At 58.4% G+C, this 56,631-nt stretch carries 53 protein-coding genes and 1 pseudogene (1 of these 54 only partly in view); 28 read left to right on the top strand and 26 right to left on the bottom strand.

Annotation, left to right across the window (positions count from 1 at the left end; all coding sequences use genetic code 11):
• Positions 1-1,315: transketolase family protein (locus BHU62_RS14835; protein WP_073532685.1), on the top strand; the 1,315-nt coding region annotated here is incomplete at its 5' end.
• Between the two features lie 50 nt (positions 1,316-1,365).
• Here BHU62_RS14835 and nudK read toward each other — a convergent pair.
• The gene (nudK, locus tag BHU62_RS14840; protein WP_073532686.1) at positions 1,366-1,941 is read right to left on the bottom strand and encodes a GDP-mannose pyrophosphatase NudK; all 576 of its coding nucleotides are present in this window, start codon (positions 1,939-1,941) and stop codon (positions 1,366-1,368) included.
• 380 nt (positions 1,942-2,321) lie between these two features.
• On the opposite strand from nudK, the gene narQ reads away from it, so the two are divergent.
• Together narQ and BHU62_RS14850 are read left to right on the top strand one after the other, a co-directional pair.
• On the top strand, positions 2,322-3,992 hold the full coding sequence (gene narQ / locus BHU62_RS14845) for a nitrate/nitrite two-component system sensor histidine kinase NarQ (RefSeq protein ID WP_073532687.1): 1,671 nt from the start codon (positions 2,322-2,324) through the stop codon (positions 3,990-3,992).
• A 161-nt stretch (positions 3,993-4,153) separates the two neighbouring features.
• Positions 4,154-4,786: a response regulator gene (locus BHU62_RS14850; protein WP_073532688.1), complete on the top strand. Its 633-nt coding sequence runs from the start codon at positions 4,154-4,156 to the stop codon at positions 4,784-4,786.
• 32 nt (positions 4,787-4,818) lie between these two features.
• Here BHU62_RS14850 and BHU62_RS14855 read toward each other — a convergent pair whose 3' ends face one another.
• The gene (locus BHU62_RS14855) at positions 4,819-5,097 is read right to left on the bottom strand and encodes a winged helix-turn-helix domain-containing protein (RefSeq protein WP_004941750.1); all 279 of its coding nucleotides are present in this window, start codon (positions 5,095-5,097) and stop codon (positions 4,819-4,821) included.
• Between the two features lie 291 nt (positions 5,098-5,388).
• On the opposite strand from BHU62_RS14855, the gene acrD reads away from it, so the two are divergent.
• Positions 5,389-8,526 (top strand): multidrug efflux RND transporter permease AcrD, encoded by a 3,138-nt coding sequence (gene acrD, locus BHU62_RS14860; RefSeq protein ID WP_073532689.1) that lies wholly within the window; start codon positions 5,389-5,391, stop codon positions 8,524-8,526.
• A 127-nt stretch (positions 8,527-8,653) separates the two neighbouring features.
• On the opposite strand, the gene ypfM is transcribed toward acrD, so the two are convergent.
• Positions 8,654-8,713 carry a protein YpfM gene (gene ypfM / locus BHU62_RS25525; RefSeq protein ID WP_100396732.1) on the bottom strand — a complete coding sequence of 20 codons (60 nt, stop codon included), beginning with the start codon at positions 8,711-8,713 and terminating at the stop codon, positions 8,654-8,656.
• 315 nt (positions 8,714-9,028) lie between these two features.
• On the opposite strand from ypfM, the gene BHU62_RS14865 reads away from it, so the two are divergent.
• Positions 9,029-9,460 (top strand): GNAT family N-acetyltransferase, encoded by a 432-nt coding sequence (locus BHU62_RS14865; protein ID WP_073532690.1) that lies wholly within the window; start codon positions 9,029-9,031, stop codon positions 9,458-9,460.
• Between the two features lie 7 nt (positions 9,461-9,467).
• On the opposite strand, the gene BHU62_RS14870 is transcribed toward BHU62_RS14865, so the two are convergent.
• Positions 9,468-9,893 carry a GNAT family N-acetyltransferase gene (locus BHU62_RS14870; protein WP_073532691.1) on the bottom strand — a complete coding sequence of 142 codons (426 nt, stop codon included), beginning with the start codon at positions 9,891-9,893 and terminating at the stop codon, positions 9,468-9,470.
• Positions 9,894-10,423: 530 nt separating this feature from the next.
• On the opposite strand from BHU62_RS14870, the gene BHU62_RS14875 reads away from it, so the two are divergent.
• The 5 genes from BHU62_RS14875 to BHU62_RS14895 all read left to right on the top strand — a co-directional run bounded on the left by BHU62_RS14875 (position 10,424) and on the right by BHU62_RS14895 (position 13,589).
• Positions 10,424-10,963, top strand: coding sequence for a helix-turn-helix transcriptional regulator (locus tag BHU62_RS14875; protein WP_073532692.1), 540 nt, complete (start codon positions 10,424-10,426; stop codon positions 10,961-10,963).
• Between the two features lie 256 nt (positions 10,964-11,219).
• On the top strand, positions 11,220-11,606 hold the full coding sequence (locus BHU62_RS14880) for an ArsC family reductase (protein ID WP_073532693.1): 387 nt from the start codon (positions 11,220-11,222) through the stop codon (positions 11,604-11,606).
• Positions 11,603-12,730 (top strand): succinyl-diaminopimelate desuccinylase, encoded by a 1,128-nt coding sequence (gene dapE / locus BHU62_RS14885; RefSeq protein ID WP_073532694.1) that lies wholly within the window; start codon positions 11,603-11,605, stop codon positions 12,728-12,730. Before BHU62_RS14880 ends, dapE begins: the two co-directional genes overlap by 4 nt.
• Positions 12,727-13,401, top strand: coding sequence for a M15 family metallopeptidase (locus BHU62_RS14890; protein ID WP_073532695.1), 675 nt, complete (start codon positions 12,727-12,729; stop codon positions 13,399-13,401). Before dapE ends, BHU62_RS14890 begins: the two co-directional genes overlap by 4 nt.
• 2 nt (positions 13,402-13,403) lie before the next feature.
• Positions 13,404-13,589 carry a YpfN family protein gene (locus BHU62_RS14895; protein ID WP_004941720.1) on the top strand — a complete coding sequence of 62 codons (186 nt, stop codon included), beginning with the start codon at positions 13,404-13,406 and terminating at the stop codon, positions 13,587-13,589.
• Positions 13,590-13,619: 30 nt separating this feature from the next.
• On the opposite strand, the gene ypfH is transcribed toward BHU62_RS14895, so the two are convergent.
• From ypfH to dapA, 6 genes are all read right to left on the bottom strand, one after another.
• Positions 13,620-14,309, bottom strand: a complete 690-nt coding sequence (ypfH, locus tag BHU62_RS14900; RefSeq protein ID WP_073532696.1) for an esterase — start codon at positions 14,307-14,309, stop codon at positions 13,620-13,622.
• Between the two features lie 120 nt (positions 14,310-14,429).
• The gene (locus BHU62_RS14905) at positions 14,430-16,442 is read right to left on the bottom strand and encodes a tRNA(Met) cytidine acetyltransferase TmcA (protein ID WP_073532697.1); all 2,013 of its coding nucleotides are present in this window, start codon (positions 16,440-16,442) and stop codon (positions 14,430-14,432) included.
• A gap of 56 nt (positions 16,443-16,498) precedes the next feature.
• The gene (locus BHU62_RS14910; protein WP_073532698.1) at positions 16,499-17,365 is read right to left on the bottom strand and encodes a neutral zinc metallopeptidase; all 867 of its coding nucleotides are present in this window, start codon (positions 17,363-17,365) and stop codon (positions 16,499-16,501) included.
• Positions 17,366-17,568: 203 nt separating this feature from the next.
• Entirely contained in the window at positions 17,569-18,282 is a 714-nt protein-coding gene (gene purC / locus BHU62_RS14915) for a phosphoribosylaminoimidazolesuccinocarboxamide synthase (protein ID WP_073532699.1), read from the bottom strand.
• A gap of 170 nt (positions 18,283-18,452) precedes the next feature.
• A complete protein-coding gene (bamC, locus tag BHU62_RS14920; RefSeq protein WP_073532700.1) occupies positions 18,453-19,505 on the bottom strand; it encodes an outer membrane protein assembly factor BamC in 1,053 nt (350 codons plus the stop codon).
• 16 nt (positions 19,506-19,521) lie between these two features.
• Complete coding sequence (dapA, locus tag BHU62_RS14925) at positions 19,522-20,403, bottom strand: 4-hydroxy-tetrahydrodipicolinate synthase (RefSeq protein ID WP_073532701.1); 882 nt, start codon at positions 20,401-20,403, stop codon at positions 19,522-19,524.
• A 110-nt stretch (positions 20,404-20,513) separates the two neighbouring features.
• Here dapA and BHU62_RS14930 point away from each other — a divergent pair, with 110 nt between their 5' ends.
• Both BHU62_RS14930 and bcp read left to right on the top strand, forming a co-directional pair.
• Complete coding sequence (locus BHU62_RS14930; RefSeq protein ID WP_415915714.1) at positions 20,514-21,119, top strand: glycine cleavage system transcriptional repressor; 606 nt, start codon at positions 20,514-20,516, stop codon at positions 21,117-21,119.
• Between the two features lie 2 nt (positions 21,120-21,121).
• On the top strand, positions 21,122-21,586 hold the full coding sequence (gene bcp / locus BHU62_RS14935) for a thioredoxin-dependent thiol peroxidase (protein ID WP_064291279.1): 465 nt from the start codon (positions 21,122-21,124) through the stop codon (positions 21,584-21,586).
• Between the two features lie 44 nt (positions 21,587-21,630).
• Here the strand turns inward: bcp and BHU62_RS14940 are convergent, their stop codons facing one another.
• Entirely contained in the window at positions 21,631-22,707 is a 1,077-nt protein-coding gene (locus BHU62_RS14940; protein ID WP_073532703.1) for an AI-2E family transporter, read from the bottom strand.
• A 775-nt stretch (positions 22,708-23,482) separates the two neighbouring features.
• Here BHU62_RS14940 and BHU62_RS14945 point away from each other — a divergent pair.
• Complete coding sequence (locus BHU62_RS14945; RefSeq protein WP_236720679.1) at positions 23,483-23,776, top strand: hypothetical protein; 294 nt, start codon at positions 23,483-23,485, stop codon at positions 23,774-23,776.
• Positions 23,777-23,782: 6 nt separating this feature from the next.
• Here the strand turns inward: BHU62_RS14945 and BHU62_RS14950 are convergent, their stop codons facing one another.
• Entirely contained in the window at positions 23,783-24,475 is a 693-nt protein-coding gene (locus tag BHU62_RS14950) for a B3/4 domain-containing protein (RefSeq protein ID WP_073532705.1), read from the bottom strand.
• Between the two features lie 43 nt (positions 24,476-24,518).
• Between BHU62_RS14950 and BHU62_RS14955 the strand changes: the two genes are divergently transcribed.
• Positions 24,519-25,121 carry a helix-turn-helix domain-containing protein gene (locus tag BHU62_RS14955; protein WP_073532706.1) on the top strand — a complete coding sequence of 201 codons (603 nt, stop codon included), beginning with the start codon at positions 24,519-24,521 and terminating at the stop codon, positions 25,119-25,121.
• Between the two features lie 43 nt (positions 25,122-25,164).
• Positions 25,165-25,617, top strand: coding sequence for a GNAT family N-acetyltransferase (locus BHU62_RS14960; RefSeq protein ID WP_073532707.1), 453 nt, complete (start codon positions 25,165-25,167; stop codon positions 25,615-25,617).
• A gap of 21 nt (positions 25,618-25,638) precedes the next feature.
• On the opposite strand, the gene BHU62_RS14965 is transcribed toward BHU62_RS14960, so the two are convergent.
• The gene (locus tag BHU62_RS14965; RefSeq protein WP_073532708.1) at positions 25,639-26,256 is read right to left on the bottom strand and encodes a LysE family translocator; all 618 of its coding nucleotides are present in this window, start codon (positions 26,254-26,256) and stop codon (positions 25,639-25,641) included.
• Between the two features lie 195 nt (positions 26,257-26,451).
• Between BHU62_RS14965 and BHU62_RS14970 the strand changes: the two genes are divergently transcribed.
• Positions 26,452-26,913, top strand: coding sequence for an Lrp/AsnC family transcriptional regulator (locus BHU62_RS14970; RefSeq protein ID WP_033635506.1), 462 nt, complete (start codon positions 26,452-26,454; stop codon positions 26,911-26,913).
• Between the two features lie 34 nt (positions 26,914-26,947).
• On the opposite strand, the gene BHU62_RS14975 is transcribed toward BHU62_RS14970, so the two are convergent.
• Together BHU62_RS14975 and BHU62_RS14980 are read right to left on the bottom strand one after the other, a co-directional pair.
• On the bottom strand, positions 26,948-28,156 hold the full coding sequence (locus BHU62_RS14975) for an NAD(P)/FAD-dependent oxidoreductase (protein WP_073532709.1): 1,209 nt from the start codon (positions 28,154-28,156) through the stop codon (positions 26,948-26,950).
• A 161-nt stretch (positions 28,157-28,317) separates the two neighbouring features.
• A complete protein-coding gene (locus BHU62_RS14980; protein ID WP_004941666.1) occupies positions 28,318-28,857 on the bottom strand; it encodes an RrF2 family transcriptional regulator in 540 nt (179 codons plus the stop codon).
• A gap of 340 nt (positions 28,858-29,197) precedes the next feature.
• Between BHU62_RS14980 and BHU62_RS14985 the strand changes: the two genes are divergently transcribed.
• Positions 29,198-30,667 carry a tetratricopeptide repeat protein gene (locus BHU62_RS14985; protein WP_073532710.1) on the top strand — a complete coding sequence of 490 codons (1,470 nt, stop codon included), beginning with the start codon at positions 29,198-29,200 and terminating at the stop codon, positions 30,665-30,667.
• A gap of 20 nt (positions 30,668-30,687) precedes the next feature.
• Complete coding sequence (gene arsC, locus BHU62_RS14990; protein ID WP_073532711.1) at positions 30,688-31,041, top strand: arsenate reductase (glutaredoxin); 354 nt, start codon at positions 30,688-30,690, stop codon at positions 31,039-31,041.
• Between the two features lie 48 nt (positions 31,042-31,089).
• Here the strand turns inward: arsC and hda are convergent, their stop codons facing one another.
• Positions 31,090-31,791 (bottom strand): DnaA inactivator Hda, encoded by a 702-nt coding sequence (gene hda / locus BHU62_RS14995; protein ID WP_048325292.1) that lies wholly within the window; start codon positions 31,789-31,791, stop codon positions 31,090-31,092.
• On the opposite strand from hda, the gene BHU62_RS25000 reads away from it, so the two are divergent.
• The 3 genes from BHU62_RS25000 to BHU62_RS15005 all read left to right on the top strand — a co-directional run bounded on the left by BHU62_RS25000 (position 31,707) and on the right by BHU62_RS15005 (position 32,860).
• Positions 31,707-31,898: a hypothetical protein gene (locus BHU62_RS25000; protein WP_139282289.1), complete on the top strand. Its 192-nt coding sequence runs from the start codon at positions 31,707-31,709 to the stop codon at positions 31,896-31,898. The genes hda and BHU62_RS25000 overlap by 85 nt on opposite strands.
• 165 nt (positions 31,899-32,063) lie before the next feature.
• On the top strand, positions 32,064-32,579 hold the full coding sequence (locus BHU62_RS15000) for an E3 ubiquitin--protein ligase (protein ID WP_073532712.1): 516 nt from the start codon (positions 32,064-32,066) through the stop codon (positions 32,577-32,579).
• Positions 32,580-32,611: 32 nt separating this feature from the next.
• Positions 32,612-32,860 carry a GlsB/YeaQ/YmgE family stress response membrane protein gene (locus BHU62_RS15005; RefSeq protein ID WP_073532713.1) on the top strand — a complete coding sequence of 83 codons (249 nt, stop codon included), beginning with the start codon at positions 32,612-32,614 and terminating at the stop codon, positions 32,858-32,860.
• 46 nt (positions 32,861-32,906) lie between these two features.
• Here the strand turns inward: BHU62_RS15005 and uraA are convergent, their stop codons facing one another.
• Both uraA and upp read right to left on the bottom strand, forming a co-directional pair.
• Positions 32,907-34,196: a uracil permease gene (uraA, locus tag BHU62_RS15010; RefSeq protein ID WP_073532714.1), complete on the bottom strand. Its 1,290-nt coding sequence runs from the start codon at positions 34,194-34,196 to the stop codon at positions 32,907-32,909.
• 207 nt (positions 34,197-34,403) lie between these two features.
• The gene (gene upp / locus BHU62_RS15015) at positions 34,404-35,030 is read right to left on the bottom strand and encodes a uracil phosphoribosyltransferase (protein WP_088776057.1); all 627 of its coding nucleotides are present in this window, start codon (positions 35,028-35,030) and stop codon (positions 34,404-34,406) included.
• A gap of 255 nt (positions 35,031-35,285) precedes the next feature.
• Between upp and purM the strand changes: the two genes are divergently transcribed.
• The 4 genes from purM (at position 35,286) to BHU62_RS15035 (ending at position 38,045) form a co-directional block, all read left to right on the top strand.
• Positions 35,286-36,323 carry a phosphoribosylformylglycinamidine cyclo-ligase gene (gene purM / locus BHU62_RS15020; protein WP_073532716.1) on the top strand — a complete coding sequence of 346 codons (1,038 nt, stop codon included), beginning with the start codon at positions 35,286-35,288 and terminating at the stop codon, positions 36,321-36,323.
• The gene (purN, locus tag BHU62_RS15025) at positions 36,323-36,961 is read left to right on the top strand and encodes a phosphoribosylglycinamide formyltransferase (protein ID WP_073532717.1); all 639 of its coding nucleotides are present in this window, start codon (positions 36,323-36,325) and stop codon (positions 36,959-36,961) included. The genes purM and purN overlap by 1 nt, the downstream gene beginning before the upstream one ends.
• 114 nt (positions 36,962-37,075) lie before the next feature.
• Complete coding sequence (speG, locus tag BHU62_RS15030; RefSeq protein WP_073532718.1) at positions 37,076-37,627, top strand: spermidine N1-acetyltransferase; 552 nt, start codon at positions 37,076-37,078, stop codon at positions 37,625-37,627.
• A gap of 202 nt (positions 37,628-37,829) precedes the next feature.
• A complete protein-coding gene (locus tag BHU62_RS15035) occupies positions 37,830-38,045 on the top strand; it encodes a hypothetical protein (protein WP_073532719.1) in 216 nt (71 codons plus the stop codon).
• Between the two features lie 102 nt (positions 38,046-38,147).
• Here the strand turns inward: BHU62_RS15035 and BHU62_RS15040 are convergent, their stop codons facing one another.
• The 5 genes and pseudogenes from BHU62_RS15040 to BHU62_RS15060 all read right to left on the bottom strand — a co-directional run bounded on the left by BHU62_RS15040 (position 38,148) and on the right by BHU62_RS15060 (position 47,527).
• On the bottom strand, positions 38,148-38,750 hold the full coding sequence (locus BHU62_RS15040; protein WP_073532720.1) for a hypothetical protein: 603 nt from the start codon (positions 38,748-38,750) through the stop codon (positions 38,148-38,150).
• A 261-nt stretch (positions 38,751-39,011) separates the two neighbouring features.
• Positions 39,012-39,416, bottom strand: a pseudogene (locus tag BHU62_RS15045) (DUF637 domain-containing protein); the annotation flags it as partial.
• Positions 39,417-39,559: 143 nt separating this feature from the next.
• Complete coding sequence (gene imm2, locus BHU62_RS15050) at positions 39,560-39,925, bottom strand: Imm2 family immunity protein (protein ID WP_171971324.1); 366 nt, start codon at positions 39,923-39,925, stop codon at positions 39,560-39,562.
• 11 nt (positions 39,926-39,936) lie between these two features.
• Positions 39,937-45,798 (bottom strand): DUF637 domain-containing protein, encoded by a 5,862-nt coding sequence (locus tag BHU62_RS15055; RefSeq protein ID WP_073532723.1) that lies wholly within the window; start codon positions 45,796-45,798, stop codon positions 39,937-39,939.
• Positions 45,799-45,859: 61 nt separating this feature from the next.
• On the bottom strand, positions 45,860-47,527 hold the full coding sequence (locus BHU62_RS15060) for a ShlB/FhaC/HecB family hemolysin secretion/activation protein (RefSeq protein ID WP_073532724.1): 1,668 nt from the start codon (positions 47,525-47,527) through the stop codon (positions 45,860-45,862).
• Between the two features lie 375 nt (positions 47,528-47,902).
• On the opposite strand from BHU62_RS15060, the gene BHU62_RS15065 reads away from it, so the two are divergent.
• Positions 47,903-49,357, top strand: coding sequence for an SIR2 family protein (locus BHU62_RS15065; RefSeq protein WP_073532725.1), 1,455 nt, complete (start codon positions 47,903-47,905; stop codon positions 49,355-49,357).
• Complete coding sequence (locus BHU62_RS15070) at positions 49,354-49,845, top strand: TIR domain-containing protein (RefSeq protein WP_073532726.1); 492 nt, start codon at positions 49,354-49,356, stop codon at positions 49,843-49,845. The genes BHU62_RS15065 and BHU62_RS15070 overlap by 4 nt, the downstream gene beginning before the upstream one ends.
• A 70-nt stretch (positions 49,846-49,915) precedes the next feature.
• Here BHU62_RS15070 and pstB read toward each other — a convergent pair whose 3' ends face one another.
• The 3 genes from pstB to BHU62_RS15085 are packed head-to-tail and all read right to left on the bottom strand — an operon-like array spanning position 49,916 to position 54,574.
• Complete coding sequence (gene pstB / locus BHU62_RS15075) at positions 49,916-50,728, bottom strand: phosphate ABC transporter ATP-binding protein PstB (RefSeq protein WP_073532727.1); 813 nt, start codon at positions 50,726-50,728, stop codon at positions 49,916-49,918.
• Positions 50,729-50,756: 28 nt separating this feature from the next.
• Positions 50,757-52,406, bottom strand: a complete 1,650-nt coding sequence (pstA, locus tag BHU62_RS15080) for a phosphate ABC transporter permease PstA (protein WP_073532728.1) — start codon at positions 52,404-52,406, stop codon at positions 50,757-50,759.
• The gene (locus BHU62_RS15085; protein ID WP_073532729.1) at positions 52,403-54,574 is read right to left on the bottom strand and encodes an ABC transporter permease subunit; all 2,172 of its coding nucleotides are present in this window, start codon (positions 54,572-54,574) and stop codon (positions 52,403-52,405) included. Before BHU62_RS15085 ends, pstA begins: the two co-directional genes overlap by 4 nt.
• A gap of 396 nt (positions 54,575-54,970) precedes the next feature.
• Here BHU62_RS15085 and ppk1 point away from each other — a divergent pair, with 396 nt between their 5' ends.
• Positions 54,971-56,631: the 5' portion of a polyphosphate kinase 1 gene (gene ppk1, locus BHU62_RS15090; protein WP_073532730.1), read on the top strand. It continues 403 nt past the right edge of the window; only the first 1,661 of its 2,064 coding nucleotides appear in the window; the start codon lies at positions 54,971-54,973; its stop codon lies off the right edge, out of view.

The following is a 56,631-nucleotide window of genomic DNA, read 5'->3' on the forward strand; positions in this document are numbered from 1 at the left end:
AATTGAAGCCGCCCGCAAGGTGACCGACAAGCCGTCGCTGCTGATGTGCAAGACCGTTATCGGCTTCGGTTCGCCGAACAAGGCCGGCACCCACGACGTGCACGGTGCCGCGCTGGGCGCTGCCGAAGTAGCCGCCACCCGCGAAGCGCTGGGCTGGAAATACGCCGCCTTTGAAATCCCGCAGGACATCTACGCCCAGTGGGACGCCAAAGAAGCCGGCCAGGCCAAAGAAGCGGCCTGGAACGACAAGTTCGCCGCCTACGCCAAGGCCTTCCCGGAGCAGGCTGCCGAGTTCAAGCGCCGCATGAACGGCGAGCTGCCGGCCGACTGGAAAGCCGACGCCAAAGCGTTCGTGGAAAAACTGCAGGCCAACCCGGCCAACATCGCCAGCCGCAAGGCATCGCAGAACGCGCTGGAAGCGTTCGGCAAGGTGCTGCCGGAGTTCCTGGGCGGCTCCGCCGACCTGGCGCCGAGCAACCTGACGATGTGGTCCGGCTCGAAAGCGCTGAACGTTGACCCGGCGGGCAACTACATTCATTACGGCGTGCGCGAGTTCGGCATGACCGCCATCACCAACGGCATCGCGCTGCACGGCGGCTTCCTGCCGTACTCGGCGACCTTCCTGATGTTCGTGGAATACGCCCGCAACGCGGTACGCATGGCGGCGCTGATGAAGCTGCGCAACGTGTTCGTCTACACCCACGACTCCATCGGTCTGGGCGAAGACGGCCCGACCCACCAGCCGGTGGAGCAGCTGGCGAGCCTGCGCGTGACCCCGAACATGAGCACCTGGCGCCCGTGCGACCAGGTGGAATCGGCGGTGGCATGGCAGTACGGCATCGAGCGCAACGACGGCCCGACCACGCTGGTGTTCTCGCGCCAGAACCTGACGCAGCAGCCGCGCACCGCAGAGCAGCTGGCGAACGTGTACCGCGGCGGCTACGTGCTGAAAGACTGCGCGGGCACGCCGGAGGTCATCCTGATTGCCACCGGCTCCGAAGTGGGCATCACGGTGGACGCGGCGGACAAACTGACCACGGCGGGCCGCAAGGTGCGCGTGGTGTCGATGCCGTCGACCGATGCGTTCGACAAGCAAGATGCGGCGTACCGCGAGTCGGTGCTGCCGGCGGCGGTGACGGCGCGCGTGGCGGTGGAAGCGGGTATCGCGGACTACTGGTACAAGTACGTGGGCCTGAACGGCGCCATCGTGGGCATGACCACCTTCGGTGAGTCGGCGCCGGCGGAGCAGCTGTTCGCCGAGTTCGGCTTCACCGTGGACAACGTGGTGGCCAAGGCGCAGGCGCTGCTGAAGTAAGCAGCCTGGCGCAAGCCGATAAAAAAGCCGGTCATCATGACCGGCTTTTTTTACTCCATCACCCGATGAACCTGTAAATACTGCAACAGCATGATGGTCTTGCCGTCTTTAATACGGCCATCGGCGATCATCGCCACCGCTTCGCTGAACGGCAGCTCGATCACTTCGATATCTTCATCTTCGATGCCTCCTCCGGCCGCATGACGCTCATCGTCGTGGTATTCGGCGATAAAGAAGTACACGATCTCGGTCACGCCGCCCGGCGACATATAAGCTTCGAAGATCTTCTTGACCTCTCCCACCTGAAAACCGGTCTCCTCCACCGCCTCACGGCGCGCGCACTGCTCCGGTGAATCGGCGTCCAACAAGCCGGCGCAGGCCTCCAGCAGCATGCCGCTCTCGTTGCCGTTGACATACGTCGGCATGCGGAACTGGTTGGTCAGCACCACCGTGCCCTTGGCGCGGTTGTACAGCAAAATAGTGGCGCCGTTGCCGCGATCGTAAACCTCGCGCATCTGTTGCACCGAGCCGCCGTTCTTGCGTTTCAGATCGAACGTGTACTTATGCAGCACATACCAGTTGTCCGACAGCAGTTCTTTTTTCACATTCTCAATTTTCGACGACATGACCCTTTTCCCTTGAGTTGCAACGTGAAGATCATACCGCGATTACGCCGCGCCGCAGCAGACGATTTGCAACAAAAATCGCACCGGTACCCTCCCGGCTAACACGGGCTTAAAAAGTGAAAAAGAAGTCGCGGACAGGCGCATGACATCGCATAAAACCCAGTGAGAATCGCCGCCGGAAAGACAAATCGTCAGGGCAAACCGACGCGCACCGCAACAATCGGCGGGCATTTCGCTATTTATTTGATTACACAACGACAATTGTTCCCATTTTGTTGACAACTTGATACAAATCGCGGTGCATTTTAGTTGCAAAAGTTATAGTTTTGCTTTCGAATGAAACTGGCGAAGCGCATCGCCTGAGAGAAAAGGATCCGTGATTGCTTGTTAAACGTTCCGTGACCGGCAGCCTGGCCAGAGCGCTGTTCGGCATCGTGATATTGTCGGTGCTCGCCACCGGGTTGGCGTTGACCACCGTCGCCGGCAGCCAGAACGACGCCGAAGCGATCAATATCGCCGGTTCGCTGCGCATGCAAAGCTATCGCTTGGCGTTCGATCTCGACCAGCAGAGCGCAGAGCTGGAGCTGCATCTGCAACAGTACCGGCAATCGTTGCAGGCGCCGGTGCTGCAAAAACTGGCGCGCTTTTACGTGCCGTCCGAGGTGCGAAACCACTATCTGGCGCTGCAACAGACGTGGCAAACGATGGAGCAGCAGATCCGCAGCGGGCAAGCGGCCGCCTACCGGGCTGAGGTCGCCGGCTATGTCAATCGCGTCGATCATTTCGTTTCCGCCCTGCAGCGCTATTCCGAGCTGAAACTCACTCTGGTGGCCGCCATCAGCGTACTGGGTTACGCCGCCATCATCGGTCTGGTACTGTTCTGCATCCGCTTTATGCGCCGCCAGGTGGTCGCGCCGCTGCAGCATCTGGTCGACGCCAGCCAGCGTGTGCAGCAACGCAACTTCAGCCATCCGCAGCTGGACGTGGCGCTGCCGAACGAGCTCGGCGTGCTGTCACAAACCTTCAGCGCCATGTCGGACGAACTGGCCCGGCTCTATCAATCGCTGGAGCTGAAAGTGCAGGAAAAAACCCGGCGCCTGCAGCAGGCCAACGAAACGCTGGAGGTGCTGTATCGCTGCTCGCAGGCGCTGAGCGTGCGCCAGATCGACCCGCAGGCGTTCGAAAATATTCTGCGCATCGTGCGCCAAAGCGAACGGCTGCGCTGCATCCAGCTAAGCGTGGCGGATAACCGGTGGCAACTGAGTGAGGGGGAAGCGGCGCCGACGCAACCCTGGAGCGCGCTGCCAATTACCCAGGGCGACAAACCGCTGGGCGAGTTGCGCTGGCAGCCCGAGGCGCACCCGCCGCATCCGCACCTGATGCAGAGCCTGGCCAACATGCTGGGCCGCGGGGTTTACTTCAACCGGGCGCAAAAACAGCACCAATATTTGCTGTTGATGGAAGAGCGCGCGACCATCGCCCGCGAGCTGCACGATTCGTTGGCGCAGGCACTGTCGTTCCTGCGCATCCAGCTTACGCTGCTCAGGCGCGCCGCCGACGATCCGGCGGCACAAACGATTATCGACGACTTCGATCGCACGCTGGCCGACGCCTATCGCCAGCTGAGAGAATTGCTGGCCACCTTCCGCCTCAATATTCAGGAGGCGGATCTGAACGCCGCGCTGGAGCAGCTGTTGCAGCCATTAAAGGCTCTAACCGCCGCGCGGATTCAGTTACACTGTCGGCTTTCCTCACAGGCGCTCAACGCCCAGCAGCAGGTGCACGCGCTGCAGATCGTGCGCGAGGCGGTGCTCAATGCCGTCAAGCACGCCGGCGCGAACGAGATCGCGGTCTGTTGCGAGGTCAACGCCGCAGGCGACAACGTTTTCAGCATTACCGACGACGGCTGCGGCATCGCCAGTCTGGAAGAACCGGAAGGGCACTATGGCTTGACCATCATGAGCGAACGCGCGGCGCGATTGGGAGGAACGCTGTGCATCCAGCGCAGAAGCGCCGGCGGCACGGCGGTCTGCCTGACATTCCCGCCCTGACCTCTCTGCTGTTCACCCTGCGTTACGGTTGTCCCCGGGCGGAAGACCGCCGGGGGAGGTTTGCGGTGCAGATTGCCGCTATTTTTGAAGAGACAGTCCCACTGTGAAGCACGCCCCAGGGCGCGTTTGAGTGGCTTTACTTGCTACAGGGAGCATATTTCATGGTGATGAAGCAATACCGAGTCATGATCGTTGACGATCATCCGTTGATGCGGCGCGGCATCAAGCAACTGCTGGGACTGGATGCGCGATTTAGCGTGGTGGCAGAGGCCGGCAACGGCAGCGAAGCGGTTGCGCTGGCGCTGCAACACGCCCCTGACGTGATTTTGCTGGATCTGAACATGAAGGGCATGTCCGGGCTGGATACGCTGCGAGCCCTGCGCGACGAAAGCGTGGATGCGCGCATCATCGTGCTGACGGTTTCCGACGCGCGCAGCGATCTGTATGCGCTGATCGACGCCGGCGCCGACGGCTACCTGCTGAAAGACAGCGAGCCGGAGCAGCTGCTGGAACACATCAGCGCCGCCGCCGAAGGGCAGAACGTGATCAGCGACGCCATGGCCGACTATCTGCTGGCACGCAGCGAACAGCGCGATCCCTTCGCCGCCTTGACCGAGCGCGAGCTGGACGTCTTGCAAGAGGTGGCGCGTGGCCTGTCCAACAAACAGGTGGCGGCGCAGCTGCATATCTCTGAGGAAACCGTGAAGGTGCACATCCGCAACATACTGCGCAAGCTGGACGTGCGTTCTCGCGTGGCGGCGACGGTGATGTACCTGGAGCACAAAAGTCAATAATCGCCCCGCCCCGGCCGATGCGCCGGGGCAGCTTACTCGATGGCGCTGAGCAGCGCCTGATGATGCTGGTGCACCCAGCTCTTGTTGAACGGCCCCCAGCTTTCCAACTGATAGAAACCGTCGTTGTTGCGCACGCCTTGCTGCACGAACTGCAGCTCGACGCCCATGCCGGGCAGCGCCTTCAGCACATCCTGTAACGTGCGGCGCGGCCAACCGGTCAACGCCATCAACCGCGGCACATTGGGCCGTTCACTGTGACTGATTAGCCAACACAAATAAAGCCGACGGGCAAATACCGGGTTAATTCCCATGCCAAGCTCCTGCTGTAAGGTGAGTCCAGTTTACTGTCCGGTTCCCCGCGGCGAAGAGACGCGCAAGGCCTTTGATAGTAATAAAAATGTCTTAATAGCGTGCATTTACCGACGCCAGTGCGCCAACGCCGTTTTCCGCTACCGTTATTTACACTATCTCCTTTTTTTCTCCACGCTTTCCTCGGCTATCCCGAGTAAAGTGCAATAGCGCCGGGATCCTTCCCTGCCGCTGAAATGCATAATTCTGATGCGTTTTAAAGATAGAACAAGTCATAACGAGGTTCGCGCTGCATGGCCAATTTTTTTATTGATCGCCCGATTTTCGCCTGGGTACTGGCAATTATTCTTTGCCTGACCGGAGCGTTGGCGATTTTTTCACTGCCGGTAGAACAATACCCGAATTTGGCACCGCCGAACGTGCGCATTAGCGCAACTTATCCAGGCGCTTCGGCGCAAACGCTGGAAAATACCGTTACTCAAATCATCGAACAGAATATGACCGGCCTCGACAACATGATGTATATGTCGTCGCAGAGCACCAACACCGGTCAGGCGACCGTGACGCTGACGTTCGAAGCCGGCACCGATCCCAACGAAGCGATGCAGCAGGTGCAAAACCAGCTGCAGGCGGCGATCAAACGCCTGCCGCAGGCGGTGCAAAATCAGGGGGTTACAGTCTCGAAATCCGGCGATACCACGCTGATGATGGTGGCGTTCGTCTCCACCGACAACAGCATGGATAAACAGGACATCGCCGATTACATCGTCTCCAACCTGCAGGATCCGCTCAGCCGCATCAACGGCGTCGGCAGCATGGATGTGTATGGCTCGCAATACGCCATGCGCATCTGGCTCGATCCCAACAAGCTCAACAGTTACCAACTCACTACCCAGGACGTGGTCAAGGCCATTCAGTCGCAGAACGCCCAGGTGGCGGTCGGCCAACTGGGCGGCACGCCATCGGTGGATAAACAGGCGCTGAACGCCACCATCAACGCCCAGTCGCAGCTCCAAACGCCGGAGCAGTTCCGCCAGATCACCCTGCGGGTCAATCAGGACGGGTCGCTGGTGACGCTGGGCAACGTCGCCACCGTCGAACTGGGCGGCGAGAACTACAACTACCTCAGCCGCTACAACGGCATGCAGGCCGCAGGCATGAACATTAAGCTGGCTTCCGGCGCCAACGAACTGCAGACCGACCAACTGGTGAAGGACAAAATCGCCGAACTGTCGCAATACTTCCCGCACGGGCTGGAGGCCAAAGTGGCCTATGAAACTACCCCGTTCGTTAAAGCGTCGATCAAGGACGTGGTGAAAACGCTGCTGGAAGCCATTCTGCTGGTGTTCCTGGTGATGTACCTGTTCTTGCAAAACTTCCGCGCCACGCTGATCCCCACCATCGCCGTGCCGGTGGTGCTGATGGGCACCTTCGCCATCCTTTCCGCCTGCGGCTTCAGCATCAACACCCTCACCATGTTCGCCATGGTGCTGGCGATCGGCCTGCTGGTGGACGACGCCATCGTGGTGGTGGAAAACGTCGAACGCGTGATGAGCGAGGAAGGGTTACCGCCACGTGAAGCCACGCGCAAATCCATGGGGCAGATCCAGAGCGCGCTGGTCGGTATTGCCATGGTGTTGTCGGCGGTGTTCGTGCCGATGGCATTCTTCGGCGGTACCACCGGTGCCATCTATCGCCAGTTCTCCATCACTATCGTCTCCGCCATGGTGCTGTCGGTGCTGGTGGCGATGATCCTGACCCCGGCCCTGTGCGCCACGCTGCTCAAACCGATCGCCAAGGGGCATCACCACGGCAAGCGCGGTTTCTTCGGCTGGTTCAACCGTATGTTCAGCCGCAACGCCGCTCGCTATGAGCGCGGCGTGGGGCGCATCCTGCACGCCAGCGGCCGCTATATGGTGATTTATCTGCTGTTGCTCGGCGGCATGGCGCTGCTGTTCATCAAGCTGCCGACCTCCTTCCTGCCGCAGGAAGACCGCGGCATCTTCACCGTACAGGTACAGCTGCCGGCGGGATCGACCCTGCAGCAAACCTCTACAGTGGTGGAAAAGGTCGAGCAGTACTTCCTGACCGAGGAAAAACAGGATGTGGTATCGGTGTTCGCCATCATCGGCTCCGGCCCGGGCGGCAATGGCCAAAACGTGGCGCGCCTGTTCGTCCGCCTGAAAGACTGGGATCTGCGCACCGCCGGCGCCAACAGCTCGTTCGACATCATCGATCGCGCGACCCAGGCGTTCAGCAAGATTAACGAAGCCCGGGTGATCGCCAGCAGCCCGCCGGCGATCACCGGCCTCGGCAACTCGTCCGGCTTCGATATGGAGTTGGAAGATCACGCCGGGCTCGGCCACGCCAAGCTGATGGCGGCGCGCGATCAGTTGCTGCAGCTGGCGGCGCAAAATCCACTGCTGTCGCGCGTGCGCCACAACGGTCTGGACGACAGCCCGCAGCTGCAAATCGATATCGATCAACGCAAGGCGCAAGCGCTGGGCGTGTCGATCGACGACATCAACAATACCCTCTCCACCGCCTGGGGCTCGACCTACGTCAACGACTTCGTCGACCGCGGCCGGGTGAAAAAAGTCTACGTGCAGGCCGCCGCGCCGTTCCGCATGTTGCCGGATGACATCAACAAATGGTACGTGCGCAACAGCGCGGGCGGCATGGTGCCGTTCTCGGCCTTCGCCAGCTCGCACTGGGAGTACGGCTCGCCGCGGCTGGAACGCTATAACGGCAGCTCGGCGCTGGAGATCGTCGGCGAAGCGGCCAACGGCGTCAGCAGCGGCACCGCCATGGCGGAAATGGAAAAACTGGTCAGCCAACTGCCGACCGGCTTTGGCCTGGAATGGACGGCGATGTCCTATCAGGAGCGGCTGTCCGGCTCACAGGCGCCGGCGCTGTACGCCATTTCACTGCTGGTGGTGTTCCTGTGCCTGGCCGCGCTGTATGAGAGCTGGTCGATTCCGTTCTCAGTCATGCTGGTGGTGCCGCTCGGGGTGATCGGCGCCGTCGCCGCCACCTGGCTGCGCGGCCTGGAGAACGACGTCTATTTCCAGGTTGGCCTGTTGACCATCATCGGGTTGTCGGCGAAAAACGCCATTCTGATCGTCGAGTTCGCCAATGAGTTGAACCATAAAGGGCAGGATCTGATGTCGGCGACGCTCGACGCGTCACGCATGCGTCTGCGGCCGATCTTGATGACCTCGCTGGCGTTCATCTTCGGCGTGCTGCCGATGGCCACCAGCAGCGGTGCCGGTTCCGGCAGCCAGCATGCGGTCGGCACCGGGGTGATGGGCGGCATGATCTCCGCCACCCTGCTGGCTATTTTCTTCGTGCCGCTGTTCTTCGTGTTGGTGCGGCGCCGCTTCCCGGGAAAACCGCATCCGTCAGCCAACGCGGCCCCCGCCGACAAGTGATCGGCGGCGCATAAAAAAAGCAGCATCGGGCTAACCGATGCTGCTTTATTTCGAACGATGATGCCGTTCCCAAGGTGTTTCAATGACTTTCCAATGACTCAACCTTGCCATCAGCTCCAATGCTGTGTCAGTTGCCCAACATCTCATCAATGAAGTCTTTCCAGTTTCCTAATTCACGATCAACCATAATACTTTACAACCTCAATTATTTGACGAAGCGGATTCTACGCCTGTTTTTTGACCATGTGAAGGGAAACGGGAACGATGCCGGGCCCGGAAACCGGGGTTAGCGCACATTTTCGTATTTATCTGATCAATGTTCAGTGCAGCTATTCCCTTGTGATATCAATTTCTCCACGGTAGCGTGTAAAAGGTATAAAAATACGCTGAGAGCACTCACACCATGCCTTCTCAACTCTCTCACAATTGAAAGCGCGGTCGCTGTCAGCGCGCCATTCGGCACTATGCCGCCGATCGCGATCGCATGGGCTAGAGGAAAAGTATGGAAATTATCACCGATCTGAGCCGCCGCACCATCGACTGGCAGCGGCTGTGCGAATTGCTGGAGGCTGCCGGGCTGGGCAAACGCGAGCCGCAAACCTTGCAACGCGTTTACCAACACAGCCAGTTTTGCTATTGGGGATTTATCGGCGATGAGCTGGTAGCGACCGCGCACGCCATTAGCGATCTGACCTCGGTCGCCTACCTGGCCGACGTGGCGATCGATCCGCGCTTCCAGGGGCAAGGATTGGGGCGCCGGTTGATGGATCGGGTAATGCAAGACCTGGCACCGCTCGGCAAGATTTTCATCTACTCAGTCCCGGAAAAACTGGCTTTCTATAAAAAGTACGGCTTTCACGATTTAACCACCGGCATGGTGTATGCGGACGGTGCCTCACTGCAGCGTCTGCAACAGGGAGGCTACGTGCGTTAATCGCGCATCATAAGGTTTTGCTCATAAAGACGCGGCTAGTGCCCGGCGGTAAGCAAGGCACTTCCCCCATACGCTGCCAGCCATGCCGCTGATAGAAGGCCGGTGCCTGGAAACTGATGGTGTACAGCACCGCAGAGAGGCAACCGCGCCTGCGCCCTTCTTCTTCGAAGCGGCGCAACAGTTCGCTGCCCAGCCCGGCGCCGCGCATTGCTTCCGGCAGATAAAACAGATCGAGAAACAGCAATCCCAATGAGGAACGCCCGGTAATGCCCCCCAGAACCTCACCGCTGTCGGGATCTTTCACCACCACCGCCAGTGGCTGACGATCACCGTAGCCGATATATTCATCGTTGAAACGATCCAATCCATCGGCGATACAGGACGTTATTTCCGATGTTACCCGATCGGAAATTTCGATATGACATTCTTTCACGTTATCTCTCCGTAATAGGTCACCCACATTTGCGCTCTGAACGTAGCTCAAAACATCGCATTTTCTTTGTTTGGATTTATCTTTACGTCAATCTTGACTCAAATTACCGCATTACTTCAGAGCCTGCCTTGCAGCAGATTAAAATAAAGCCACCCCCCTAGAAAGAAAACAAGAAATATCTTAGTTATTAATTCATTAAGATAAACCTCACCCGCTAAAAATAGGTAAAAACTATACAATGTCACCTTACGATAGGTTTATGCTATGTAAATGTCTTTTAATAACCAGACAATCAATAGAGGTTTTCTATTCGATTAAGCAGACTTTGTTTAAGAAGCCGGATAAAAGAACAGACTTACTCTTTATAAATCATGCTAGTATATGATTTCCTCTTTCCTTGCAGCCCCCGGGTAGCGTTCTTTGCCTGTGGAGCAAGACAAGTTCGACATGAAATTATTTAGATTGTTTCTTTTTTATGCTTTAAGATATCAATTCTCACCGGGAAATAGAAAATAAAGGATTATAATAAAATGGAAATTGGTATTTTCAGCGAGTGTACCTATACCGCTATAGGCATCAGACAGCTCATCAATCAAACACGCGTGCCGTCCGGCTTTAGCCGCAAAAGGATCTGCTTTATCGATGTCACCATCGCCAATTTTGAAGCGCGCTACCGCGATGAATACGCCAACCCCAACACCTACAAAATAGTCATTATCACCGACTGCCTGCATGAAATGGTTATTGTCGACAGAAAGACAATTATATTATCAAATCTTATATCATTAAGCCGCTTCAGCCACCTGATCGGCGACCTATATAAGCGTTACAGCCATTATACCGAGCCGCCGCAACTCTCCCAGCGCGAGTCGCTTTTCCTCTCGGAGTGGTCGACGGGAAAATCGCTGACCGACATCAGCAATGCCATGAATATCCAAAGCAAAACCGCCAATCATTACAAATCGCGAATAATGAAAAAACTCGGCGCCAGCAGGATAAAACCGTTATTGCATATTACCCGCGTGCGCTGTTTGACCGACCGTTTAAACATAAGAGTAAATAAAGAGTAGTTCCCCCGTCCTCAGATCTGCAGCCGCGGCTGCACGCTTTCGCCGGCCCCGTTTCGACAGCGCCGCCGGCGAAGGCATCCCGTCATCAATTCGGCCAACGTCTGTCGCCTGGCAGCCAATCGCATCTCGGGCGCATCGTTGTCTGGATCTCGCCGCCGTTTTACTGGCATTATCTCTGCTATCGCCGGGCGGCGAGAGGGCCGAAGACAGCGCCCGCCGCTCAGTATCGACTCGACGAGACAGGTAGCTTTACGCCATGGCAAACAAACCACAACAAACAACGCTGACGATGTACGGCATCAAAAACTGCGACACCATCAAAAAAGCCCGCCGCTGGCTGGAAGATCAGGGCGTGGCCTACCATTTTCACGACTACCGCGCCGACGGATTGGATGAACAGCAGCTGCGCGGCTTCGTCGCTCAGTTGGGTTGGGAGCCGTTGCTCAATACTCGCGGCACCACCTGGCGCAAACTCGATGAAGCGCAGCGCAACGCCTGCGACAACGCCGACGCCGCGATCGCACTGATGCTGGCGCAGCCGGCGATCATCAAACGCCCGTTGCTGGACGACAGCAACGGGCATGCCCTGCTCGGTTTCAACGCCGACGCTTACCAGCAATTTATCACCGAGGTCGCCGCATGACTTGCCCGGTTATCGAACTGGCCCAACAGCTGATCAAACGCCCTTCCCTCAGCCCAAGTGACGAAGGTTGCCAGCAACTGATGATCGAGCGTCTGCAGGCGATCGGTTTCACCATCGAGACGATGGACATCGAAGACACCCAGAACTTCTGGGCCTGGCGCGGCGAAGGGCAAACGCTGGCGTTTGCCGGGCATACCGACGTGGTGCCGACCGGTGATGAAAAGCGCTGGGATAACCCGCCGTTTGAACCCACCATCCGCGACGGCATGTTGTATGGCCGCGGCGCGGCGGACATGAAAGGTTCGCTGGCCGCAATGGTGGTGGCGGCGGAGCGCTTTGTCGCCGCTAACCCGAATCATCAGGGCCGTCTGGCTTTTCTGATCACCTCGGATGAAGAGGCCAGCGCCACCCACGGCACGGTTAAAGTGGTCGAAGCGCTGATGGCGCGCAACGAACGGCTGGATTACTGCCTGGTCGGCGAACCGTCCAGCACCGAGCGTGTCGGTGACGTGGTGAAAAACGGCCGTCGCGGCTCGATCACCGCTAACCTGCACATCCACGGCGTGCAGGGGCACGTCGCCTATCCGCACCTGGCGGACAACCCGGTGCACCGCGCCATGCCGGCGCTGAATGAACTGGTGGCGATCGAATGGGATCGCGGCAACGAGTTCTTCCCGCCAACCAGCATGCAGATCGCCAACGTGCAGGCCGGCACCGGCAGCAACAACGTGATCCCGGGCGATCTCTATGTACAGTTCAACTTCCGCTTCAGCACCGAGTTGACCGATGCGATGATCAAACAGCGCGTGGAAGAGCTGTTGGAACGCCACCAGCTGAATTACAGCATCGAATGGCGTCTGTCCGGTCAACCGTTCCTCACCTCGCGCGGTGCGCTGGTGGAGGCGGTGGTCAACGCCGTCGAACACTATTCTGAATTGACGCCGCAGTTGCTGACCACCGGCGGCACCTCCGACGGCCGCTTCATCGCGCAGATGGGCGCGCAGGTGGTGGAACTGGGGCCGGTCAACGCCACCATCCACAAGGTCAACGAATGTGTCAACGCCGCGGATCTGCAGCTGCTGAGCCGCATGTATCAACGCATCATGGAGCAATTGGTCGCATGATCAACGCAGAGATGCTCACCGGCCGCTCGACCGAACATCTGGCGCCGCTGAGCGGCAGTCATCGGCTGCAACCGGAAGCGGTCAACGCCTTTCTGGCTATGCAGCAGGCGGCGCACAGTGCGGGTTTCGATCTCCAGCCCGCCAGCACCTTCCGCGATTTCGACCGGCAGCTGGCGATCTGGAATGGCAAATTCTGCGGTCAGCGGCCAGTATTAGATAAGGACAGCCAGCCGATCGACGTCGCGCCGCTGTCCGCCGCCGAGCGCTGCGAAGCGATCCTTCGCTGGTCGGCACTGCCGGGCGCCAGCCGCCACCACTGGGGCAGCGATCTGGACGTGTACGATCCGTCGTTGCTGCCGGAAGGGCAAAAGCTGCAGCTGGAGCCGTGGGAATATGAGGAAGGCGGTTATTTTGCGCCGCTCAACCAGTGGCTGACGGCGCATATGGCCGAATTCGGCTTCTACCGCCCCTTTACCGAAGATTGCGGCGGCGTGGCGGTGGAGCCGTGGCATCTGAGCTACCGCCCGCTGGCGCAAGAGGCCGAACATTTGCTGACCCCGGCACTGCTGCTGGCGGCTTGGCAAGACAAGGAGGTCGCCGGTGCCGAATGGCTCGAACGCCATCTGCCATCGATTTTTTCGCGTTTTATACGCAGTGAAGGAAAGGAGTAGCTATGCAATGGTTAGCTGATTACTGGTGGATTATCCTGCTGGTTCTGGTGGGAATGGTCGTCAGCGGCATCAAGGAACTGCGCCGCGTCGACGTTAAAAGCTATCTGGCCAACAAACCGGAGATACCGCCGCACCGCGACAATAACGCCCAGTGGGACGACGAAGACGACTGGCCGAAGAAGAAATGACCTCAGGGCGCTCACCGGCGCCCTGCGTTTTTAACGGAAGGCGATCAACTCGCCGCGTTTGCCGGACAATGCCTCGTCCCAGTAGCGCTGCGGCACATAGTAATGCAGCCTTTCCAGCGCGGCGTTCATCATGTCCTGATTGATCGCATGCCCCACGTTTTCCTCCACGTCCAGCGTGAAATCGGTGCCGTTGCCGCGCAACGCCTCCGCCGCCGCGTGAGCGTGTTGCACCGCGATCACCGCGTCCTCTTCACCGTGGATCAAATGCACCACGCTATCGCCAAAAGCCTGCTCAGGCAGTTGGGCGAAACGCCCGCTGAATGCCACCACGCGCCCGGCCAACCGGGTTTCCGCTTTCAACGCTTCCAGCGCCATGATCGCGCCCTGCGAGAACCCCACCAGTGCGGTGCCGGCATAGCCCACGCCACTCAGCTGTTGCCAATGGCGCACCGTGGCCACAAACTGCGGCATCACTTCCTTGATGCGCGCCGCGCGGTTCTCCTCGGTCACGTCCTGCACCGAAAACCACTGACGCCCGGCCCCGTTGCCGAAAGCTTCGGGGCCACCGATGCTCACTACCTGCGCCTGCGGAAAATCTTTGGCGAAATAGCTGCCGATCTCCCCCATCGCCACCGGGTTGTCGCCGACACCGTGAAACAGCAAGATCAGCTGCGCCGCCGGGGTCGCCGGGCTTTGGACAACGAAATGCTCATGTTTCATCGATGACTCCTTAATAGTAACCAAACCTGGCGCAGCGACAGTTGACGCCACACCGCTGACAGTGACTATACGCCGTTGAGAAATCGGGAAAATCGGGTTTTATTGAGCGAGTTATTCAATTTATTGCAATGATTGTGACCAGTCGTGCCAGTAGCGGCAGTGCTGCGCATTCAGCTGTTCCAGCGCCTGTGCCGTTTCGTGTCGCCAGTGGCGCAGCAAGGCTTTCTGGCCGCTGACGCCCACCAGCGCCGCACAGTCCGCCGGGGATTGCTGCTGTTGCAGATGGCCGCGCAGTGCGGGCAGCGGCAGATCGCTGGCCAACAGCAAACGCTGCAATGCCCCCAGGCTGGCCTCCAACGGCCGATGGGCGAAGGCGAACCCGGCCAGTTCGCGCCAGTCCTCTTCGCCGAGCGGCGTGTCGCCGTCGTCGCCGGGGAGCGTCAGCGCAAGTTCGATGCGCTGACGCAGCCAGGGCCAATCGCGCGCCAAATGTTTGTGTGCCGCATGCCTCAGCGCCTCTCCCTGCTCGCTTAGCGGCAGGATCGCCATCGCGGTGTAGCAGCCGCTGCTGGCCTCCGGCTTACTGCCGATGCGCACCAGTTCAAAACCGCAGGATTGCCAAAAGCGCCACAGCGGCTCGGTATAGCCGAAGCTGACCGACAGGAAGTCCAATCCGTGCGCCTGGCGGCGCTGCTGCTCGACCAGCTGATGCGCGATGCCTCGCCGCCGCAACGCCGGCAGCGTCGCGATGCGGGTAATGCGTCGTGAATGCAGCGTCGGCGCCCACCATTGGCCGCCATGCGCCGCCAACGACTGCGCCACCAGATTGCCGCGTGGCCGACGGCGGCCGGCCCACACGTCGTGCGCCAGTTCAGCGCTCAAACCGCCTTCGTCCACCAGCCACAGCGCTCCCACCACCTCCTGTTCAGCCTGCGCCAGCCCGAAATGCATGCCGGGCGCATCCATCAGCCTGCGCAGATCCAGCGGCGACGTGCGGTAATGCGCGCTGCTCAGTAAGGCGTAGAAGCGTGCCAGCCGCTGCGGATCGGCGCACAGCTCACGCTGCCCGGCCAAGCTGTAGTCAATCGTCTGACCGTCCGCCGGCCAAGCGGGCAGCTCGTTGAATAACAACGCATTATCCGTCACCCGTTCCAGCGCATCGCCCTGCGCCCAGCGCATCGGCTGTTGCAGGCTCAGCGCCCGGTATGACGGCAGCCCGGCGCAAAACTTCAGCAGGAAACCGCGGCCGGTGCCTTCATACCCCTGCACCGTGGTGGTCAATAAGACGCGAGGGAAATAGCCGACCAGCTGTTGCAACAGCGGCGTGGGGATCGCCGCCGCCTCGTCCACCAGCAGCCAGCCCACGTCGCTGACGTTTCCTTCCCGACACTGCGCCAGCAAGGCGTCGGGGGCCCAAAACTGCGCGCGCCCCTGCGCCCACTCACCGGCCACTGCCGTGGCGGCGCGGCTCGGCCCGGTGATCCAACAGGTCAGCGGCGACTGCGCCACCAGCATACCGGCCAGCGTTGACTTACCGCGGCCACGGGCGGCGGTCAGCACCCACACGCCGGATTCAGCCTGCAGCAACGCCGTCAAGATTGCCTGTTGTTCAGCGGTCGGCCGGCCATCGGGTGGCCGCCAGCCCTCGCGCGCCGGCAGCGCGGCCAGCGTCAGAGGTTCATCCTGTCGCCAAAGCGTCACTTCGCTGTCGTCGGCCAGATGATGCTGCAGATGCTGGATAAAATGCGGGGTGGTGATCGGCTGCGGGCAATCGCTCCAGCGCAAACTGTCGCCGTCCGGTTGCTGGGCCCATTGCCGCCAAGGCGGCGTCAACAGCAGCAGCCAGCTGCCGGCGCGCAACGCGCCACATAGCGCCGCCAACGCTTCCACATCCAGCGACTGGCCGGCGTCAAACACTGCGTGCAACCGTTCCTGCCCCAGCAATTGGCGCACAGCGCCGCTCGCCAGGGCCGTCTGACCGGGCGGCGGGTTTTCTCCCACCCACGGCCAGTCGCCCGGCAGCGTCGCCGCCAGCCGCTGCGCCTGCTCCCGGCACCAGTCGGGTTCACCGCTGAGCACCAGCAGGCGCCGGATGCCCTGCCGCCGCATGAGTTGTTGCGATGCCTGTAACATAAGGCTGTATCTCGGTCTGAAAAAAATGCCGGAGTCAGGCTCCGGCACTTGGGACGTTAACGGGATGCGAAGGTGTTGCAGGTATTGGGATCGCCGCTGTCAAAGCCCTGTTTAAACCAGGTATAGCGCTGCTGCGAAGTGCCGTGGGTGAAGCTGTCCGGCACGACGCGGCCCTGGCTCTGCTGCTGCAACCGATCGTCGCCAATCGCCTGTGCGGCGTTCAGCGCCGCCTGCAGGTCTCCCTCTTCCAACATCTGCTGCTTCTCGGCGTATTTGCCCCATACGCCGGCGAAACAGTCCGCCTGCAGCTCCATCTTCACCGACAAACGGTTCACTTCCGCCTGGCTGGCGCCCTGCTGCATCTGACGCACCTTGGGTTCGATACCCAACAGGTTCTGCACATGGTGACCGACTTCATGCGCCACCACATAGGCCTGAGCGAAATCACCGCCAGCACCCAGCTTGGTTTTCATGTCCTGGTAGAAAGACAGATCGATATACACCGTTCTGTCGCCCGGGCAGTAGAACGGCCCCATCGCCGCCTGACCGGTGCCGCAGCTGGTGCGCGTGACGCCGCGATACATCACCAGCTTCGGCGGTTGATAGGTTTTGCCCATACGCTGGAAAATCTCTTTCCAGTTATCCTCGGTCGATGCCAGCACCACCGAGGTAAACTTGGCCAGTTCATCGTCTTTCGGACTGATATTGGCGCTCTGCTGCTGGCCCTGAGGCGCAATGTTGCCGCCGTTCAGCAGCGGCGACAAATCGATGCCGTAATAGCCGGCGACCAGCACCACCACCAGAATGACGATGCCGCCCTTGCCACCCACCGGCACGCGGAAACCGCCGCCGCCGCCCAAACCTGAAGACTGCCCGCGACGATCCTCAACATTGTCACTTTCCCGACGCCCTTGCCAACGCATAAATACACTCCAGATTTTTCCCCTGCTCATTGAAATTGCGCCGCGATCGCAAAGGCAGCGTCAAGCATGAGTGGGATAGGTTTTAGTCATCTCGCATCCATCATTATAAATGGTCTGCCGCGGAGGAAATGTAGAAATTTTCTGGAAAAACGCAGAATAGCGGGACGATCCGGCCGGATCGCCCCGAATGGCGGTGCAAACGCTTAGTCGAGCTTCACGCCGATGCGGCGCGCCACTTCTTCGTAGGCTTCGATCAGGCCGCCCAGGCTTTGACGGAAGCGGTCTTTATCCATCTTGTCCAGGGTATTTTTGTCCCACAGACGGCTGCCGTCCGGCGAGAATTCATCGCCCAACACCACTTCGCCCTTGAACAGGCCGAACTCCAGCTTAAAGTCGACCAGAATCAGGCCGGCGTCGTCGAACAGTTTGGTCAATACGTCGTTGGCGCGGTAGCTCAGCTCACGCATGCGTGCCAGATGTTCCTTGCTCACCCAGCCGAAGGTTTCACAGTAGGATTCGTTGACCATCGGATCGTGCATGGCGTCGTTCTTCAGGAACAGATCAAACAACGGCGGGTTCAGCATCAGGCCTTCTTCAATGCCCAGACGTTTCACCAGCGAACCGGCGGCACGGTTGCGGATCACGCACTCCACCGGCACCATGTCCAGCTTCTTCACCAGCACTTCGTTGTCGGACAGCAGGCGCTCCATCTGGGTCGGGATGCCGGCTTCTTCCAGTTTGCTCATGATGAAATGGTTGAACTTGTTGTTCACCATGCCTTTGCGATCGAACTGCTCAATGCGCTGACCATCCAGTGCTGACGTATCGTTGCGGAACTCCAACACCAACAGATCGGGATTCTCGGTGGTGTAAACGGTTTTTGCCTTTCCGCGATACAGCTCAGCTAGCTTTTGCATCTTACTTACTCCAGTGATGTATCCCCGTTGTCTCCCGAGCGCGGCCCGAAATTAGGGGGTATAGAATTGACCTAATGAATTCTTTGGCGTGCCGGGCACTATTGTGCCAAACCTGCGACGCAAACGATACCGTATAGACAAAACAAAAAGGGGCCGAAGCCCCTTTTTGGTTATTTAACGCTGGTTTTACTGAAAGCAGACTGGAATGCCGCCACCAGAGCGTCGTTTTTCGACTGGGTCAGCGGTTTGCCTTTCGGATCGATAAATTGCAGGCTGGTGCGGTTGTTGAGATCGCCGACCTGCAGCTTGTAATCGCCTTCCGTCAGTTCAGGATCCTTGGCACCCAATGCGTCCCAGTCGCTGCTGCTCAGGGATTTGTAGGTCACGGCGACGGTGCCCTGCGGACGGCTGCGGTCACCCACTTTCATCCCCAGTTTTTCGAGCGCCGCCGGCAGGCGATCCCACACCACGGTGTACGGACCGCGCACCACCAGCATCGGCAGGCCGGTATCATCGGCGCCGCTCTGCACGTCCAACGCACCAAAGCGGCTGGACGTCTGGCTGCTCGCCAGGTTGTCCTGCTTGTCCAGGCCTTCGATCAGGGTGTTGATCATCATGCCGTTGTAGCGCTGAATCTCAGACTGATCGGTCACCTGCTCGGTTTTGCCCTGCTGCTGCAGGCCAACGCTTTTCACCACCAGCGCCTGTTGATAACCCTGCTGCTGCACGCTGATCTGATAACGGCCTTCGTACTGGTTGTCTTCGTCCAGGCGGTTCCACTTCACCCAGTCGGTGGTCAGGGTCTGACCGGCGTCCTGACGTGAAGCGATCGCGATGTTCTTCGCCTGCAGCAGGCTGACAACGCGCGACCACAGGTTCTGGTTCTGCGGGCTGTTTTCCAGCAGCAGCGTGCCGCTGTCGCCGGCGTATTGCGCGCGTGAACCGCTCAGCAGCGCCAACGGCTGCACCGGCGGACGAATGTCCAGTTGCTTGCCAACGTTGCCTTTCAGCGTGGTGGCGGGAACGTCATAGTTGCCGTTCTGCACCGGCAGGATCATGCCGGCCGGCGCGTTCAGCGCCTTGAGCGGTGCCGCGTCGAGGTAAGCCTCGTCGCCGCTGACCTGGCGCTTGTAGCGCTGATCGCTGCTACAGGCCGCCAGCATCATCACCAATGAGATGCCCACTACTTTTGCTACCGTCGACTTTTGCAATGAATAAGCCATCAAATTTCCCTTAGAGTTACAGCAAACCGACGCTTTTCAGCGCGCGCTCCACCACCGGGCGGGCGGCTTCGCTCAACGGCGTCATCGGCAGACGCAGCGTGTCGGTCGCCATCAATCCCAACGCCTTACAGGCCCACTTCACCGGAATTGGGTTTGCTTCTACAAATAGATCCTGATGCAACGGCATCAAGCGCTGATTTAAGCGGCGCGCTTCGGCAAATTTGCCCTGCGCCGCCAGCGCACAAAGTTCCGCCATCTCGCGCGCGGCCACGTTGGCCGTCACGGAAATCACCCCTTTGCCGCCCAGTTGCATGAAGTCCAGCCCGCTGGCGTCGTCGCCGCTCAGCAAAATGAAGTCTTCATCGTCAACCAGCACTTGGATCTGACTAACGCGACTTAAGTTCCCCGTCGCTTCTTTTACAGCAACAATATTCTTGATTTTCGCCAGCCGCGCGATGGTCGGCGGCAGCATGTCGCAGCCGGTGCGCGAAGGCACGTTGTACAGGATCTGCGGCAGTTCTGTGCTCTCGGCGATCGCCTTGAAGTGCTGATACAGCCCTTCCTGCGTCGGCTTATTGTAGTACGGCGTCACCGTCAGACAGCCCGCTACGCCGGTATTGGCGAAGCGGGTGGTGAGCGCGATGGCTTCGGCGGTGGCGTTGGCGCCGGTGCCGGCGATCACCGGAATGCGGCCGGCGGCCAGCTCCAGCGTCTGCAGCACCACGTCAACATGCTCGTCATGGGCAAGCGTTGCGGACTCGCCGGTGGTCCCTACGGAAACGATCGCCGCGGTGCCACTGGCCACATGATAATCGATCAATTTTTTTAGGCTCGCGCGATCGACAGCACCTTTGTCGTCCATCGGCGTAACCAGTGCAACAATACTTCCCGTAAACATTGGCCGTCCCCTCCACAAACAAGTCACTCATGGTACTTTTGCTGCCTATCCAAAAGCAAGCGCACAACCGCGTTGTAAGCGCTTGGCAGGCGGTTTTTTTTATGTTTACCATGGTAACCCCATTGAGCACGACAGGAAGCGCCATTTTGCCTCAGTCAGACGAACACTATCTCGTGATTACCGCGCTCGGCGCCGACCGCCCCGGAATCGTCAATACCATCACCCGCCACGTCAGCAGTTGCGGATGCAATATCGAAGATAGCCGTCTGGCCATGCTGGGGGAGGAGTTCACGTTCATCATGCTGCTGTCCGGCAGCTGGAACGCCATTACCCTGATCGAATCCACCCTGCCGCAAAAAGGTGCGGAGCTGGATCTGCTGATCGTGATGAAGCGCACAAACTCGCACGAAAGGCCACCGATGCCGGCCACGGTGTGGGTGCAAGTCGACGTGAAGGACTCGCCGCACATCATCGAACGTTTTACCGATCTGTTCGACGCCAGCCAGATGAATATCGCCGAACTGGTCTCACGCACGCAGCCGGCGGACGGCGACCTGCCGCCGCAGCTGTATATCCAAATCACCGCCCACAGCTCCGGCGATCGGGACGCCTCAAATATTGAGCAAGCCTTCCATCGCCTATGTACAGAATTGAACGCGCAAGGCAGTATTAGCGTGGTGAACTATCCACAGCATGATGAGAAAGATGGAGAGTAGTGATGAGCCCATTGAAAGCCGGTGACACAGCGCCGAAATTTAGTTTGCCTGACCAGGACGGTGAGGAAATTAATTTGGCCGACTTCCAGGGACAGCGAGTATTGGTTTATTTTTATCCGAAGGCGATGACACCGGGCTGCACCGTGCAAGCCTGCGGCCTGCGGGACAACATGGACGAGTTGAAAAAGGTCGGCGTCGAAGTGCTGGGCATCAGCACCGACAAACCGGAAAAACTGTCGCGCTTCGCCGAAAAGGAGCTGCTCAACTTCACGCTGTTGTCTGATGAAGATCATCAGGTGTCACAACAGTTTGGCGTGTGGGGCGAGAAAACCTTCATGGGCAAGACCTACGACGGCATCCACCGCATCAGCTTCCTGATCGACGCCAAAGGCAAGATTGAAAAAGTGTTTGATGATTTCAAAACCACCAATCACCACGACATCGTTCTGAGCTACCTGCAGCAGTAATGCTCACGAAGCGCAGCGGCCCGCTGCGCTTCGTTTCTCCCCATTCAGCCGGTCTTGTCTTCCGCATCCACCCGCAGTTCATCCGGCCAGGCGTGGATCACCGCCTTCACCAGGGTCGCCAGCGGTATGGCGAAAAACACGCCCCAGAAGCCCCACATCCCACCGAACACGATCACCGACAGGATAATCACCAGCGGATGCAGGTTGACCGCCTCGGAGAACAAGATGGGCACCAGCAGGTTGCCGTCCAGCCCCTGCACCACCAGATAGGCGACGATCAGCGTCCAAAAATCGGCGCCGACGCCCCATTGGAACAGCGCCACCACCACCACCGGTATGGTGACCAGCACCGCGCCGATATAGGGGATCAGCACCGAGAAACCCACCAGCACCGCCAACAGCAGCGAGTAGCGCATGTCCAACACGGCGAACACCAGGTAGGTCGCCGCGCCGACAATCACCATCTCCAGCACCTTGCCGCGGATATAGTTGGTGATCTGCTGATTCATCTCGTTCCAGACCTGCCCCGCCAGGCCGCGATTGCGCGGCAGCACGCGGCGCACCGCGTTCAGCAGCTGTTCTTTGTCTTTCAACAGGAAGAACATCATCATCGGCACCAGAATCAGGTAGATAGCCAGCGTCAATAGGCCGACCAGCGACGCCAGCGAGAATTTCACCACCGATTCGCCCATGCCGGACAGCCGGCTGCGCAGGTTTTCCGCCATCATGTCGATGATGCCGGCATCCACCAGCGCCGGGTAACGCTTCGGCAGCGTCGCGGCGAAGTTATAGAACTGGTTGAGCATGCCCGGCAGATCGCTCATCAAATTGATGCCCTGCTGCCAGGCAGTCGGCGCCACGACGAACACCAGCAGCATGGCGACGCCCGCGAACACCAGCAGCATGATGCTCGCCGCCCAGGTACGCGAACAACCAATGCGCTGCAGGCGCGCGGTCGGCCACTCCAGCAGATACGCCAATACGATGGCGACCAACAGCGGGGTCAGAATGCCGTGCAGAAAATAGAGAATGAGGAAGCCGGCGACCAGGATCACCAGCAGCGCGATAGCCTGCGGATCGGTGAAACGGCGGCGGTACCACTGTAATAACATCTCCAGCATCAGAGCGGGCTCCTCGAGGTTTGACGGGCGGGCATGGCGATTCCTGTGATGGGCCTGATTAAAGCATAGAACGGGCGCACGCGGGGGGTGCAAAGCTCTCAGAGTACTCAAAGTTCGCCATACATCAACAGCGATTTGGCTGATTTTATCGCGCCGGCGGGCGATCGTCGCAAAAACCCGCAAACGCCGTGTCAGGCGGGGTGATCGGCCCCGTCCGGGGCCGTGGAAGATTACAGCGAGGTGCTGATGGAGAGAGGCGTACAGACCGCCAGTGCAAATAACAACACACAGCCGATCGCGATCGCCGCCGCCAGATCACTTTTCATGGTCCTAACCCTTGGTGCTTAAGCTGATTATTGCCGCGAACTCTGACGGTTCTCTCGCGTTGACGGCCTTTTCCGATGCATCCCATTAAAAACCCCCGCCTGGGCGGGGGAGAAAACGTTCTGGTGCATCAAGTATTACAAGGAGGTCATGAGGGATTGCTAACCCTAAATGACTATTTCAAGCTAGGATTATTCCCAGAGCATGGCAAGCGATCGCGCCGAGGTTCTCCGCACTTTGAGATAAACCTCATAAAAAAATCCCGCACGGCAGCGGGATTAAGGGATGATAACGTCATGAAATTTTTATGTGGACAATGAAGCGATATTGTCGTCATTTGGCGACAATACCGCGCCGTCACGGCAGCCACAAGGGAAATCTGACCACCTTAAGGAAATCAGATTTTCCCCAATAAACCCGAGTGCCAGCCGCTCAGCATCAACGAGAAGAAATGAGATTTTCGTCAGACAGCCGCCGCACAAAAACCGGTAGCATGGTCGGCGTAGTCCCAAACGTCGTAGGGGGAGAGATGTACAAAAAGCCGTTTGAGTTTGATGAAGCGATCTGCCAGGCGATTGGGCGGGGCGTCTGCGAAATCGTGAAGGTCGGGGACGAAATCAGCGTCTTCTCCTTGCTGGAGGCCATCGAAAGCTTCATCGAGCGGCGAGCACTCAGCGAGAGTGAAGTCGCAGCGGCGGACGACGCGCTGGATTTGATCACCGGTTTAGTCCGCCGCCAGTGCTGACGCCCTTTACGACGCGCAGCCGATAAGCCGTTTCTCTACCGTTATGCCGGGCATCATTTGCCGTAAACCGGCGATCAGTTCGTCACCCGCCGCATGCAGGGCCGACAACGGCATCGCCGGCAGGCTCTCCAGGATAAACCACATCCGCTCGGCTTCGGCGCTCAAGCGGGTTCTGACGCCCTGACGCCAGTTCCAGCGGCGGCAGGTCACGCCGCTATCGTCGCGCCAAACCACCTCTCCCGCCTCCGGCGCCTCGTGGACCACCGCCCCGTCCTTAACGGTGTCAAACAGCTCGCTGCCATCGGCGACGATCAACCGCGGCTCACCGACATAAGCCGCAATATTTTCGCCCCCCACCGGCACCGCATAACGGATACTGACAGCGTTGTAGAGATCGACCACCGGATCGATACTGGGCATCGCACCGTCGCGCAGCGCGCGCTTGCGCAAGGCCTCGGCGGAACAGGGCGTCCGCTTCGGTTTGGCGCCAAATTGCGTGAACAGCTCGCTCCAGGCCGCGAGGTGCGCTTCGGCCCAAGGCGCATCTTCCACGCCGAGGCGCCGGCAGGCTTGCGCCAATGCCTGCTCCCCTATGCCCGGATTCATCATGGGAGCTGCGGTCACGCTGATGCTTAACGCCCTGAAGCCGGGGGCCAACGCGGCGACGGCCGGGTCGATTGACGGAACGACTAAAATCATTGGATAATCCTATAATGACCGTTTTATTACATGATATTGACCGATGAAAGAAAAAGTCAACAGGCCGATCGAGTTCGGCGCAGACGTGCAAACCGTCAGCGAAGCGGTGTCACGCCGCATCAAACAACAGCGAAAAAGCCAAAAGCTGTCGCTGGACGAGCTGTCGCGCCGGGCCGGCGTCAGTAAGGGCATGCTGGTGGAGATCGAAAAAGGTGCCGCCAATCCCAGCATCGCCATTCTGTGTAAACTCGCGGCGGCGCTGGGCTTGTCGGTGGCGGATATCGTCAACGTCACCAGCGCGCCCGCCGCCTATTTGATTGAAAGCCAAGAGATCCCCACGCTGTGGCGCGGCGAACGCGGCGGTTCGGCCCGTCTGCTGGCTGGCACCCGCGGCCCGAACATGATAGAACTTTGGCGCTGGGAAATGCCGCCGGGGGAAGCCTATGAGTCGGCCGGTCATCCGGCGGGCACTTTCGAGCTGCTGCACGTCGAGCGAGGCACCTTGAGCGTTGTCGTCGAGAATACCGAACTCAGGATTACACCAGGCTGTTCGGCGGTCGCCAGAACGGACGGCCCGCACCGTTACGCCAACGAGAGCGAAGATACGCTGATTTTCACCATGACGGTCGCCGAACTGCACGCCTGAGCGGTGGCCCTGAATTAACCACTGAAACAGGAGCAGAAACACCATGACGACGCCTTCCCCATTGGTCTGGCAGCGTGCAGATTATCTCGTCAGTACCGATCCCGCCCAGCTGGATCTTGATGCCATCCATGCGTTTCTGACCCGCTCGTCATGGGCGGAGGGGATCGACAAAGAGACTGTCCGCCAGTCCCTCGCCCACAGCCTGTGCTTCGGTTTGTATCACGACGCCAGGCAAATCGGTTTCGCCCGTCTGGTTACCGACTACGCCACCTTCGGCTATCTGTGCGACGTTTACGTGCTGGAGGCGTATCAAAAAAGCGGGCTGGGCCTGTGGCTGGCAGAGTGTTGCCAGGCCCATCCGCTGATGGCGACGCTACGGAGAATCATGCTGGTCACCAGCACCGCGCCCTGGCTCTACGAAAAAGTGGGCTACACCGCCATCAACAGCCCCGACTTTGTCTGGCAGATCGCCCGGCCAGACATCTACCGGCGGTAGCATTTTTCCACAGCCCAACCGCTATTTCAGCGCCTGCTCGGCCAGTAGCCCGAGGGCGATGACGATCATCGCCACGCCGGAGATGCGCCCCACCATCTTCGCGGCCTGCGGGCGCGTACGCAGCACCGACTGCGAACCGAATCCCACCAGTAGATATACCAGGCCACAGCTGATCAAATGCACGGCGCCCAGCGCCAGCATCTGCATCGGCACCGACCATTCGGCCCGGGCGTCGGTAAACTGCGGCAGCAGCGCCAGAAACAGCAGAAACACCTTGGGGTTCAGCCCGCTGACGCACACGCCCTTGCCGGCCCAACGCAACCAGGAATCGGAGCGCTGATCCTCACCGGCACCGGGCACCGGCGGGTGCAACAACATATTGAAACCGATCCACAGCAGGTAAGCCGCCCCCAGTAAGGTGAGCGCCGTCAACGCCAGCGGGTTGCCGACCAGCAGCGCACCCACGCCCGCCACCACGATCGCGATCATCAGCAAGTGGCCGAACAGCAAACCGGCGACGGCGGGCACCACCACCCTGCCGCGAATGCCCGCCGAGATCACATAAGCCCAATCCATACCCGGTGTGATCACCAACAAAATCGACACCGCCCAAAAAGCGGCGAACAGAGCGAGCGTCATGCCGACGCCCTCCCAGACGCACTGCGCTGCACCGAACAAAACATCATTGCGCTTTCCTCGTGGAAGAAGAACGGCCGCCCGCCTGCCGCGGCGGCCGTCGAAACCGTTCAACAGATGGCAAGAATATCCTCAAGGCGTTAAAATGTGCTTTCAATTACTTGCCTGAAATCGGCATAAGTGGGGAAATTCTTCCAAATGGATAAGATTGATCGCAAGATTCTTGCTGAACTGCAGGCGGACGGGCGTTTGTCGGTGACCGAGCTGGCCGAGCGGATCGGGTTGAGCGTCTCCCCCTGCCACCGCCGGGTGCGTGCGCTGGAGGAATCCGGGGTGATCAGGGGTTACCGCGCCCAGCTCGATCCCGGCAGCCTGGGCTATAACTTTTCCGCCCTGGTGTTCGTCACCATGCGCGAAGGCGATCGCCGCGCCGTTGAAACCTTCGAAAACGCCATGATGGACATTCCACAGGTGGTGCAGGCGCAGCGGCTGTTTGGCGATCCCGACTATCTGCTGCACGTAATCGCCCGCGATCTGCCCGCTTTCCAACAGCTTTACGACGAGAAACTCTCCGCCCTGCCGGGCGTGCAGCGCCTGAGCTCCACGCTGGTGATGAAAACCGTGGTGCCGGAGCGTTCGTTCCTGCCGCTGGGCAAATGACGACGGGAGCGTTGCCGCTCCCGTTTTGACTTCCTTAAGGCACAATCACGAAATCCGGATTGGCGACGGCGAACAGCGCCTCGCGATCCGCCGCCGGTGGGTAAATCCACTGCGTGTTGATCTCCTGCTTAATCTTTTTGCCTTCCTGACGGGTAAAGCGCACCTGGCGTTCCCAACCTTCGGTATACAGCGCGCCCCAGGGCCCCAGGTCCAGGCAGGTCACATACTTCGGCTGGCTGTACGGGTGCGTCGGCAACCCCGCCAGCTCCGCCGCCGCATTGTGGCCGGCCACGCGGCCAAGGCTCATCGCATGCTGGCAGGTCATCAGGTTGTGGTTGCCGAGATCGTCGGTCGCCGCCTTCACCGTATCGCCGGTCACAAAAATGCCCGCCGCCGCCGGCGCGTGCAGGAAGGCATCGCCGATCACCCGGCCGCTGCCGTCGCGCTCGCCGGGGATCTGCTCGGTCAGCGGATGCGCTCGCACGCCCGCCGCCAGGATCACCGTGTTGGCGGCGATGCGCTCACCGTTCGACAGCATCACCCCCTCAGCGTCGATAGCCGAGACGCGCAGGCCGGCTCGCGCTTCCACGCCACACTCCGCCAGCGCCTGGCGAATCACCGCCCCCGGCTCCGCGCCCATTCCGGCACCCACTTCCGGCGCGCTATCGACGATCACCACGCGCACGTTCTCGTCTTTGCCCAGCGCATCCCGCAGCCGCTGCGGCATCTCCGCCGCGCTCTCCAGCCCGGTTAGCCCCGCTCCCACCACCACGGCGGTGTTGCGCGCCGGCGTCGACGGTTTGGCCGCCAGCGCTTTGATATGGGCATCCAAACGCTGCGCGCTTGCCAGCGTATCGACGTTGAAGCCGTATTCGGCAAAGCCCGGCACCGCAGGCACGGAGAGCCGACTGCCGGTGGCCCACACCAGGCGGTCGTAGACCAGCTCAAGGGATCCCCCCGTCGCCTGCGCCACCGTGAGCGTTTTGGCGGCGGCATCGATGCGCTCTACCGCCCCGGCCAGGTGGCCCACGCCGACGGCGGTGAGCTGCGCGGAAATATCCGGATTCATATTTTCCAGCACCGCTTCATACAGGCGCGGCCGGATGGTGACCGTTGGCGTCGGCGAGACCATGAGCACCTCGATATCGTCATGCTTACCGGCGAGGGTAATGGCGCGCATGGCGGACACGGCGGCCCAAAAACCGGCAAAACCGGAACCGGCAATCACTATTTTCTGCGTCATGGGATGACTCCTTCATACAGGGTTAACCGGGCGATAAGGCTGCCCGCAGTTTTTTCGGATGAACGATGCCGTTCCGCTCCCGTAGCAGGGTGCAGAAGGCCCGCCCGCCCCTTCCGAAGAGGCGGGAAAAAAGTGTGTTTGGCTTTAAGGAAAGGTGGTGGTTAGGTTTTGGCGCGCGCCGTTTTGCCGCTGCGCGCGGTGCGTTCCGTCATGCGCTCGTCGAGCCAGAGGTTGACCTCACCGAAGAAGCCCTGCGGCGCTTTGCGGCCAAAGCGGGCGGCGACGGCGCCGAGGGTCTGCGCCGCCAGCGCGTCGCGCATCGCTTTCTCCGCCTGCAGCATCACCGCATGGATAGCACATTTGCCGGAGACCGCCCAATCCGGCGGGGAATCATCGAACACCGCGCAGCGCCCGCGCACCTCCTGGCAATCGAACAGCGGCTTATGCCCTTCGATGGCATCGATAATCTCGAGGAAGCTGATCTCGTCCGCCGGACGGGCCAACCGGTAGCCGCCGCGCACCCCTTCGCTGGCGGCGACGATGCCCGCTTTTTCCAGCTTGGGGAAAATCTTGGCCAGAAAGCTGGGGGAGATGCCCTGCAACTCAGCGAGTTCGCGGCTGCTGAGCGCGCGCTGGTTATCGCCGACCAGCCACAGCAGGCAGTGGATGCCATATTCAACGCTGGTTGTGATGTACGCCATGTGTCCGTTTTCTACCGTCAATGAACCTTCAATAACGCAGACTATATGAGTCTGCGTTTATCTTGTCAATAAAACACGGATCAACTTTGTCCGTGTTTTATTGACAATGCACGCCGCCGGCGACGTAGAAAGCGCCCTTCAAAATGAAAAATAAAACTTTTTTGCCCGATTCGCGCCCGGCTAACGTTTCCTTGTCGCCTGCGGCTGACTATGATGTGATGGGTGCTGCCGCCGCGGTTTGTGAGCCGCCGCACTTTCGCGCGGATTGCGCCGTGGGAATAAAGAACTCTTGTCTGCTGCTGACGTCTTAGAAATGATTATTTAAGGGAAACGCCTGACTATGACCAACCGGTTGACCAAAACCGCGTTAGCGGTGCTGCTGCTCGGCACGCTGAACGCCACCGCCCTGGCACCAGCACAGGCGGAAAGCCAGGACCAGTTGCCGGATATGGGCACCTCCGCCGGCGGCACCCTGAGCATCGGACAAGAACTGGCGATGGGCGATTTCTACGTGCGCCAACTGCGCGCCAGCGCCCCGCTGATCAACGATCCGCTGCTGAGCCAGTACATCAACCAACTGGGCAACCGGCTGGTGGCCAGCGCTTATTCGGTGCGCACGCCGTTCCATTTCTATCTGGTGCGCAACGACGAGATCAACGCCTTCGCCTTCTTCGGCGGCAACGTGGTGCTGCACTCCGCGCTGTTCCGCGTCAGCGACAACGAAAGCCAGCTGGCTTCGGTGCTGGCGCACGAGATCTCGCACGTCACCCAGCGCCACCTGGCGCGCGCAATGGAAGATCAACAGCGCAACGCCCCGTTGACCTGGGTGGGCGCACTCGGCTCGATCCTGCTGGCGATGGCCAACCCGACCATGGGCATGGCGGCGCTGAGCGGCACCCTGGCCGGCACCCAGCAGGGCATGATCAGCTTTACCCAGTCGAACGAACAGGAAGCCGACCGCATCGGCATTCAGGTGCTGCAACGCGCCGGTTTCGATCCGGAAGCGATGCCCGATTTCCTACAGAAGCTCTCCGATCAGTCGCGCTACGCCTCCAAACCGCCGGAAATGCTGCTGACCCACCCGTTGCCGGACAGCCGCCTTTCCGACGCGCGCAACCGCGCCAACCAAATGCCGAAACACATCGTGCAATCCTCGCAGGATTATCTGATGGCCAAGGTGCGCGCACTGGGCATGTACAGCTCGGAAGGCTATGGCCTAAACGAAGAGCTGCTCGGTTCGCTCAGCAAGGGCAACGTGCGCGAACAGGCGGCCGCCAAATACGGCCGCGCCATCCTGTTCTATGAAGCGAAAAAGTATGACGACGCGCGCAATATCATCCAGCCGATGCTGGCGCAGGATGCGAAAAACGTCTGGCTGATCGATCTGATGACCGACATCGATCTCGGCCAGAAACGCGCGCCGCAGGCCATCGCGCGTCTGCAGGCGGCCAACGCCGCCCAGAACAACAACCCAGTGCTGCAGCTCAATCTGGCCAACGCCTATGTCGAGGGCAACCAACCGACGCAGGCATCGAAGATCCTGAACCGCTACACCTTTGCCCATCCGGACGATCCGAACGGTTGGGATCTGCTGGCGCAGGCCAGCGCCGCCCAAGGGTTGCGCGATGAAGAGCTGTCAGCCCGCGCCGAAAGCCTGGCGCTGACCGGCCGGCTCGATCAGGCCATCGGCCTGCTCAGCAACGCCAGCTCGCTGCAAAAACTCGGCAGCCTGAAACAAGCGCGCTACGATGCGCGCATCGACCAGCTGCGCCAACTGCAACAGCGCTTCCGCCAATACCAGCGCAGCTGATTCAACAAGGAATGAACGCCATGAAAAACGTCACGATTTACCACAATCCACGCTGCTCCAAGAGCCGTGAAACCCTGGCGCTGCTGGAGCAGCACGGTGTCGAACCCCAGGTGGTGTTGTACCTTGAAACGCCCCCGTCGGCCGATGAGCTGAAAAAGCTGTTGAAAGAATTAGGCTTCACATCCGCGCGCGATCTGATGCGCAAAAAAGAAGACCTGTACAAGGAATTGAAGCTGGCGGACGACAACCTGAGCGAAGAACAGCTGCTGGCGGCGATGACGGCGAACCCGAAACTGATCGAACGCCCGATCGTGGTGAAAGGCAGCAAGGCGCGTATCGGCCGGCCGCCGGAGCAGGTGCTGGAGATTTTGTAAATTCGAATTCGGGCGCGGACTGTCGCGCCCTTTCTTTTGCGGTAGCCGCTACAGCCCCAGGATCTCTTTAACAAACGGGATGGTCAGCTTGCGCTGGGCGGTGATCGAGGCGCGATCGAGCTGATCAAGGGTCATAAACAGCGTGCGCATCTCGCGATCCAACCGTTTCAACAGGAAACGGCCCACGTCTTCCGGCAGCTCGAAGCCGCGCAGTTTGCCGCGCAGCTGCAGCGCCAACAGTTTCTCTTCATCCGACAACGGTTGCAGCTTGTAGATCTGCCCCCAGTCCAGACGCGAAGCCAAATCCGGTAAACGCAGATTCAACTGACGTGGCGGGCGATCCCCGGTGATGAACAACCGGGTGCGACCGGTTTCCAGAATGCGGTTATAGAGGTTGAAGATCGCCATCTCCCACTCTTCGTCACCGGCGATGCATTCGATATTGTCGATGCAGACCAGCGCCAGCTGCTCCATACCGTCCAGCACTTCAGGCACAAAGTAGGCGCGCTTGTCGAGCGGCACATAGCCTACCGCTTCCCCCTGCTGCGAAAGCTCGGCGCAGGCCGCATGCAGCAGATGGCTGCGCCCGCCGCCTTCACGCGACCAAAAATAGATGTAGCTGCCATGTTCCTGTCGGACGGCGGATTGGATCGCGGCTAATAGGGATGGGTTCTCGCCCGGATAAAAACTGGCGAAAGTTTCATCATCGGGAAGATAAAGTGGCAGTGAAAGCTGTGCCGGCGTATTCAGAGAAGCACCTCAACCAAAACTGGCAGAAAAACGCGGGCAGTTTAACACAGAAAACGGGCGCTGTTGAACCGGCAGGATCTTATGCCGCAATAGTGAACAATGCCTAAACGTCGCTTGATCGGCTACACCGAACCCTACGGCCAGAATAATCCGATATTACGCTCTAACCCCCTGCCTAGGCTGGCGAAATTTGTCATTTAAGCCAAATCTGACCTAGTATAAGTAGGCAAAACGCAATCACTATCAACAAGGTTTCTGCAAGGATATAGACGATGAAAGTATGGAATAAAGTGCTGTTGGCTTCCTTTATCGGATTGTTGGTTGCCGGTTGCGATGACTCGTCCAAGGTTGATGCCAAGCTGGATAAGGCCAAAGACAGTGCAGAACAAATGAAAGACGCCGCCCAGAAAAAAGCGGACGATTTGACGGACAAAGCGAAAGCCGCGGCGGATGAAATCAAAAAAGAGGCCGCCGCGCAGGCAGATCAGTTGAAGGACAAAGCCTCCGCGATCAAAGACGAAGCGGCCAAGCAGGCGGACGCCATCACCAACGACGCCAAAGCCAAGGCCGCCGCGCTCAAAGAGGACGCCGGTAAACAGAGCCGGCAGTGGGTGGATCAGGCCAAGGCCATCAAAAATGACGCCATCAACGGCGCCAACGATCTGACCGAACAGGCCAAGGCGAAGACCGAAACCATCAAGAACAGCGCGGAAAACCAAGCGCACGCGTTGAAACAAGAGACCGATGCGGCGGTGAACGGCGATACGCAGCCGGCCACCCAGCAGTAAGCCATACTCAGCCACCAAGAGAGGTACAGCAAATGGGGATTATTTCCTGGATTATCTTCGGCCTGATCGCCGGTATTCTGGCTAAATGGATCATGCCGGGCAAAGATGGCGGCGGCTTTATCATGACCATCGTGTTGGGGATCGTCGGCGCTGTGGTCGGCGGCTACATCAGCACCTTCTTTGGTTATGGCAAGGTTGACGGCTTCAACTTCGGCAGCTTCGTGGTGGCCGTGATCGGCGCCATCGTAGTGCTGTTCGTGTACCGCAAAATTCGCAGCTGAGCATTCGCCATAGGTAAAAAGGGCAGCCCCTGGGCTGCCCTTTTCGTTACTTCTGCTCGGCCGTTTCGTCCGGCGCATCGAGCACGTCTTCTTCCTTGCGGAACAGGCTGATCGCCTTGAACAGCAGGCTCAAGCCGATACCGACGATGGTGGCCAGCGCCATGCCTTTCAGCTCCGCCGCGCCGATATGCACCTTGGCGCCGCTCACGCCGATGATCAGGATCACCGAGGTCAGAATCAGGTTTTGCGCCTTGTTGTAGTCCACCTTGGATTCGATCAACACGCGAATGCCCGAGGCGCCGATCACACCGTACAGCAGCAGGGAAACACCGCCCATCACCGGCACCGGCACCGCCTGGATCGCCGCCGCCAATTTGCCGATGCAGGACAACAGGATCGCCAGCACCGCCGCGCCGCCGATCACCCAGGTACTGTAGACCTTGGTGATGGCCATGACGCCGATGTTCTCGCCGTAGGTGGTGTTCGGCGTGGAGCCGAAGAAGCCGGAAAACACCGTCGAGATACCGTTGGCGAACATCGAGCGGTGCAGGCCCGGATCGCGGATCAGGTCTTTCTTCACGATGTTGGCGGTCACCACCAGGTGGCCGACATGCTCGGCAATCACCACCAGCGCCGCCGGCAGAATGGTGAAGATGGCGAACCACTCAAAGCGCGGGGTGTAGAAAGTCGGCAACGCGAACCAATGTGCCTCGCGGATCGGGGTCAAATCCACCACGCCCATGAAGAACGACAGCGCATAGCCCACCAGCACGCCGATCAGGATCGGGATAATCGCCAGGAAGCCGCGGAACAGCACAGAACCGAGCACCGTGACCGTCAGCGTCACCAGCGAAATGGTGATGGTGGTCGAGTCGGCGCTGGTGCCCTCCGCCGGCAACAGCCCCGCCATATTGGCCGCCACGCCTGCCAGCTCCAGGCCGATGACGGCGACGATCGCCCCCATCGCCGCCGGCGGGAACATCACGTCCAGCCAGCCGGTGCCGGCTTTTTTCACGATCAGCGCCACCAGGCAGAACAACACACCGCACATGATGAAACCGCCCAACGCCACTTCGTAACCGAGCGGCAACAGCAGCAGCACCGGCGAGATAAACGCGAAGCTGGAGCCGAGGTAAGCCGGGATCTTGCCTTTACAGATGAACAGATACAGCAGCGTACCGATGCCGTTGAACAACAGCACGGTCGCCGGGTTGATCTTGAACAGGATCGGCACCAGCACGGTAGCGCCGAACATGGCGAACAGATGCTGGAAGCTGAGCGGAATGGTCTGGAGCAGCGGCGGGCGCTCGCTGACGCCGATGGCGCGACGGGTCATGTGTGCTTTTCCTCTGAGTCATTAATCGTTATGCAAACTGAATTGTCTATGCTCAATGGATTTCAAGTTACAGCTCGGCGGCCAGGGCAATAATCCCCAGGAGCTTATATCAAATAAGTGACTGGGGTTATTGCCTGCAGCCAACAACGCTGTAGCTTGAAAGACGAAGAGCATAAAAAAGCCGACTCGTTAAGTCGGCTTAAATGTTTACTTGGTACCAAATATCTTGTCGCCCGCATCGCCCAGGCCTGGCACGATGTAGCCCTTCTCATTCAGGCACTGATCGATGGAAGCGGTGTACAGCTCAACGTCCGGGTGCGCTTTCTCCAGCGCGGCGATGCCTTCCGGCGCCGCGACCAGTACCAACACCTTGATGCTGTGGCAGCCGGCTTTCTTCAGCAAATCGATAGTGGCGATCATCGAACCGCCGGTAGCCAGCATTGGGTCAACGACCAGCGCCATGCGCTCTTCGATGTTGGAAACCAGCTTCTGGAAGTACGGCACCGGCTCCAGGGTTTCTTCGTCGCGGTATACGCCAACGACGCTGATACGCGCGCTCGGCACGTGCTCCAGCACCCCTTCCATCATGCCCAGGCCTGCGCGCAGGATCGGCACCACGGTGATTTTCTTCCCTTTGATCTGCTCCACTTCAACCGGCCCGCACCAACCTTCGATGGTGACTTTTTCCGTCTCCAGATCGGCGGTCGCTTCATAGGTCAGTAAACTACCCACTTCTGAGGCCAGCTCACGGAAGCGTTTGGTGCTGATGTCATTTTCGCGCATCAGGCCAAGCTTGTGTTTTACCAGCGGGTGTTTCACCTCAACGATCTTCATCATTTTTCTCCTATTAAGGTGGTTGCGGCCAAAAAAATCGCGGGATTATACCTCCTTTTTTTCGCCGCGCCACCCACAATAGTCCGATCGGGATCAACAAAAGTTTGAATATCAGTATAGATGACGAAAAAGCGGAGCCGGTTCACAAGCCGCTCGCAAACGTTTGCCTGCGCTGTTAGAATTGCCGCGCCTTATTCCGGAATCAACATCGGAAGCACAGTTTTCAAACCGCAAACCGTCGTGGGGAATCGCGCAGTGACCGACAAAACCTCTCTCAGCTATAAAGACGCAGGTGTCGATATCGATGCAGGCAACGCATTGGTAGACCGCATCAAAGGTGTAGTTAAACAGACCCGTCGCCCGGAAGTGATGGGCGGTCTGGGCGGGTTTGGCGCCCTGTGTGCGTTGCCGCAGAAATACCGCGAGCCGGTGCTGGTTTCCGGTACCGACGGCGTGGGCACCAAGCTGCGTCTGGCGATGGATCTGAAACGCCACGACACTATCGGCATCGATCTGGTGGCGATGTGCGTCAACGATCTGGTGGTTCAGGGTGCCGAGCCGCTGTTCTTCCTCGATTACTACGCCACCGGCAAACTGGATGTGGACACCGCAACCAGCGTGATCACCGGCATCGCCGAAGGCTGCAAACAGTCCGGCTGTGCGCTGGTAGGCGGCGAAACCGCTGAAATGCCGGGCATGTACCACGGCGAAGACTACGACGTGGCCGGTTTCTGCGTCGGCGTGGTCGAAAAATCCGAGATCATCGACGGCAGCAAAGTGCAATCCGGCGACGCGCTGATCGCCCTGGGCGCTTCCGGCCCGCACTCCAACGGCTACTCGCTGGTGCGCAAAATCCTGGAAGTGAGCAACACCGATCCGACCGCCACTCAGCTGGAAGGCAGACCGCTGGCCGACCACCTGCTGGCGCCGACCAAGATTTACGTGAAGTCCGTGCTGGAGCTGATTGAGAAGACGGACGTCCACGCCATCGCTCACCTCACCGGCGGCGGCTTCTGGGAAAATATTCCGCGCGTGCTGCCGGAAGGCATGCAGGCGGTGATCGACGAAGCCAGCTGGCAGTGGCCGGCGGTGTTCACCTGGCTGCAGCAGGCCGGTAACGTCAGCCGTCATGAAATGTACCGCACCTTCAACTGCGGCGTGGGCATGGTCATCGCCCTGCCGGAAGCCGAAGTGGAAGCTGCAATCGCGCTGTTGACCGCGGCGGGTGAAAAAGCGTGGAAAATCGGTAAACTGGCCGCCTCTTCCGACGAACAACAAGTGGTCATCAACTGATGAAAAAGATCGTGGTGTTGGTCTCCGGCCAGGGGAGCAATCTCCAGGCGCTGATTGACGCCTGCCAGCAGGGCCGCATCGCCGCCGAGATCGTGGCGGTATTCAGCAACAAGGCGCAGGCTTACGGCCTTCAGCGCGCCGAGGCGGCGGGCATCGCCGCTCAGGCGCTGGATGCCAAGGCTTACGCCGATCGCGCGGCGTTCGACGCCGCGTTGGCGGACGCCATCGACCAATACCAGCCCGATCTGGTGGTGCTGGCCGGCTACATGCGCATCCTCAGCCCGCAATTCGTGCAGCGCTATGCCGGCCGCCTGCTGAACATCCACCCTTCCCTGCTGCCGAAATACCCGGGGCTGCATACCCATCGTCAGGCCATCGACAACGGCGACAGCGAGCACGGCACCTCGGTGCACTTCGTGACCGAACAACTCGACGGCGGCCCGGTGATCTTGCAGGCCAAGGTGCCGATTTTCCCCGGCGACGAAGAGGATGAGGTGATCGAGCGGGTGCAAACCCAGGAACACACTCTCTATCCGTTGGTGGTGAGCTGGTTCGTCGACGGCCGCCTGGCGATGCGCGAAGGCGCCGCCTGGCTGGACGGCGAGCGCCTGCCGGAGCAGGGCCACGCCGCCGACTGACACGGTGCACTCTGAACCTTGCCTAAACGGCGCCCGCGCGGCGCCGTTTTTTTTCGCCCTCATCCACTCGCTGAAGTTATACTCTGCACAATTTCACGGTACAGAGGAGCCCACATGTCCAGCACTGCCAGCGTCAGGTTACGCCCATTGGAACGGGACGATCTGACGTTCGTCCACCAGATGGACAACAACGCCAGCGTTATGCGCTATTGGTTTGAAGAACCCTACGAAGCCTTTGTCGAGCTTTCCGATCTCTACGACAAGCATATCCACGACCAGAGCGAACGCCGCTTTATCATCGAGCACGAAGGCGCCAAGGTTGGCCTGGTGGAGTTGGTGGAGATCGACCACATCCACCGCCGCGCAGAATTTCAGATCATCATCGATCCCGCCCACCAAGGCAAAGGCTACGCCAGCACCGCCGCCCGTCTGGCGATGGACTACGGCTTCTCGGTGTTGAACCTGTACAAGCTGTACCTGATCGTCGACAAGGAGAACCCGAAGGCGATCCACATCTACAGCAAGCTGGGCTTCAACGTGGAAGGCGAACTGATCGACGAGTTCTTCGTCAGCGGCGAATACCGCACCGTGCTGCGCATGTGCATCTTCCAGCCACAATATCTGGCGAAGTTCAAAACGCCGGGCGATAAACCGCTGGTGAAGTGACGTTTAGCGAGAAAAAAGAGAAAACCCGCACAGGCGGGTTTTTTATTGGAAAATAAGTGACTAGTATTAAGGCAGGCTATTTTTCGCCAGAAAATAGCCTGATGAATTCGGAAATAAATAATATTTAGCCGAGAGAATTAATCGAACAATAATTAATAGTGATAGTAAGAGTTACCCTCTGCCTCTACAAAGGAAAAATGCCATGACGACCGTCTCAAACCTGCTGCTTTTTATCGGCCTGGCGATGCTCGCCATAGCCGCCGGCCTGAATACCTATAGCGGCTACGCCTCCGCAGATCCCAATAGCACCCCGCTGTTTTCCCCGCTCTGGTGGACGCGCTGGTTCCCGCTCTATGCCTCGGGCGGTGCGTTGCTGCTGGTGGGGCTGGTGTTGCGGGTTTCGGGGCGGGGACGTTAACGATTTATAAGTCAATATCATTAAACCATATTGTGAAGTAGCCTATTGATAATATATAGAAACCCGCTGACACGGGTTTCTATTTTGTTGATAGCTATCACACTACTGTCCATACATGGTTTTGAAATGCTTACTGATACTCTTGTTGGCTATCAATCTATCGACAGTGAAATCAATCGTATCCGATACTGCAATCCCAGATTTAAGTTCATCAGGAAAGTCATTAATACTGCCGAACACCGTAGGAACCAGATAGCGGTAGTAATCTCCCATTTCGGTATTGCCGTCATAACCGACGGGGTAATCTTCTCCTGGAAAACTTCCTTCGACAGCATAGTAGATATAAAACCCTTTATTTACTGGTAAGTTTGCATAACTTAATGGGTTTGTTTTACTCAGAGAATCATTATAGAGCTGCTTTACTTTCTCTTTCGTTTTTGGACCTGTCCAAGCAGGAAACATGTCGACAACAAAATCACCATTCTTGTCAAGTGGAAAACTAGTGAATACATCTGATTCTTCATGCACATATTCTGATATTGCATCTAGGATGCCTTCAGCTCCGCCATCATTTAAGATGACGTCAGGTATTTCACCCCAGCAATTATTAACAAAAACGCCTATTTTGCCATTTTTATCCATTCCAAACCATGTGTAAATAATACCAAACTCAGGCTTCCAGCCAGGATGCAAGTTGTCAGTCATTTTTTCACTCCATTCGGCCATGTGCTTTCACAATTTTTGCAGGCGCCAATAACATGATCATTTTTTAACTCTTTATCTCGGTATACAAATCGAGTTCTGTACGCATCGGTAAACTTGACGTCTTCTGGTCGAATACCTTGGCGAATAAGCTTATCTGCTGCATTTACCTCTGCGCACGCGCCTGCTTTAATGTTACATAACTTAGTGAACTCCCCTATTTTACCCCCTAACTGTTTTTCTATATATTGAACAGTTTGTGGATGCAGTTTTCTTCTGCCACTCCTCCGGCTTGATGATATTGTCGCCCAATATCACCCCGGCCAGCTCCGCTGCCAGCGCCCCGGCAGCAGCCCCTTTACCGTCGCCGCGCCCGATCTCCGCGGCCACGCCCGCCAGAACCGCATGGCTGACTGACTTCCCGGCCGCACCCAGAACTTCGCCGTTATCCCCAATCAGGTTGGCGCCCTCGGCCTGAACCTGGCTGCCGATGTTCGCCAGCAGCGCATTGGTCAGGTTGTCTTTGAAGCTGCCGCCGTTAATGGCGGTATTCAGGCTGGAGCTGATGACCGATTGCCCGGCCACCCGCTGCGCCACTTTGCTCCAGTCGCCGTTGCTCAGCTGCGGCAGTTTGACGTTGTTTGGATTGAGCGGTTTGCCCGCCGCGTCCTATCGGCGTTTATATGGGATACAACATCAAGAGAAAACGGCTCCAAAGAGCCGTTTCTGTGTGTGGGTCAGGTCCAATCTTCATAGCCGCTATCATGGATCCAGACGATAGACAAAACACATCAATCCACACGAGCATCCTTTTATTCAGGCTTATCGATCAAGCCAAGCAATCGAAGATCGTTTAAAATTTCGTTTTTGTCATCTTCAGTTACATCCTTAAGAATTTCGAATAAATCATTTTCGGATAAAATTTTTAATATGATATCTGTGTGGAACTTTACTGTTTTATCACTACATCGACCAGCCATAAAGATGAGCGTCACTAGCTCAAGCATGAGACATTCTATAGGTTCTTCAAACGAACCTTCTAATGACTCATACGCAAACGCCTGATCAGATGTATCACAAACCCCATGGTTACCCCCATCTTTCAACAGGTCAATTATCTCCCTGCAATAAACGTAACTTGAATGGGCAAAGCTACTTCTTATCTCATCATAACTCATCACACTCATTGTTATTTACCTCTTCCCGGAATCAAACGCACTCCGTTATTGTCCAAAACGTCAATTTTCACCCCAGGGTACCTACTCTCGAATTGTTTAACAACGCCCAAGCAACTGTCGCAGGCAGGTTTTTCGGTAAAAATAGTAACAGAACCTTTAGCAGAATAATTACTTCCTAATTTATCAGCTAAGTTATCCAATATTTTATATTCAGAGTCTATACGTCTTGGTACTGGTCTACCATCATCAGTAAGCAAAGTCTCATATTTGAAATTTTCTTTTCCCTTTCCAACAAAACCTTTCCCTTCAACATTTATGAGATTGTGACCCGCAAGTGTTTTTGGCATTCCAGATATATCAATATTGGCCACGGCAACGTTGCCACCACGTTTCCAGTCTGATGGTAGACCAGCCCTCAGTTCTGTAACCTGGTTTTTGAATGCAGCCGCCTGCTGAACCGTCTTCTCATTGACCAGATACCCTTTCCAGGCACTGGTTGGCCCTACCAGTTTGGATGACAGGTATTGGTTGCCGACGTTCGCTTTACCCATACCGGCAAACGTACTGGCGATAGAGACCGCCATCACCGAGGCATTCACCCAGTCCGGCGACCAACCGGTCAACTTGCTGATTTGTTCTATCTGCTGGTTGCGTGCAAACAGCTGGCCGTCGGTTATCTGGTCGCCCAAATCATACGTGAATAACTTTTCGCTGTCATAGCCGGCAAACGCCGGATAGTTGCCGAATCGCTGACGCTCTTTTTGTACCCAGTAGTTGGCAATAAGGCCATCTTCATCCCGCGTTGACGGGTACTTATTCATCAGGGCTTCAAACTGCTTGCGTTCGTCTGAGTTCAACGCCTCTTGCGTGGTGCAAGCTACTTTTCGGCATGAAGCCGCCATCAGACGCGCTTCTTTTTCCTTGTCACCCTTAGCCAACTCTTTAATGGCGTTGAGTTCTTCCTGGTGCAGCTGCCGATTGAAACGCTCAACAAACTCACCCGCATTTGCACCGCTGGTGGCACCTGCGGCTTTGGCGGTTACGATGGCCCCTGCAAAGGCGCCCGCTACGCGGCTGATTTGAGCCTGACGCTCTTGCCAGCCTTCACTTCTGACCAGATTATCATTGATGATCACCCCGGCCAGCTCCGCTGCCAGCGCCCCGGCAGCAGCCCCTTTACCGTCGCCGCGCCCGATCTCCGCGGCCACGCCCGCCAGAACCGCATGGCTGACTGACTTCCCGGCCGCACCCAGAACTTCGCCGTTATCCCCGATCAGGTTGGCGCCCTCGGCCTGAACCTGGCTGCCGATGTTCGCCAGCAGCGCATTGGTCAGGTTGTCCTTGAAGCTGCCGCCGTTAATGGCGGTATTCAGGCTGGAGCTGATGACCGATTGCCCGGCCACCCGCTGCGCCACTTTGCTCCAGTCCTGGTTGCTCAGCTGCGGCAGCTTGACATTGTTCGGGTTCAGCGGTTTGCCCGCCGCGTCTTTGCTCCAGCCCATCACGCTGTCGAAGCCGTTGAGCGCACCGCCGATCGCCATCGCCGTGGCGGTCGCCTTGACGTTTTCATTGCGGCCCAGCGCCTGCAGGGTTTTCGACAGGTTACCTTGGTTTTCCACTAGCGCCACCGCCGCCTGAGAGGCCAGCGAAGACATCCCGGCCGTGACCGCGCCGCTGGTTACTGCCCCCCCTCCCACGGCGCCGGAAACGCTGGAAGCCGCCGTGGCCGCCAGTGAACTGCCGGCGGTCACCGCCGCTGCCGCGATGGCGATCACCGCCGCCACCGCCGGGTTCAGGTGCTGGCTCTTGTAGTCCCAGCTGTCATAGGCATCCTTGACCTTGTTCCACTGCACGTCGTTGCGCTTGTTCAGGCCTTTGACCCAGGTGGTGCCCGGCGTATTACCCAGCGCGTCGATGGCGCTTTGCAGCGCCTGGCCGTTTTTCACCTTCACATCGGCGCTGACACCCTTGGCGGCCTCCACGGTCAAGACGCCGCCGGTATGGATGCTCGGCAGCACCCACTTATTGTCTTCGTACCCTTTGTTGGCCTGCTTGATAAAGAAGCCTTTCGAATTGCTGATAGTTTGTTCGAAAGAGGTGTTTTTCACCGCACGGAAGTTAACCAGGCCACGGGAGCTGGTCAGGCGCGCGTTTTGCCCGGCGGCGATTTTGCTGGCTTCATAGGTGCTGTCGTCGCGGCTCATCAGCGTGATATTGCCGGCGGCGGTAAACTCGGTAACCTTATTGGTCACATCATGGCGGGTCTGCTTAACCTCGGTTTTCTTGCCCCACCACTTGCGTTTGGTTTCCTTTTTCTCGTAATGGCTGGACTCTTCCATCGCCTGAGCATAGAGATAGCCGCCCTTGGCGGCGATATCCATATTGCCGGCACGCATGGTTTCAGCCTGGTTGTGGGCGTCGACTTGGGCTTTTTGTTTGGCTTCGTCAATGCATTTGCTTTGGGCTTCCTGGCGGAGGGCGGCAAGACTACGCTCCGTTTCACCTTTTTCTCGCTGAGACTGTTCGATACGCTGCTGCGCCTGACTAACCTGATTGACGGCCTGATTCACCTCGTTTTGTGCCTGTGTCAGCGCCGTCTCGCGACCTGCGATTTCCCGTCTCAGATGGTCTTTAATATTCTGACTGCCGGGGAACCCTTGATTACCGATGTTTTTGAGCTGTTGGCGGAATTTGTCCAACTCGGCCTGCCGTTTGGGCACTTCAGCCTGTTTTGCCCCCACTAACTGCTCTGCCTGGTTTTTATCGTTTACCGCCTGCTGTATGCGTTGCTGCGCCGCATTTACTGCCTGCTCTGCCGCCGCAATACGACTGCCCCAGTCCGTCACCGCCACCGGCGGCTTCCAGTTGGCCCCCAACCCCTTGACCGCCAGTTTGGTGGCCTGGAACAGGAGGCTGCCGCCGGCTATCACCGTCATCATGCCGCCGGCGTTCAGCTCGGTGCCCTGCTGAGTCCGGGTTTCGGTGAACTCGTTGCCGCCCTCGCGGTAGGTGTGGTTCTGCACTGCCTCAAAGCGCATGTCGCCACCGGAGGTGAGCGTCATATTACCGCCTGAGGTGAGTCTGGCACCGTAGGTCAGCAGTTGGTTGTTGGCCGCCGCCGTCAAATTTTTGCCTGCATTGAGGGTGGTGACCACATGGCGGTCGTCTTTGTTGTTGTCATTGGCAGCGTCAATGGCGGAATAACCCAACGCCGCTAGCCACATATTTTGCCCGGCCAGCAGCGTGATATTGCCGTTAGCGGAAAGCGCGCCACCCTGGGTGCCGATGTCGCGGGCCGAGTTAATCAGCAGATTACCGCCGGCGTGTACCCGGCTACCCAGTTCAGGCGTGCGCGACGTTGGAAAGAGATAATTGAATCGACCATCGAGTTCGCGGTAATTCAGATCGGCGTTATGGCCGGCCAACAGCGTCACGTCCTTGTCCGCGTTAATTTTGGCGCCGCGCAACGCCAGATAACCACCGCTATTGAGCAGCACCGATCCTGTCGCCCTTATTTGGCCGCTGGCCAACAGCTGGTTGAAGTATTCCTGCTGTGTCGCCTGAGGAACGGGCCCCCACAATAACGACATTCCCAACAGCGCGCTGTTTTTTACGATTGCAATGCTGCCGTTAGCCGTCATGGCAATGTTGCGGCTTTGCGGTGCCAACAGCGTATTCAGCAACGTCATGGTGCCGCCTGCCGTGAGGGATAAATCGCGTGAAGCCTCAAGGCTTCCCAACCAGCGCGAACCGTCAGGGCGGAAGTAGTGAGGTTTCTCGCTGGAATGGATCTTTATCTCACCGTTTTTGGCATGTAGCGTGACGTCCTGCCCTTTCAGCTCACTCTGCCAGGCATCGATGGCATTAACCGCCGTCAGAGACAGCTCTTTCCCGGCGGCCAAAATGCCTTGCCCAAGAACAATCCGATCTTCGGCAATCGCGGTGATATTGCCGTCGGCACGAATCGCGTCGGTATTGACGATGTTCTTGGCATGCAGCAGAACGTTCCGCGCCTTAAGCGACTCTGGTCTGCCGGAGGTGAGCACTTCATTTAGCTGATTTTCATGAGGCGTCGGCGTACTGATTTCTATCTTATTTTTAAAATCCGCAGTGAGATTATTGCCGGCGGTAATCGATGATTTCTGCTGCCCCTTTGCTTGCCAGACAACAAGCTCCTGCTGCTTGGTATAAGGGGCTTTTTCCGTGACATACAGCAGATCCCAATCTCCGGGAGGCGCATCTTCGTCACGGGCAAACTCCCCAACGCCAAACGTGTTCGTTCCCAGGCGCCAGTACCGATCTTTCTGACCGAGTTGAATGCTCTTTACGGTAAAATTATTCCCCGTCAGGATCAGGTCTTTGGCCGCGCTGATATTCGACTGATCGTTCCATAACGTTGTCGCGTTGATATAAGCGTTGTTGCCTGAATTTATCACCCCCGGCGCCTGCGATTTCACCAAGAGATACTCGTCGCGCCCCACATTAACCTTGTCGTTTTTTGCTAGGTTGATTTCGCCAAACCAACTGCCGATGCCAAAGTCCTTCAGTTCAGGTTCCAGCAGTACAATAGCGTCAACACCTTGCCGTGAGTCGTAATAACTTCCCACCAAGGATTTATTGAACGCTTTGGAGTTACCGGGAGTACTTTTCCAAACGGCTTGAACAGCTTGCCTGACATTGTTCAAACTCTCCGTGCGAATCACCAAATCGCCGCTGTTGGTTTGAATTCGAGCGGAGCGGTTTTCTACCCGAGTCGCCTTATTCCCCTGTGCATCCTTCTGTATCCACAAGTTTTTGTTGGCGTGAATATTGGCGTAAAAAGTACCCACGTTGCGCACGGCATCACCGAAGAGGCGGATATCATTTCCCGCCGCGATATTGGCGTCATTATTTTCTATCGTTGCGGCGGCGAGCGTAACGTCACGTTCAGCACGCAGGCTTGAGCGAGGCAGCGTTTGAATAGCCTGCCCGCTGACATTCAAATCGGTTTGCGCATGCATATTACCCAGGGTTATTTTACCCTTCACGGATAGCGTAATATCGCGTTGCTTCCCCAGCAGGTCGTTGAGGTTCACCCCCACCCCATTCTCGGTGGCCACCAGGCGGATCTTGTTGGCGTACATGCCGCCCAACGCCTTGGTGTCCACCGCCAGCACCGGCTTGGCACCTTCGCCGGCGATCGATTTGATGCTGCCGTCCTTGAAGCTGATGCGGTTGGCGCCTTGGGTCAGCGACAGGTTTTTGGCATTGATCTTGCCGTTCAGCTCGGTGGCGCGGCTGATGATATCGACGTAGTCTGCGCCGCTGCCGTCCAACCCTTTACCGCCGATGGTGACGCCGCCTTTTTTCACCTCCAGCGCTTCCAGGGCGCCCTGCTTGTCGAACTGCGGTTTGCCGGTGGTCAGCGTCACGCCCGGCGCGTTGATAAAACCGCAACCGTTGCAGGTGATGCCATTCGGGTTGGCGATCATGACGTTGGCCTTGTTGCCGAACACCTCGAGCTTGCCCTGCAGCTCGGAACGGCTACCGCCGCTCACCTCATTGATGATGAGTTCGGCCGGTTTGCCCTTCAGGTTGGGATTGCCATTGACAATATCGACACCAAGTTGGGTTTTCCCCCCTCGAGTGGCGTTGTTCAACACCGCCCCGGGTGCGCCAACGTTGAAATCTTTATAGGTGTTATGGGAGATCCCCGCGCCGTTCGGCGTGGCGATATTCACTACCGGCACGTTGCCCGGTTTGATAACCACCTGAGTGTTGCCGTTGGCGGCGGTGATACCGGCGGCGAACGCCGGGTGCAACGGCTGGAAAGCCGTCAGGTAGATCAGCAAATAGCTGGCGCCCCGCGCCAGCGGATGGTTGAACTTATCCATATTCATTCCTTCGAAAGGATGTCGTTTTAGAGCGCCGGGACGCTCCTGCTGTGTGCTGGCGTTATAACGTGACGGTGGCTTGCCAGTAGGCCACCCAACGATCCGGTTGCAGGCTGCCTGGATGCGTCAGCGGTTTACCGACGGTGAGCGCCTGATTGAACCAGCGGCCGCTTAATGTCGCGCCCAGCGCCGCGCCGGCGACGTTGCCGCCGTCGATCTGCCCGGTGCGCCCCTGCAACCAACCGGCGTCTAACGCGCCGGTCAAAGAAATGTCCCCCAACCCCGGCAAGGTCTGCCATTGCCAGTTGAGTTCATTGCGCCAGTACGCGCCGCGATTGCCGGTCAGATACTGTTCCTTGAAGCCGCGCACCGAGTACTGCCCACCAACGGAAATGCGCTCGCCGGCATACAGGTTGTCTGCGCTGGTTTGCCCATAGGCCGAGGTCAGGTAGTAGAGAGAAGGTGCGAGCGGATAGAAATAGCTGGTGCTGAGACCGAGCTTGCGGAACTCGCTGCGCGGCGCCCCGTCGCGTTGCGGATCGTCGGCGCGGGCACCCCACATGTGCAACCCGCGGCTTACCGTCGGGTTCAGCGTCATATAGCCGCCGCCCGCGGCCGCACTGTAATTAAGGCCCAGGCTGGCGATGCTGAGCGTCGGACTGCTGACGCCCAGCCGTTCACCCGCCAGCTTATTTTCCGTGGTGCGCCGCGCCAGCCCGATATCGACGGCCAGCTTGCGTTTTCCATCCCGCAGCAACGTGCGGTTGGCGCCCAGACGCTGGGTCTGGTTGTTACCCTGATAGCGGTAAGCGGCGCCGCTGAACGGTACCTGCTGGAAAAAATCGTTCCAGGCGTACTGGTAGCTGAACAGCCAATAACCGTAGGGTAAGGTGACGCCACCGTTCAGGCTGCGGCTGCGGTGTCGATGGCTGAAATCGTTATTGCGCGCTGCGGAAAGTGACCACTGATCCGCCAGGCGCAGTGGATTATCCAGCGTGAAGGCTGCGTTCATCTGCCCGGTGCCGGTACTTTTCTGGCCGCTGTTATCGGCGCCGAAAGAGAAAGAAACCGGTGCGCGCCTGGCGCCACGCAGCAAAACCACGTTGGAAAAACCGGGTTGCTTGCCGGGTTGAATATCGATAGTCACCTGTTGCGACGGCAGGCGGTTGAGTTGCTCCATGCCCTGCTCGATATCGCGCAGGTTCAATACGTCGCCAACCAGACCGGGGAACGCCATCTTCAGCGCCATCGTCTGCTCGCCGTTCTGCGTGATGGACTCGATCCGCCCTTCACTGGCGCTGACGATCAACACGCCGCGGGAGATATCTTGCTCCTGCAGCCAGGCCTGTGAGGTGATATAGCCGCGTTGCAGATAAGCATTGGTGGTTTCGCGCACCAGGCGATTGATATGCTCCAGCGTCAGACAGCGCCCCTGATACGGGCGTGTCAGACTTTCTTTCACCGACCAGGAAAGATGCTCGGCGCCCTCAAATACAATCTGCCGCACCGGCTGGCAAACCGCTCCGGCGGCGGCCGGCACTGGCATCGGTAACGCCGGCAGTTCAACGTTATTTTGCAGCGCCTCGCGTTGTTGCTGCGCCTGTTCCAGCAACGTTTTCTGCTGTTGGGCAATGCTGTCGCGATCGGCAGGGCTGGTGATTTCCGCACACCACGCCGAGCCGCAAAACGCCAAAAGCACAGGCCAAGTTCCGAGCTTCCATGCACACATTCAAATACATCAATTTACGTTATATTACACATCTTGTCGAAGTATATACATTTTGCGCCACCACTCAATGATAATGAGAATTGTTTTTATTTGATCGATGTCACAACGTGAATAAATGGCATGGGTATATTTCATTCAGCCTGCCGCCGAATTGCCAATGTGGATATAATTAATATAAAAATTAAAAAAACAAATACTCAAGAAAAATAAATTCAATTATAAAATAACACGCTCGATATCAATAAAAATAAACAAATGAAGTTTACAAAGTTACCCGACCGCCTTAATGTGATGTTTAACCAATTAAAACATTCATAAAAAGAATAATACATAGCCAACCAATAAAGAAATCCAGACAATATCAGGAATGCCCTTATGTTAACTCGTGATATAGAATTATTTATTCGTGATTACGTTAATGATATTAAGGCCGACAGCGCCGCGCTGTTCGCCGGCGCCGGGCTGTCCATTCCCGCTGGCTTCGTCAGTTGGAAAGAGCTCATACGAGATATAGCTTATGAGCTGGAATTGGATATTGAAAAAGAGAGCGATCTTATTTCCCTGGCACAATATCACCTCAATGAGAAAGGCAATCGGCATAAGATAAATCAAAAGATCATCACCGAGTTCGCCGAACAGGCTGAAGAAACCGAAAACCACCGAATCATCGCCCGGCTGCCGATATCATCGATCTGGACCACCAACTACGACGACCTGATTGAGAAAACCTATGCCCGTTATAATCGCGTCTGCGACGTCAAAACCACACCGGAAAGCCTCACTAATAACATTCATAAGCGTGATGTTGTTTTATATAAAATGCATGGTGATTATAGAACCCCCAACCAGGCGATTATCACCCGAGAACAATACGAGACCTACTCCCGCTCACACCACCCTTTTATCAATATGCTGATGGCGGAGCTTACCGCCAAAACATTCCTGTTTATCGGCTTCAGCTTCGAAGATCCCAACCTGCACTATGTGTTGAGTCGCCTCTATGCGCAGTATGCCGATGGGCAAAGAAATCACTACTGCATCATGCGGCGGGTGCAGCTCGGCGACAGCGGCAGCGCGGATCAGGCGTCTTGCGATTATAACAGCCGCAAACAAACCTTGATGATCAACGATCTGCGCCGTTACGGCATTCAAACGCTGTTGGTGGATGACTACCGGCAAATCACCGACCTGCTGTATGCCATCGAAACGCAGTTCAAGAAAAGCACGGTATTTATCTCCGGTAGCGCCGAACACTACCTCCCCCACGCGCGTGAGGAATCCATCCAGTTCATACATCGTCTGACTCGCCTGCTTATCCGCAAGCAGTACCGCATCGTCAACGGCTTCGGCTGGGGCGTGGGTACGGCGGTGATCAACGGCGCCCTGGAAGCCATTTACAACAGCGGGGGAAAAATCAGCGAAAGCCAGCTGGTGCTACGGCCATTCCCCCAATTCGCCAGCGGCGGCATTGCGCTGCCGGCGCTTTGGCACGAATACCGCCAAAACATGATTTCGCTCAGCGGTATCGCCGTCTTTATGTTCGGCAACAAACGTAGCGCCAATGGCGAATGCGTGATAGCCGACGGCTTATTGAAAGAGTTCCACATCGCCACGGAACAGGGCTGCGTATGCATTCCAATCGGCTGTACCGGTGGTGCATCCGCCGAGATCTACAGAAAAATCAAGGAGGAAATGACAGATACCCTCTATCACCGCCATCCCGCCGCCATGAGCCTGCTGGATCAGCTTAACGAACCGGGCAGCCTGGCGGAAAAGAAGAAATGCCTGTTGGCACTTATCGACCTCATTGCTAAGGATAATCCTCGATGACCAGAAAATGTTTTTACAGTTTCCATTATGAGCCGGACAACTGGCGCGCTGCCCAGGTACGCGCAATGGGCGCGCTGGACGGCAACCGTCCGGCCACGGATAACGATTGGGAGACGGTTAAAAAAGGCGGTGATAACGCCATCGCCGATTGGATCAAAGGCCAATTGAATAACCGCACCTGCGCCGTCATTCTCGCCGGCAAAGATACGGCCAATCGCAAGTGGATCAACTTCGAAATCTGCGAGGCCTGGAAGAAAGGCATGGGCGTGCTGGTGGTGTATATCCATAGCCTGAAAGACAGCGATGGCGAACAAACCGATAAAGGGAAAAATCCGTTGGATTACATCAAGCTGGGGGATAAAAAGCTTTCCGCTATCGCCAAAGCCTATGATCCGCCGTCTTCGACCAGCACCAATGTTTATAACCACATCAAAGAAAATCTGGCTGACTGGGTAGAAGAAGCGATCCGCATTCGCGAAAATTACTGACGACCGCCCTAAAAAAGACGAAAGGCTGCATGAACCGGCAGCCTTTCGTTTGTTCTTAGTCTACCTCAACTCACCCATACCGCCCGGTAATATAATCCTCGGTGCGGCGCTGGCGCGGCGACGTGAAGATGGCGTCGGTGTCGTTGTACTCCACCAGCCGGCCTTGATGAATAAAGGCGGTGTAGTCGGAGACGCGCGCCGCCTGCTGCATGTTGTGCGTCACCAGCACCACGCTGTAGCGCTGCTTCAGCGCGGAAATCAGCTCTTCGATGGTCAGCGTGGAGATCGGATCCAGCGCCGAGGTTGGCTCGTCGAGCAGCAATACTTCCGGCTCGATGGCGATGGCGCGCGCGATCACCAGACGCTGCTGCTGGCCGCTGGACAAACGGAAGGCGTTTTCACGCAGCCGATCCTTCACCTCATGCCACAGCGCGGCGGCGCGCAACGAACGCTCCACCGCTTCATCCAACAGGCGCCGGTCGCGCACGCCCTGCAGCCGCAGGCCGTACACTACGTTTTCATAGATCGATTTTGGGAACGGGTTTGGCCGCTGGAACACCATCCCCACCCGCCGCCGCAGCGCCGCCACGTCGATCTGCGCGCCGGAGATCCCCGCACCGTTCAGCTGCAGATCGCCCTCGATGCGGCAGTTGTCCACCAGATCGTTCATGCGGTTGAAACAGCGCAGCAGCGTTGATTTGCCGCAGCCCGAAGGGCCTATCAGGGCCGTCACCCGGTGCTTCGGAATGCGCAGCGAGATATCGTGCAACACCTGCTTGTCGCCATAAAACAGGTTCAGGCCGTTGACCGCCAACGCGGTCTGTTCATCGTCGAGATGCTGGACATCCAGCCGGGGCAAACTGCCTGGCGTCATCAAACCCATTACGCACTCCCCAAAAATAGCGTCATTGTTACTGCGACCATGCTCGGTACCGCTCCCTCAGCGAATGGCGGATGCCCATCGCCGCCAGATTCAAACTCACCACGATCGTCACCAGCAGGAAGGCGGTGGCGAACACCAACGGCCGCGCAGCCTCCACGCTCGGGCTCTGGAACGCCATATCGTAGATCTGGAAGCTCAAGTGCATAAACTTCCGCTCCAGGTGCAAATACGGGAAAATTTCGTCGACCGGCAACACCGGCACCGACTTCACCACCCCCACCAGCATCAGCGGCGCGGTCTCCCCGGCGGCACGCGCCACCGCCAGAATCAGTCCGGTCATCATCGCCGGCGCCGCCATCGGCAGCACGATGCGCCACAGCGTCTCGGCCCGGCTGGCGCCCAGCGCCATCGAGCCCTGCCGCAACGAGGTGGGAATGCGCGACAGCCCTTCCTCGGTGGCGACGATCACCACCGGCAGCGTCAACAGCGCCAACGTCAGCGCCGCCCAAAGCACGCCCGGCGTGCCGAAGGTCGGGTTGGGTAAGGATTCGGGATAGAACAGCTGATCGAGCGTGCCACCAATCATGTACACGAAGAAGCCCAGGCCGAAGACGCCGTAGACGATCGAGGGCACGCCGGCCAGGTTGACCACCGCAATGCGGATCACCCGCGTCAGCAGATTGTTGCCGGCATACTCGTGCAGATACACCGCCGCGATCACGCCAAACGGCATCACCACGATCGACATCAGGATCACCATCAAGACCGTGCCGAAAATAGCCGGGAACACCCCACCTTCGGTATTCGCCTCGCGCGGGCTGTCGGTGAGGAACTTCTTCACCTGCTCGCCCCAGTGCACCAGCTTCTCGGTGGTATTCATGGCGTTCGGGTACCAGGCGTCGCGTACCTGGCTGAGCGGAATGGTCAACGTTTGGCCATGCATATCGCGCAGCAACAGCGCGTCACGCTGGCGATCGCGGTTCAGCCCTGCCAGGCGTTCGGACAACAGTTGGTACTGCCGCTGCAACTCCAGCCGCTCGGCCTTGATGGCGTCCTGCGCGCGGGCGTCCAGCTTATCGTCGCGCTGCAGGCGCTTTTCCCTCAGCCGCAGCGCGTCAAATTGCTGATTGATGCGCGCCATATCGCGGAATTGAATATCGTGCGCCTGGCGCGAGAGCGCGGCAATTTGTGGCAACCGCTGCTGCAACGCCTGCCCCAGATTGCGGCCGGTCAGCGGCTGCCCGTCTTCCAACAGGCCGGCCAGATAACCGTAGGCGGTGCCGTGGCTGTTACGTTCCAACACCAGCAGGCTGCGCGGCGTGCTCTGGCTGCGGATATCGCTGGCCAGCAATGTGCGGAAATCCTGCCCCTCGCGCTCACGGTTGCCGACCTTAATCAGATAGCGTTCGACGCTCTGCGCCTCGCCCGGCGGCGTCACGCCCGCTTCCGTCAATTGGCGGCGCGAAATGCTTTGCTGCTGGTACAGCTCGCCGATCACCGTCACCGGCCCGGCGCCGTTCTGATTCAGCTCGAACTGGTAGACCGGGCTCGGCCAGAAATAGCGCATCCCCTGCCCGGCCAGCAGCAACAGGATGCCGATCAGCGCCAACAGGCTGATAGCGACCGAACCGGCGGTCAGCCAAATCCACGGCGAGCCGCTCTTCAGCCAGTTCTTCATGGCGCCTCCTGGTTCGGCGTGTAGCGCTTGCGCAGCCGCAGGCGTACCGCCTCCGCCAACGTATTGAACACGAAGGTGAAGACAAACAACACCAGCGCGGTCAGGAACAGCACGCGATAATGGCTGCTGCCGGAGACCGCCTCCGGCATTTCAATGGCGATATTGGCCGCCAGCGCCCGCAGCCCCTGGAACAGGCTGCCGTCGATAATCGGCGTGTTGCCGGTGGCCATCAGCACGATCATGGTTTCCCCCACCGCGCGGCCAAAACCGATCATCAGCGCGGAGAAAATGCCGGCGCTGGCGGAAGGCAGCACCACCCTGATCACCGTCTGCCATTGGGTGGCGCCCAGCGCCAGCGAGCCCTGGCTTAGGGCGGCCGGCACGCTGAACAACGCGTCTTCCGCCAGCGAGAAGATGACCGGCACCAGCGCGAAGCCCATCGCCACGCCCACCACCAGCGCATTGCGCTGGTCGTAATCATCCCCCAGCCAGAAATGCAGCGGCTCACCGAACAGCGCCAGCTCCAGCCGCGGCCCCAGGCTGAACGCCAGACACACCGTCAGCGCCAACAGCGGCAGCAAGAACAGCAGATCGAGGCCCGGCGGGCAGCGCGGCATAAAGCGATGGGTCAATGCGCCGCACAGCAGCACTGCCGCCGCCAACAGCAGCGGCAACGCCAGCACCGCCAACAGATACTGCTCGATGATCGGCGCCAGCCAGATGCCGGCCACCAGCCCGATCACCACCGTCGGCAGCGCGCCCATCACTTCGATAGCCGGTTTGATCACCCGCCGCAGCCCCGGAGTCATAAAGTAAGCGGTATAGACGGCGCCGGCCAACGCCAGCGGAATAGCGAACAGCATCGCGTAGGCCGCTGCCTTGAAGGTACCGAAGATCACCGGTATCAGGCTGAATTTGGGTTGGTAACTGTCTTCACCGGAGGTCGACTGCCAGACATAGGCCGGCTGCGGGTAGTTCTCATACCACACCTTGCCCCACAGCGAACGCCAGGTGACGTCTGGATACGGGTTGTCGAGCGCATAGCGCTGCCAGCCCTGAGCGCTCTCCAGCAGCAGGCCGTCGCCGCGCGGCGCGAACGCCATCTGCCGCACCTCAGCGCCCAAACGGGTGTTCAGCAGCGGCTGCGGTTGAATGGTGGAGAACAACGAGAAACCGCCGTCGGGCCGCAGGGTGGCGAACACCCGGCGGTAAGGTTCGGCCACCGTCAGCTCCTGCCCGTCGGCGCCATGGTCGAAATGCTGCACCGGCGTCAGGCGCCAGCGCTGCTCTTTTTCTACTTCGAACCACTCGCGCAGATTGCCGTCGACGCCCTTGATCAGCAGCGCGCTGCCGCCGGGCAGTGCCGTCATCTGATACGGGGCATGTTCGCCAAGGGTGCGGGTTTCACGCAGCTGCAGCTGCGCGCCGTCGATCTGATAACGCGCCAGCCGGTTGCCGGTCAGCAGGTAAAGCTGGCGGCCATCCGGCGTCAGCACCAGTTGCTCTGCATCATGTTCCAGCGGCCGCTCGCTGAACTGCGGTGGCCGATCGGGGCTGAAGCGGCCGAACACCAGGCGCCGATCGTCGGTCACCCCAGCCAGCAGATACTGCCCGCGATGCGCGTCCGCCAGCGACAGCAGTTTCAGCGGTTTGCGCTGCAGATCCAGCGCCAACGGTTGCTGCCCGAGCGGGAACAGCCACTGCGGCCGGCCGCTTTCCGCCGTCGCAAAATCTGCGCGTGCCACCACCAGTCGGCCATCGGCCTGCGCCAAGGCGAACAAATCGCGTTCCCCGGCGGCCTGCGCGAGCAGCGTCGGTTTAGCCAACAGCGTTTGCTGCGCCAGCGGCGCCTGAGCCTGGCCGCCCTGCTTCGGCGTCAGGCGATAAAACTGCCCCGCTCCTTGCGCGTCAATGCGGTAACCGACGCGCTGCTGCACATCCATGCCCAGCGCCAATGCGGGGGCCGATACCGCGATCGGCAGCGGCTGAACCTGGCCGAGCGAGGCCGGCTTGAACAGCGGCAGCACCGCAAACAGCAAATAGACGAAGATCAGCATCAGCGTCATCAGCACCATCAGCCCGCTGACGGTCACCGCCGCCTGCACGCCGCGGTCGATGCGCCCGCGCATGCGATCTCGGGGATGTTGATTTGCCGTCGTCTGTGCCATGTGTCTCGCTGTCGCTGATGTAATCGGGCTTGCGCCGTAAGATAACCGGGCATCTTATGTCAGTTTTATGACGTTTGCATGACAAAGTTACCCACCTCAACTCAGGTTTTTTACACTGCAAACAGACAATATGGCGTTGATATATTGCTGAAAAATGACCGCAAACACGCTTTATAACGCCAAGAATAAGCCTGCTAACCTTCATTTCATGCTATTTATTTCGCTATTGCGCTTCCCACATCGGCGAAAATTTATTGCCACCGAAAAACGCCGCGCGCCAACGCAATGGATATGTTGGACTTTCCTGTCAATCTCTCGCAATAATGATGAAGGACACTAGAGCGGCATCCGGGCGCTGCGTCCCGGATCCTATTCTAAAATTGAACTGGAGTGGCAATGGGTCAGGAAAAGCTCTACATCGAAAAAGAACTAAGCTGGTTATCCTTTAATGAGCGCGTGTTGCAGGAAGCCGCAGATAAGAGCAATCCCCTGATTGAACGTATGCGTTTTCTGGGCATTTACTCCAACAACCTCGACGAGTTCTATAAAGTCCGCTTCGCCGATCTCAAACGGCGCATCCTGATCAGCGAAGAGCAAGGCTCCGCCGGCGCTTCGCGCCATCTGCTGAAAAAGATCCAGTCCAAGGTGCTGAAAACCGATCAGGAGTTCGACGGCCTGTACAACGATCTGCTGCTGGAAATGGCGCGCAATCAGATCTTCCTGATCAACGAACGCCAGGTGTCCGAGAACCAGCAAATCTGGCTGCGGCAATATTTCAAACAGCATCTGCGCCAACACATCACGCCGATCCTGATCAACCACGACACCAACCTGGTGCAGTTCCTGAAAGACGATTACACCTATCTGGCGGTAGAGATCATCCGCGGCGCACGCATCGATTACGCGCTGCTGGAAATTCCGTCCGACAAGGTGCCGCGCTTCGTCAATCTGCCGCCGGAAGCGCCACGCCGCCGCAAGCCGATGATCCTGCTGGACAACATTCTGCGCTACTGCCTGGACGATATCTTCAAGGGCTTCTTCGATTACGACGCGCTCAACGCCTATTCGATGAAAATGACCCGCGACGCAGAGTACGATCTGGTCACCGAAATGGAATCCAGCCTGCTGGAGCTGATGTCCTCCAGCCTGAAACAACGCCTGACCGCCGAGCCGGTGCGCTTCGTTTATCAGCGCGACATGCCGAACGAAATGGTAGAGCTGCTGCGCGGCAAGCTGGGCATCTCCAACTACGATTCGGTGATCGCCGGCGGCCGCTATCACAACTTCAAGGACTTCATCAGTTTCCCGAACGTCGGTAAAGGCAACCTGGTCAACAAGCCGCTGCCGCGTCTGCGCCACATCTGGTTCGACGGTTTCCGCAACGGCTTCGACGCCATTCGCGAAAAAGATGTGCTGCTCTACTACCCGTACCACACCTTCGAGCACGTGCTGGAGCTGCTGCGCCAGGCGTCGTTCGATCCGAGCGTGCTGGCGATCAAAATCAACATCTACCGCGTGGCGAAAGATTCGCGCATCATCGAATCGATGATCCACGCCGCGCACAACGGCAAGAAAGTCACGGTGGTGGTCGAACTGCAGGCGCGCTTCGACGAAGAGGCCAACATTCACTGGGCGAAGCGCCTGACCGAAGCCGGCGTGCACGTGATCTTCTCGGCGCCGGGCCTGAAAATCCACGCCAAACTGTTCCTGATTTCACGCCGTGAAGGCGATGAAATTGTGCGCTATGCTCATATCGGTACCGGCAACTTTAATGAAAAAACCGCGCGTATCTATACCGACTATTCGCTGCTGACCGCCGACGCACGCGTCACCAACGAGGTGCGCCGGGTGTTCAACTTTATCGAGAACCCCTACCGGCCGGTCACCTTCGACAACCTGATGGTGTCGCCGCAGAACTCGCGCCTGAAGCTGTACGAGCTGATCGACAACGAAATCGCCAACGCCCAGGCCGGGGAACAGGCCGGCATTATGTTGAAAATAAATAATCTGGTGGATAAAGGGCTGGTAGATCGGTTATATACCGCGTCCGGCGCCGG

It is taken from the genome of Serratia marcescens, assembly GCF_001902635.1.
Taxonomy (GTDB): Bacteria; Pseudomonadota; Gammaproteobacteria; order Enterobacterales; family Enterobacteriaceae; genus Serratia; species Serratia marcescens_F.

What these genes read in the sequence shown, in the direction of transcription:
- ypfH (WP_073532696.1), bottom strand. Translation starts at nt 14,309, where the DNA reads ATGAAACATGAGCATTTCGTTGTCCAAAGCCCGGCGACCCCGGCGGCG.
- BHU62_RS15085 (WP_073532729.1), bottom strand. Translation starts at nt 54,574, where the DNA reads ATGGCACAGACGACGGCAAATCAACATCCCCGAGATCGCATGCGCGGG.
- BHU62_RS15005 (WP_073532713.1), top strand. Translation starts at nt 32,612, where the DNA reads ATGGGGATTATTTCCTGGATTATCTTCGGCCTGATCGCCGGTATTCTG.
- BHU62_RS14945 (WP_236720679.1), top strand. Translation starts at nt 23,483, where the DNA reads ATGAGATTTTCGTCAGACAGCCGCCGCACAAAAACCGGTAGCATGGTC.
- upp (WP_088776057.1), bottom strand. Translation starts at nt 35,030, where the DNA reads ATGAAGATCGTTGAGGTGAAACACCCGCTGGTAAAACACAAGCTTGGC.
- nudK (WP_073532686.1), bottom strand. Translation starts at nt 1,941, where the DNA reads ATGTCGTCGAAAATTGAGAATGTGAAAAAAGAACTGCTGTCGGACAAC.
- purC (WP_073532699.1), bottom strand. Translation starts at nt 18,282, where the DNA reads ATGCAAAAGCTAGCTGAGCTGTATCGCGGAAAGGCAAAAACCGTTTAC.
- pstB (WP_073532727.1), bottom strand. Translation starts at nt 50,728, where the DNA reads ATGGGTTTGATGACGCCAGGCAGTTTGCCCCGGCTGGATGTCCAGCAT.
- BHU62_RS15000 (WP_073532712.1), top strand. Translation starts at nt 32,064, where the DNA reads ATGAAAGTATGGAATAAAGTGCTGTTGGCTTCCTTTATCGGATTGTTG.
- dapA (WP_073532701.1), bottom strand. Translation starts at nt 20,403, where the DNA reads ATGTTTACGGGAAGTATTGTTGCACTGGTTACGCCGATGGACGACAAA.
- BHU62_RS15060 (WP_073532724.1), bottom strand. Translation starts at nt 47,527, where the DNA reads ATGTGTGCATGGAAGCTCGGAACTTGGCCTGTGCTTTTGGCGTTTTGC.
- BHU62_RS14960 (WP_073532707.1), top strand. Translation starts at nt 25,165, where the DNA reads ATGACGACGCCTTCCCCATTGGTCTGGCAGCGTGCAGATTATCTCGTC.
- BHU62_RS15035 (WP_073532719.1), top strand. Translation starts at nt 37,830, where the DNA reads ATGACGACCGTCTCAAACCTGCTGCTTTTTATCGGCCTGGCGATGCTC.
- BHU62_RS14985 (WP_073532710.1), top strand. Translation starts at nt 29,198, where the DNA reads ATGACCAACCGGTTGACCAAAACCGCGTTAGCGGTGCTGCTGCTCGGC.
- BHU62_RS14895 (WP_004941720.1), top strand. Translation starts at nt 13,404, where the DNA reads ATGCAATGGTTAGCTGATTACTGGTGGATTATCCTGCTGGTTCTGGTG.
- BHU62_RS15055 (WP_073532723.1), bottom strand. Translation starts at nt 45,798, where the DNA reads ATGGATAAGTTCAACCATCCGCTGGCGCGGGGCGCCAGCTATTTGCTG.
- bcp (WP_064291279.1), top strand. Translation starts at nt 21,122, where the DNA reads ATGAGCCCATTGAAAGCCGGTGACACAGCGCCGAAATTTAGTTTGCCT.
- BHU62_RS14980 (WP_004941666.1), bottom strand. Translation starts at nt 28,857, where the DNA reads ATGGCGTACATCACAACCAGCGTTGAATATGGCATCCACTGCCTGCTG.
- dapE (WP_073532694.1), top strand. Translation starts at nt 11,603, where the DNA reads ATGACTTGCCCGGTTATCGAACTGGCCCAACAGCTGATCAAACGCCCT.
- BHU62_RS15040 (WP_073532720.1), bottom strand. Translation starts at nt 38,750, where the DNA reads ATGACTGACAACTTGCATCCTGGCTGGAAGCCTGAGTTTGGTATTATT.
- BHU62_RS15070 (WP_073532726.1), top strand. Translation starts at nt 49,354, where the DNA reads ATGACCAGAAAATGTTTTTACAGTTTCCATTATGAGCCGGACAACTGG.
- BHU62_RS14855 (WP_004941750.1), bottom strand. Translation starts at nt 5,097, where the DNA reads ATGGGAATTAACCCGGTATTTGCCCGTCGGCTTTATTTGTGTTGGCTA.
- bamC (WP_073532700.1), bottom strand. Translation starts at nt 19,505, where the DNA reads ATGGCTTATTCATTGCAAAAGTCGACGGTAGCAAAAGTAGTGGGCATC.
- BHU62_RS25000 (WP_139282289.1), top strand. Translation starts at nt 31,707, where the DNA reads ATGGGTTCTCGCCCGGATAAAAACTGGCGAAAGTTTCATCATCGGGAA.
- BHU62_RS14905 (WP_073532697.1), bottom strand. Translation starts at nt 16,442, where the DNA reads ATGTTACAGGCATCGCAACAACTCATGCGGCGGCAGGGCATCCGGCGC.
- BHU62_RS14950 (WP_073532705.1), bottom strand. Translation starts at nt 24,475, where the DNA reads ATGATTTTAGTCGTTCCGTCAATCGACCCGGCCGTCGCCGCGTTGGCC.
- acrD (WP_073532689.1), top strand. Translation starts at nt 5,389, where the DNA reads ATGGCCAATTTTTTTATTGATCGCCCGATTTTCGCCTGGGTACTGGCA.
- speG (WP_073532718.1), top strand. Translation starts at nt 37,076, where the DNA reads ATGTCCAGCACTGCCAGCGTCAGGTTACGCCCATTGGAACGGGACGAT.
- arsC (WP_073532711.1), top strand. Translation starts at nt 30,688, where the DNA reads ATGAAAAACGTCACGATTTACCACAATCCACGCTGCTCCAAGAGCCGT.
- BHU62_RS14955 (WP_073532706.1), top strand. Translation starts at nt 24,519, where the DNA reads ATGAAAGAAAAAGTCAACAGGCCGATCGAGTTCGGCGCAGACGTGCAA.
- BHU62_RS14930 (WP_415915714.1), top strand. Translation starts at nt 20,514, where the DNA reads ATGGTAACCCCATTGAGCACGACAGGAAGCGCCATTTTGCCTCAGTCA.
- BHU62_RS14910 (WP_073532698.1), bottom strand. Translation starts at nt 17,365, where the DNA reads ATGCGTTGGCAAGGGCGTCGGGAAAGTGACAATGTTGAGGATCGTCGC.
- BHU62_RS15065 (WP_073532725.1), top strand. Translation starts at nt 47,903, where the DNA reads ATGTTAACTCGTGATATAGAATTATTTATTCGTGATTACGTTAATGAT.
- pstA (WP_073532728.1), bottom strand. Translation starts at nt 52,406, where the DNA reads ATGAAGAACTGGCTGAAGAGCGGCTCGCCGTGGATTTGGCTGACCGCC.
- BHU62_RS14940 (WP_073532703.1), bottom strand. Translation starts at nt 22,707, where the DNA reads ATGCTGGAGATGTTATTACAGTGGTACCGCCGCCGTTTCACCGATCCG.
- BHU62_RS14975 (WP_073532709.1), bottom strand. Translation starts at nt 28,156, where the DNA reads ATGACGCAGAAAATAGTGATTGCCGGTTCCGGTTTTGCCGGTTTTTGG.
- BHU62_RS14865 (WP_073532690.1), top strand. Translation starts at nt 9,029, where the DNA reads ATGGAAATTATCACCGATCTGAGCCGCCGCACCATCGACTGGCAGCGG.
- BHU62_RS14875 (WP_073532692.1), top strand. Translation starts at nt 10,424, where the DNA reads ATGGAAATTGGTATTTTCAGCGAGTGTACCTATACCGCTATAGGCATC.
- uraA (WP_073532714.1), bottom strand. Translation starts at nt 34,196, where the DNA reads ATGACCCGTCGCGCCATCGGCGTCAGCGAGCGCCCGCCGCTGCTCCAG.
- purN (WP_073532717.1), top strand. Translation starts at nt 36,323, where the DNA reads ATGAAAAAGATCGTGGTGTTGGTCTCCGGCCAGGGGAGCAATCTCCAG.
- BHU62_RS14965 (WP_073532708.1), bottom strand. Translation starts at nt 26,256, where the DNA reads ATGACGCTCGCTCTGTTCGCCGCTTTTTGGGCGGTGTCGATTTTGTTG.
- BHU62_RS14890 (WP_073532695.1), top strand. Translation starts at nt 12,727, where the DNA reads ATGATCAACGCAGAGATGCTCACCGGCCGCTCGACCGAACATCTGGCG.
- BHU62_RS14850 (WP_073532688.1), top strand. Translation starts at nt 4,154, where the DNA reads ATGGTGATGAAGCAATACCGAGTCATGATCGTTGACGATCATCCGTTG.
- BHU62_RS14970 (WP_033635506.1), top strand. Translation starts at nt 26,452, where the DNA reads ATGGATAAGATTGATCGCAAGATTCTTGCTGAACTGCAGGCGGACGGG.
- BHU62_RS14880 (WP_073532693.1), top strand. Translation starts at nt 11,220, where the DNA reads ATGGCAAACAAACCACAACAAACAACGCTGACGATGTACGGCATCAAA.
- imm2 (WP_171971324.1), bottom strand. Translation starts at nt 39,925, where the DNA reads ATGAGTTATGATGAGATAAGAAGTAGCTTTGCCCATTCAAGTTACGTT.